The sequence below is a fragment of the Micromonospora sp. NPDC049523 genome (genome assembly GCF_040676775.1).
Lineage (GTDB): Bacteria > Actinomycetota > Actinomycetes > Mycobacteriales > Micromonosporaceae > Micromonospora_G.
The window spans coordinates 57,672-100,583 of sequence record NZ_JBFAPP010000028.1 but is presented as its reverse complement, the minus strand read 5'-3'; the positions used below and the strand labels follow the sequence as shown (position 1 = coordinate 100,583).

Annotated in this window: 41 protein-coding genes and 1 tRNA gene (1 of these 42 cut by a window edge); 31 read left to right on the top strand and 11 right to left on the bottom strand. The window is 71.7% G+C overall.

Going from position 1 to position 42,912, the window contains the following annotated elements:
• A partial coding sequence (locus AB0J90_RS31350; protein WP_363602062.1) for a LacI family DNA-binding transcriptional regulator occupies positions 1 to 278 on the bottom strand: 278 nt, incomplete at its 3' end.
• Between the two features lie 215 nt (positions 279 to 493).
• Here AB0J90_RS31350 and AB0J90_RS31345 point away from each other — a divergent pair.
• From AB0J90_RS31345 to AB0J90_RS31335, 3 genes are all read left to right on the top strand, one after another.
• Positions 494 to 1,672 carry a Gfo/Idh/MocA family oxidoreductase gene (locus tag AB0J90_RS31345; RefSeq protein WP_363602060.1) on the top strand — a complete coding sequence of 393 codons (1,179 nt, stop codon included), beginning with the start codon at positions 494 to 496 and terminating at the stop codon, positions 1,670 to 1,672.
• A gap of 11 nt (positions 1,673 to 1,683) precedes the next feature.
• Positions 1,684 to 2,487: a sugar phosphate isomerase/epimerase family protein gene (locus AB0J90_RS31340; protein WP_363602078.1), complete on the top strand. Its 804-nt coding sequence runs from the start codon at positions 1,684 to 1,686 to the stop codon at positions 2,485 to 2,487.
• A gap of 83 nt (positions 2,488 to 2,570) precedes the next feature.
• Positions 2,571 to 2,975, top strand: coding sequence for a DCC1-like thiol-disulfide oxidoreductase family protein (locus tag AB0J90_RS31335; RefSeq protein ID WP_363602058.1), 405 nt, complete (start codon positions 2,571 to 2,573; stop codon positions 2,973 to 2,975).
• A 95-nt stretch (positions 2,976 to 3,070) separates the two neighbouring features.
• Here the strand turns inward: AB0J90_RS31335 and trxA are convergent, their stop codons facing one another.
• Positions 3,071 to 3,433 (bottom strand): thioredoxin, encoded by a 363-nt coding sequence (gene trxA / locus AB0J90_RS31330; RefSeq protein ID WP_363602056.1) that lies wholly within the window; start codon positions 3,431 to 3,433, stop codon positions 3,071 to 3,073.
• A 604-nt stretch (positions 3,434 to 4,037) separates the two neighbouring features.
• On the opposite strand from trxA, the gene AB0J90_RS31325 reads away from it, so the two are divergent.
• From AB0J90_RS31325 to AB0J90_RS31275, 11 genes are all read left to right on the top strand, one after another.
• Positions 4,038 to 4,649, top strand: a complete 612-nt coding sequence (locus AB0J90_RS31325; RefSeq protein ID WP_363602054.1) for a hypothetical protein — start codon at positions 4,038 to 4,040, stop codon at positions 4,647 to 4,649.
• Between the two features lie 53 nt (positions 4,650 to 4,702).
• Positions 4,703 to 5,347 carry an RNA methyltransferase gene (locus AB0J90_RS31320; RefSeq protein WP_363602052.1) on the top strand — a complete coding sequence of 215 codons (645 nt, stop codon included), beginning with the start codon at positions 4,703 to 4,705 and terminating at the stop codon, positions 5,345 to 5,347.
• A 56-nt stretch (positions 5,348 to 5,403) separates the two neighbouring features.
• Entirely contained in the window at positions 5,404 to 6,123 is a 720-nt protein-coding gene (locus tag AB0J90_RS31315; RefSeq protein ID WP_363602050.1) for a DUF6758 family protein, read from the top strand.
• Between the two features lie 121 nt (positions 6,124 to 6,244).
• Positions 6,245 to 6,403: a hypothetical protein gene (locus AB0J90_RS31310; protein WP_170208591.1), complete on the top strand. Its 159-nt coding sequence runs from the start codon at positions 6,245 to 6,247 to the stop codon at positions 6,401 to 6,403.
• Between the two features lie 6 nt (positions 6,404 to 6,409).
• On the top strand, positions 6,410 to 7,285 hold the full coding sequence (locus tag AB0J90_RS31305; protein WP_363602048.1) for a PH domain-containing protein: 876 nt from the start codon (positions 6,410 to 6,412) through the stop codon (positions 7,283 to 7,285).
• A 138-nt stretch (positions 7,286 to 7,423) separates the two neighbouring features.
• Positions 7,424 to 8,164 carry a SigE family RNA polymerase sigma factor gene (locus tag AB0J90_RS31300; RefSeq protein WP_363602046.1) on the top strand — a complete coding sequence of 247 codons (741 nt, stop codon included), beginning with the start codon at positions 7,424 to 7,426 and terminating at the stop codon, positions 8,162 to 8,164.
• A complete protein-coding gene (locus AB0J90_RS31295; RefSeq protein ID WP_363602044.1) occupies positions 8,161 to 9,378 on the top strand; it encodes a hypothetical protein in 1,218 nt (405 codons plus the stop codon). Before AB0J90_RS31300 ends, AB0J90_RS31295 begins: the two co-directional genes overlap by 4 nt.
• A 37-nt stretch (positions 9,379 to 9,415) precedes the next feature.
• Complete coding sequence (locus tag AB0J90_RS31290; RefSeq protein ID WP_363602042.1) at positions 9,416 to 10,642, top strand: hypothetical protein; 1,227 nt, start codon at positions 9,416 to 9,418, stop codon at positions 10,640 to 10,642.
• 129 nt (positions 10,643 to 10,771) lie between these two features.
• Complete coding sequence (locus tag AB0J90_RS31285) at positions 10,772 to 11,668, top strand: PHP domain-containing protein (RefSeq protein ID WP_363602076.1); 897 nt, start codon at positions 10,772 to 10,774, stop codon at positions 11,666 to 11,668.
• A 101-nt stretch (positions 11,669 to 11,769) separates the two neighbouring features.
• The gene (locus AB0J90_RS31280; protein WP_363602040.1) at positions 11,770 to 12,381 is read left to right on the top strand and encodes a MarC family protein; all 612 of its coding nucleotides are present in this window, start codon (positions 11,770 to 11,772) and stop codon (positions 12,379 to 12,381) included.
• Between the two features lie 191 nt (positions 12,382 to 12,572).
• Positions 12,573 to 13,427 (top strand): PD-(D/E)XK nuclease family protein, encoded by an 855-nt coding sequence (locus tag AB0J90_RS31275; RefSeq protein WP_363602074.1) that lies wholly within the window; start codon positions 12,573 to 12,575, stop codon positions 13,425 to 13,427.
• Here AB0J90_RS31275 and AB0J90_RS31270 read toward each other — a convergent pair.
• Together AB0J90_RS31270 and AB0J90_RS31265 are read right to left on the bottom strand one after the other, a co-directional pair.
• A complete protein-coding gene (locus AB0J90_RS31270; RefSeq protein ID WP_363602038.1) occupies positions 13,424 to 14,332 on the bottom strand; it encodes an oxygenase MpaB family protein in 909 nt (302 codons plus the stop codon). The genes AB0J90_RS31275 and AB0J90_RS31270 overlap by 4 nt on opposite strands.
• 75 nt (positions 14,333 to 14,407) lie before the next feature.
• Complete coding sequence (locus AB0J90_RS31265; protein ID WP_363602036.1) at positions 14,408 to 14,833, bottom strand: Fur family transcriptional regulator; 426 nt, start codon at positions 14,831 to 14,833, stop codon at positions 14,408 to 14,410.
• A gap of 206 nt (positions 14,834 to 15,039) precedes the next feature.
• On the opposite strand from AB0J90_RS31265, the gene AB0J90_RS31260 reads away from it, so the two are divergent.
• Positions 15,040 to 15,522, top strand: coding sequence for a DUF2231 domain-containing protein (locus AB0J90_RS31260; RefSeq protein WP_363602034.1), 483 nt, complete (start codon positions 15,040 to 15,042; stop codon positions 15,520 to 15,522).
• 57 nt (positions 15,523 to 15,579) lie between these two features.
• Here AB0J90_RS31260 and AB0J90_RS31255 read toward each other — a convergent pair whose 3' ends face one another.
• On the bottom strand, positions 15,580 to 16,251 hold the full coding sequence (locus AB0J90_RS31255; protein WP_363602032.1) for a hypothetical protein: 672 nt from the start codon (positions 16,249 to 16,251) through the stop codon (positions 15,580 to 15,582).
• 111 nt (positions 16,252 to 16,362) lie between these two features.
• On the opposite strand from AB0J90_RS31255, the gene AB0J90_RS31250 reads away from it, so the two are divergent.
• Positions 16,363 to 16,542, top strand: a complete 180-nt coding sequence (locus AB0J90_RS31250; protein ID WP_363602072.1) for a hypothetical protein — start codon at positions 16,363 to 16,365, stop codon at positions 16,540 to 16,542.
• Positions 16,543 to 16,667: 125 nt separating this feature from the next.
• Here AB0J90_RS31250 and AB0J90_RS31245 read toward each other — a convergent pair whose 3' ends face one another.
• From AB0J90_RS31245 to AB0J90_RS31235, 3 genes are all read right to left on the bottom strand, one after another.
• On the bottom strand, positions 16,668 to 17,264 hold the full coding sequence (locus AB0J90_RS31245; protein ID WP_363602030.1) for a flagellar biosynthesis protein FlgA: 597 nt from the start codon (positions 17,262 to 17,264) through the stop codon (positions 16,668 to 16,670).
• Between the two features lie 154 nt (positions 17,265 to 17,418).
• On the bottom strand, positions 17,419 to 17,826 hold the full coding sequence (locus tag AB0J90_RS31240) for an FmdB family zinc ribbon protein (RefSeq protein WP_363602028.1): 408 nt from the start codon (positions 17,824 to 17,826) through the stop codon (positions 17,419 to 17,421).
• Between the two features lie 141 nt (positions 17,827 to 17,967).
• Positions 17,968 to 18,672, bottom strand: coding sequence for a 5-formyltetrahydrofolate cyclo-ligase (locus AB0J90_RS31235; protein ID WP_363602026.1), 705 nt, complete (start codon positions 18,670 to 18,672; stop codon positions 17,968 to 17,970).
• Positions 18,673 to 18,757: 85 nt separating this feature from the next.
• Here AB0J90_RS31235 and AB0J90_RS31230 point away from each other — a divergent pair, with 85 nt between their 5' ends.
• The 6 genes from AB0J90_RS31230 (at position 18,758) to AB0J90_RS31205 (ending at position 25,091) form a co-directional block, all read left to right on the top strand.
• Complete coding sequence (locus AB0J90_RS31230) at positions 18,758 to 20,950, top strand: diguanylate cyclase (RefSeq protein WP_363602024.1); 2,193 nt, start codon at positions 18,758 to 18,760, stop codon at positions 20,948 to 20,950.
• A gap of 9 nt (positions 20,951 to 20,959) precedes the next feature.
• A complete protein-coding gene (locus AB0J90_RS31225) occupies positions 20,960 to 21,922 on the top strand; it encodes a UTP--glucose-1-phosphate uridylyltransferase (RefSeq protein WP_363602022.1) in 963 nt (320 codons plus the stop codon).
• Entirely contained in the window at positions 21,919 to 23,250 is a 1,332-nt protein-coding gene (gene glp, locus AB0J90_RS31220; RefSeq protein ID WP_363602020.1) for a gephyrin-like molybdotransferase Glp, read from the top strand. The genes AB0J90_RS31225 and glp overlap by 4 nt, the downstream gene beginning before the upstream one ends.
• Positions 23,247 to 23,888, top strand: a complete 642-nt coding sequence (locus AB0J90_RS31215) for a GNAT family protein (protein WP_363602018.1) — start codon at positions 23,247 to 23,249, stop codon at positions 23,886 to 23,888. Before glp ends, AB0J90_RS31215 begins: the two co-directional genes overlap by 4 nt.
• Before the next feature lie 166 nt (positions 23,889 to 24,054).
• Positions 24,055 to 24,873, top strand: coding sequence for a hypothetical protein (locus AB0J90_RS31210; RefSeq protein ID WP_363602070.1), 819 nt, complete (start codon positions 24,055 to 24,057; stop codon positions 24,871 to 24,873).
• Between the two features lie 141 nt (positions 24,874 to 25,014).
• Positions 25,015 to 25,091 (top strand) — tRNA-Ala (locus tag AB0J90_RS31205).
• A gap of 235 nt (positions 25,092 to 25,326) precedes the next feature.
• Here the strand turns inward: AB0J90_RS31205 and AB0J90_RS31200 are convergent.
• A complete protein-coding gene (locus tag AB0J90_RS31200) occupies positions 25,327 to 27,243 on the bottom strand; it encodes a hypothetical protein (RefSeq protein ID WP_363602016.1) in 1,917 nt (638 codons plus the stop codon).
• Between the two features lie 150 nt (positions 27,244 to 27,393).
• Here AB0J90_RS31200 and AB0J90_RS31195 point away from each other — a divergent pair, with 150 nt between their 5' ends.
• Both AB0J90_RS31195 and AB0J90_RS31190 read left to right on the top strand, forming a co-directional pair.
• Entirely contained in the window at positions 27,394 to 28,329 is a 936-nt protein-coding gene (locus tag AB0J90_RS31195) for a threonine/serine dehydratase (RefSeq protein WP_363602014.1), read from the top strand.
• Between the two features lie 36 nt (positions 28,330 to 28,365).
• A complete protein-coding gene (locus AB0J90_RS31190; protein WP_363602012.1) occupies positions 28,366 to 28,923 on the top strand; it encodes an N-acetyltransferase family protein in 558 nt (185 codons plus the stop codon).
• A 54-nt stretch (positions 28,924 to 28,977) separates the two neighbouring features.
• On the opposite strand, the gene AB0J90_RS31185 is transcribed toward AB0J90_RS31190, so the two are convergent.
• Both AB0J90_RS31185 and AB0J90_RS31180 read right to left on the bottom strand, forming a co-directional pair.
• A complete protein-coding gene (locus AB0J90_RS31185) occupies positions 28,978 to 30,237 on the bottom strand; it encodes a D-alanyl-D-alanine carboxypeptidase (protein WP_363602010.1) in 1,260 nt (419 codons plus the stop codon).
• A 152-nt stretch (positions 30,238 to 30,389) separates the two neighbouring features.
• Positions 30,390 to 31,985: an alpha/beta hydrolase gene (locus AB0J90_RS31180; RefSeq protein WP_363602008.1), complete on the bottom strand. Its 1,596-nt coding sequence runs from the start codon at positions 31,983 to 31,985 to the stop codon at positions 30,390 to 30,392.
• 144 nt (positions 31,986 to 32,129) lie between these two features.
• Between AB0J90_RS31180 and AB0J90_RS31175 the strand changes: the two genes are divergently transcribed.
• The 7 genes from AB0J90_RS31175 to AB0J90_RS31145 form a co-directional block, all read left to right on the top strand.
• Positions 32,130 to 32,291 (top strand): hypothetical protein, encoded by a 162-nt coding sequence (locus AB0J90_RS31175; RefSeq protein ID WP_363602006.1) that lies wholly within the window; start codon positions 32,130 to 32,132, stop codon positions 32,289 to 32,291.
• 58 nt (positions 32,292 to 32,349) lie between these two features.
• Positions 32,350 to 32,925 (top strand): SigE family RNA polymerase sigma factor, encoded by a 576-nt coding sequence (locus AB0J90_RS31170; RefSeq protein ID WP_363602004.1) that lies wholly within the window; start codon positions 32,350 to 32,352, stop codon positions 32,923 to 32,925.
• Positions 32,922 to 34,064 carry a hypothetical protein gene (locus tag AB0J90_RS31165; RefSeq protein ID WP_363602002.1) on the top strand — a complete coding sequence of 381 codons (1,143 nt, stop codon included), beginning with the start codon at positions 32,922 to 32,924 and terminating at the stop codon, positions 34,062 to 34,064. The genes AB0J90_RS31170 and AB0J90_RS31165 overlap by 4 nt, the downstream gene beginning before the upstream one ends.
• Before the next feature lie 146 nt (positions 34,065 to 34,210).
• Complete coding sequence (locus tag AB0J90_RS31160; protein ID WP_363602000.1) at positions 34,211 to 36,376, top strand: acyltransferase family protein; 2,166 nt, start codon at positions 34,211 to 34,213, stop codon at positions 36,374 to 36,376.
• A 114-nt stretch (positions 36,377 to 36,490) separates the two neighbouring features.
• Positions 36,491 to 38,404 carry a glycerophosphodiester phosphodiesterase family protein gene (locus AB0J90_RS31155; protein ID WP_363601998.1) on the top strand — a complete coding sequence of 638 codons (1,914 nt, stop codon included), beginning with the start codon at positions 36,491 to 36,493 and terminating at the stop codon, positions 38,402 to 38,404.
• Positions 38,405 to 38,619: 215 nt separating this feature from the next.
• The gene (locus tag AB0J90_RS31150; RefSeq protein WP_363601996.1) at positions 38,620 to 40,293 is read left to right on the top strand and encodes a metallophosphoesterase; all 1,674 of its coding nucleotides are present in this window, start codon (positions 38,620 to 38,622) and stop codon (positions 40,291 to 40,293) included.
• Between the two features lie 281 nt (positions 40,294 to 40,574).
• A protein-coding gene (locus tag AB0J90_RS31145) for an ExeM/NucH family extracellular endonuclease (RefSeq protein WP_363601994.1) crosses the window boundary here: on the top strand, positions 40,575 to 42,912 show its 5' portion. The gene runs 2,045 nt beyond the window's last position; 2,338 of the gene's 4,383 nt are visible here — the first part of the coding sequence; its start codon is at positions 40,575 to 40,577; its stop codon lies off the right edge, out of view.

Below are 42,912 nucleotides of genomic sequence, written 5' to 3'. Positions count from 1 at the left end.
ACGAGTCGGCCGTGTTCGGTGGCGACGCGTTGGAGTCCGCGGGTGATTTCGGCGAAGTAGGGGTCGGAGACGTCGTGGACGATGACGCCGACGGCGGAGCGGTGGTTGCGGGCGAGTAGTTGGGCGTGTGCGTTCGGGACGTATTGGAGTTCCTCGACCGCCGCCAGCACCCGCTCCCGCAGCGCGTCGGTGACCGGTTTTGCACTGCCGTTGATGATTCGGGACGCGGTCGCGGGAGAGACTCCCGCCCGGCGCGCCACATCTGCCAAGGTGGCCATCGATCCGACCTCTCCCCGGCCGCCCTGAAGCCGGCTGCGAGTGAGGATAGCGCGAGCCGGTCCGGTCGTAAGGAAAGCCCTTGCCGAATCCGGGTTCGGACCAGTAACGTGCGCAGGAAAGCGCTTACCTATCGGTTGCTTGCGTGTCCCGCACCCCGTACCCCCGGATCGAACAGCTAGCTGGCTCGACCGCGACAGCCTGAGGAGGCAACGGCATGGCCCGTACCACGATCGGGATCGTGCTCAACGGCGTGACCGGCCGGATGGGCTACCGGCAGCATCTGGTCCGATCACTGCTCGCGATCCGCGAACAGGGCGGCCTGCCGCTGCGCGACGGCACCCGGCTCTGGCCCGAACCAGTGCTGGTCGGCCGCAGCGAGGCCAAACTCCGGGAGATCGCCGAGCGGCACGGCCTGACCGAGTGGACCACCGACCTGACCGCGGCGCTGGCCCGGCCGGACGTGCAGATCTACTTCGACTCCCAGGTGACCGCCCAGCGGGAGAAGGCGCTCCGGCTGGCGATCGAGGCCGGCAAGCACATCTACACCGAGAAGCCGACCGCCGAGGACCTCTCCGGCGCGGTCGAACTGGCCCGGCTCGCCGACGCCGCCGGCATCAAGCACGGCGTGGTTCAGGACAAGCTCTTCCTGCCCGGGCTGCGCAAGCTCGACCGGCTGGTCAAGGGCGGCTTCTTCGGCCGCATCCTGTCCATCCGCGGCGAGTTCGGCTACTGGGTCTTCGAGGGCGACTGGCAGCCGGCGCAGCGCCCGTCCTGGAACTACCGGGCGGCCGACGGCGGCGGCATCGTGGTGGACATGTTCCCGCACTGGCACTACGTGCTGGAGCAGATCTTCGGCCAGGTCAGCGCCGTGACGGCACACGCGACGACGCACATCCCGACGCGCTGGGACGAGGCCGGCGAGCCGTACGACGCGACCGCCGACGACGCCGCGTACGGCATCTTCGAGATCAACCGGCCGGGACAGGCGACCCCGATCGTGGCCCAGATCAACTCGTCCTGGGGGGTCCGGGTCTACCGCGACGAACTGGTCGAGTTCCAGGTCGACGGTACCGAGGGCAGCGCCGTCGCCGGGCTGCGCAACTGCCGGATCCAGCACCGGGCGACCACGCCGAAGCCGGTGTGGAACCCGGACCTGCCGGCCACCGAGGACTTCCGGTCCCAGTGGCAGGTGGTGCCGGACAACGAGGAGTTCGACAACGGCTTCAAGGCGCAGTGGGAGCTGTTCCTGCGGCACGTGGTCGAGGACCAGCCGTACACCTGGGACCTGTGGGCGGGCGCGCGTGGCGTACAGCTCGCCGAGCTGGGGCTGCGGTCGGCCCGTGACGGCGTACGGATCGAGATCCCCGAGCTGTCCGGCGAGCCCACCCGGTGAGCGAGTCCGTGCTGAACCGGTTCTCGCTCAACCAGGCGACCACCAAGTACTGGCCGATGGAGGACCTCGTCGCCGGCTGCGTCGACGCCGGGGTCACCCAGGTCGGGCTCTGGCGCGAGGAGACCCAGGCCTACGGCGTGGCGAAGACCGCGGCGCTGGTCCGGGGTGCCGGGCTCGCGGTGACCTCACTGTGCCGCGGCGGTTTCTTCAACACCCCCGACTGGTACGACGAGAACCGTCGGGCGATCGACGAGGCGGCGACGCTCGGCGCCCCGGTGCTGGTGCTGGTCTCCGGCGGGCTGCCCGAGGGCAGCCGGGACCTGGACGGGGCACGGGCGCACGTCGGCGACTCGATCGGAGCGCTGGTGCCGTACGCGCTGGACGCCGGGGTCCGGCTGGCGATCGAGCCGCTGCATCCGATGTTCTGCTCCGACCGTTGCGTGGTGGCCAGTCTCGGGCAGGCGCTCGACCTGGCCGCGCCGCACCCGGCCGAGGCGGTCGGAGTGGTGGTCGACACCTACCACCTGTGGTGGGACGACCAGGTGTGGACGCAGCTCGACCGGGCCGGTAGGGAGGGGCGGATCGCCTGCTTCCAGCTCGCCGACTGGATCACCCCGCTGCCGGAGGGCGTGCTGCTCGGGCGCGGCCTGCCCGGTGAGGGCTGCGTCGACCTGCGCCGGTTCCGGGAGGCGGTGGACGCGACCGGTTTCACCGGTCCGATCGAGGTCGAGGTGTTCCACGCCGAGGTGTGGGCGCGTCCGGGCCGCGAGGTGCTCGACGCGACGCTCTCCGGTTACCTGACGGCCGTCGGATAGGACAATCGCGCGCCGCTCGCGGCCGAGCATGATCGTCGTGACATGACCTGGCCCGAGCCGACGCGGCGGAGGAGGATGGGCACATGGACCGGTCCACCTTCGTGTACGACGGCGACTGCGCGTTCTGCACCACGTGTGCGGAGTTCGTCAGTCGACGCATCCCGACCCGCGCTCGGGTGCTGCCGTGGCAGTTCACCGATATCGACGCGCTCGGCCTGACCGTCGCGGAGTGCGATGCCGCCGTCCAGTGGGTTGGCGCGGACGGTGTCCGGGCGGCCGGTCCCGATGCCATCGCCCGGCTGCTCGGTGACAGCCGGCCGGTGTGGCGGGTGTTGGGCCGGCTGCTTCGCCTCCCCCCGGTACGCGCGATCGCCTGGCCCACGTACCGCTGGGTGGCCCGCAACCGGCACCGCATGCCCGGCGGCACCGCCGCCTGCTCGCTGCCCCAGGCCGTACGCGAGGAGCGTTACGGCCCGACCCCCCGCTGACCCTGCGAGACGCGACCGGCCGGACACCTGTGGGTGTCCGGCCGGGATGCGGGTGTGCCGGGGGCGGGCGGCTGTTCGGCCGTCCCGGGTGCCGGTCAGTGCTCGTGGTCGGCGAGCTGCTTGCGTACGTCGTCCATGTCGAGCTGCTGGACCTGCTCGATCAGCGACTCCAGAGCGGTCTCGGGAAGCGAGCCGGGCTGGGAGAAGACGATCACGCCGTCCCGAACCGCCATGATCGTCGGGATCGAGCGGATCTCGAACTTGGCGGCGATCTCCTGCTGGGCCTCGGTGTCGACCTTGCCGAAGACGATGTCCGGGTGCTTCTCGGACGAGTTTTCGTAGACCGGGGCGAACCGCTTACAGGGGCCACACCAATCTGCCCAGAAGTCCACCAGAACGGTGCCCTCCGAGCTGGTCACCTCGTCGAAGTTGGCTGAAGTCAGCTCAACGGTCGCCATTGAACTCTCCGTTCACGGGTTGAGACCTACGACTGCTTGAACCTGTTCACCCGTACTGGAATTCCCGGTCGCCGTACGCCGAAACGCCCAGCGTGGCCAGGGTCACCCGGATCCACCCCAGTGAAGAGGGCCGATCCGGCCGATGCGTGCGGTACCGGGCACCATCGACGCCGGTCGGTGCCTTGGGGTGCGGGGTCGCGAAATAAAGAAAACTAACTAATCACTCAGAGTGACGGGAGCGCTTCCAGTCAAACCTGTGCCACGACCTGCGGTGATCCGACGATCACGCTATTGATGAGGGGTAATCGGCATGATGACCATCGGTCACTGCAACATCAACTCTCACGTAAAGTAGTGTTGCGAAAAAGTAACTGTGACCTCTGTCTCTGTTTCGACTCTTCTGCGTACCGCCGTCATCGGGCAGAATCTCTCCTATCAGAGCGTGGGCGGCGGGTGCCGGGGAGGGCCCCGCCGCTCATTGCGTCCGGCCCCGTTTCTGATCCGGGGCCCGACCCTGCCCGGCGGACAAGGTCCGCCGTTTTCTGTACCGCAAGACCTCATACCTCTGCTCCGGCGGTCATATGCTGGCGCCGGGAGGTCCCCCATGAACCACTCCTCGCCGGGTGAGCCGCCGGCCGCCGGTCAACCGACCGGGCGAGCGCCCACCATGGCCTACTCCACCGACGAGTGGAAACTGCTCATCCGGCTGCCGGGTCGGGTGCTGGTGGCGGCGACCTCGCCCCGGCCCGCGAGTCCGCGCCACGCGGTGCTCGAAGGGCTGGCCGGCCTGGAGGGCATCGCCGCCGGGCGGGCGTTCGACAGCGATCTGGTCCGGGCTGTGGTCGCGGCCATCTACGCCGAGCCCGACGACACGCCGCTGTACGCCGGAGTCCGCCCCGCACCACCCCCGGTGCACACCTCGTCGCCCGTTCACCCGCCCGCGCTCGTCACGGAGCCGAACGCGGTGCAACGGGCCGATCGGCACGACCGGTTAGCCGGGCTGCTGGTCTCCTGCCAGGCTGCGGTCGAACTGCTCGGCGACCGGGCCGACCCGGCCGACTCGGCGGCGTACCGGCAGTGGGTGCAGTCGGTGGCCGCCCGGGTGCGCCAGGCGGCCCACCCGGTGGACCGGCACCTCGGTACGGCGGGGGAGTGGCTGCCCGACGGCGCCGGTGGTTTCCTCGGCCGGCTCGGCACCGCGTTGGGCCTGCGCTGAGCGCGTCGCCCGACGGGCCGTACCCTCTGCAGATCGTGGAAGGTGCGGCCCCGGTGGGCGACGAGTCGGAGGTCGGCGTCGGCCCGTGGCCGGGTGACCTGCCGACCGACCCCCGGTACGACCCGGAACTGCTCGCCCAGGGCGACCGGCGCAACGTGGTGGACCGCTACCGGTACTGGCGACAGGAGGCCGTCGTCGCCGACCTGGACCGGCGCCGGCACACCTTCCACGTGGCGATCGAGAACTGGCAGCACGATTTCAACATCGGCACCGTCGTACGCAACGCCAACGCCTTCCTCGCCGCCGAGGTGCACGTGGTCGGGCGGCGCCGGTGGAACCGGCGGGGCGCCATGGTGACCGACCGGTACCAGCATGTCCGGCACCACGAGACGATCGAGCAGTTCGTCGACTGGGCGCGCTCGGCCGACCTCGTGGTGATCGGGATCGACAACCTGCCCGGCTCGCGCCCGCTGGAGACGGTCACCCTGCCGCGGCGGTGCGTACTGCTCTTCGGTCAGGAGGGGCCGGGCCTGTCCGATCCGGCCCGTGCCGCCTGCGACCAACTCTTCTCCATCGCCCAGTACGGGTCCACCCGCTCGATCAACGCCGGGGTGGCCAGCGGGATCGCCATGCATGCCTGGATCCGGGCGCATGCCGCTCCGCCGCCGGAGGAGCATTCGTCCGGCTCGCCCGGCTGACCGCTGCTCCGAGGCAAGTTGACCGAAAAGGCCGGTTCGCTTGACTACGGGGTGCTGTGGCGTGGACTGTAGTTCGTGTGAGTCTTGCGGTGAGTTGTCCGAGGTGTGGCGGCGAGGTGGCGCCGCCCGACCTGATGCACACCGACTGGCGCTGCGCGGACTGCGGCCCGGTGCCACCCCTGCACACGGCCGGGCACGTCGGGCCGGAGATCGTGCAGAGCGCGACCGCCCGGATCAGGGACACGCCCGAGCTGGCCGGTGCTTCCCCGATGCCGCTCTGGTGTCCCTGGCCGTTGCCACCCGGATGGGTGATGACCGGTGCGGTCTGGGCCGGTGACGATCGTACGGGTGTGCGAGCCACCGCCGTGGCGTGCAGCGGACCCGCCCCGCTGGGCGGTGGACCGGCGGACATGATCCTGGTGGCCGAGGAACCCGGCGTCGGGCTCGGCACCCGGTTCGCCGGCATCGCCGGTCTCGACCCCGGCGCGCTGCTCGCCGACGTCATGACCGATGAGCTGCCCGGACACGCCGAGCACCCACCACATGCGAAGGTCCGGGCCGACGGGCATCCGACTCCACTTTGGTCGGTCAAATCTCCGACAGACCGCAGCGCGCACGTCGGCGAAGCTCGGGGACGGTGGCTATATGCGATAACCTGGCCGTCGAGCGCGGGCTACCTCCTCGCGGAAGATGTCGTGCTACACGACTTGACCGAGTGGATGCCGCCCGAGCTGGTGTACGGCGCGCCATCTCCGTACCTGCACGGTCTGGTCTAGACGACCAACCCGGGCCGGTCCGAAAATGGCACAAACTTGGAATTCACGGTACGACACCTGACTGATACGCTACGTGCTGTTGCGGTGACGCCACTCGGCGCCGATGAGGGGATGGCCCGTCATGGTCAAGAAGGTCCTCACCTGGGGCGGAATCGCCTTCCTAATTTTCTTCATCGCGTTCCGACCTGACTCGGCCGCCGACGTCTTCAAGTCGTTGGGCGGCGGCGTCATGGACATCGCGCAGGGCTTCAGCGACTTCTTCGCCAGCCTCTTCGCGTAGCCGGGCATGGGCAATCCGTCCGGGCCACCCCCCGACCCCGACGATGCCGAACGCTGGCGTCGCGAGCGGGACACCGAGCCGATTCCCCGGGTCCGACCCGACGACGATCTCGGCGACGGTTCACCCTACGCGGGCTCTCCCTCCTATCCGGATGGACCGCCCTACCCGGAGGGTGCCGGTTACGACGACGAGTCACGCTCCGGCAGAAACTGGGAGCGTGACCCGGACGCCGGCTACCGGCCCCCGGACATCTCCGAAGAGGAGTTGGCCGGGCTCCGGGTGGACGCCTCGGGCATGCCGCTCGGCCCGCGCCGGGTGTTGCCGCTGGAGGACGAGCCGACCGCGCTGGTCGCGCGCTACCTCTTCCCCACCGAGCGGTACCGGGGTGAGTGGAAGCGGCACAAGATCTACCTGGCCACGCCGGTCCTGATCGGGCTCGCCGCCACCTTCGTGCTCGGTTATCTCTCCGGCTTCCTGGCCGGGCAGCAGATCGCCGGGCTCACCCTGGTCGCGGCGCTGATCTGGCTCGGTGTCATGGGCTACGTGGCGTGGAAGGTCGCGGACTGGTTCTTCGACCGCTTCATCCTGACCAACAAGCGGGTGATGGTGGTCAACGGGATCATCACCCGGCGGGTCGCGATGATGCCGCTGGCCCGGGTCACCGACATGAAGTACGAGCAGTCGCCGCTGGGCCGGACCCTCAACTACGGCACCTTCGTGCTGGAGTCGGCCGGTCAGGACCAGGCGTTGCGCGAGGTCAAGTACCTGCCCAACCCGAACGAGCTCTACCTGCGTGTGGTCGAGGAGATGTACGAGCCGCAGGCAGTGGAGGCGCGGCTCGGCAAGGAAGCCGACGAGGCCAAGGCCGACGACGGCGCGTAACTTCACGCAGTTGATCGCTTGCGGTGGGTGCGGGACTTTCCAACCGAAAATCGGAGGGAACCCGCACCCGATCGCTCTCGACTCGATGCCCTCGGCCGTGACAACCTGACGGTTGGTACAGCTTCGGGGAGGCGACAGGTGGCGGCCAGGTCAGACCTGGAAGAGGAGTTCCGCGAGTTCGTCGCGGCCCGATCCGCTGCCCTGCTGCGTACGGCGTACCTGCTGGCCGGGGACTGGGCGACGGCCGAGGACCTGCTGCAGACCGCCCTGACCAAGACGTACCTGGCCTGGAAACGGCTCGGCGAGATCGAAGCCGTCGAGCCGTACGCCCGACGGGTCCTGGTCAACACCGCGACGAGCTGGTGGCGGCGGCGCTGGCACGGCGAGCGCCCGACCGAGGTGCTGCCCGAGCGGCCGGCCCCGGACCAGATCGAGGAGCAACTGGAGCGCGACGCCCTCTGGCGGCACGTACGGACGCTCCCGGCCCGGCAGCGGGCAGTCCTGGTGCTCCGGTTCTACGAGGACATGACCGAGGCGCAGACCGCCGCAATGCTCAACATCTCGCCCGGGACGGTGAAGAGCCAGACTTTCCGGGCGCTCAACACGCTGCGGCGACGCCTCGGCGCGGAGCCGGGTGCCGAGGCGGCACTCGGCACGGAAGCGGCGATCACCGCCCGTACCGCTGCCACCGGCACCTCCGCTTCCGGATCGCCCGCCACCGGCCGGACCGAGCCCGGGGCTGCTCCGGCCCGGTCCGCGGCACCCGCGCCGCGTCGGGTGCCGGCCGTGCCGCGTACCGCTGCGGCCCGACTGCCGGTGCCGGCCGTGCCGGGGGCATCGACACCGGCGGGCCCGGCGGCCCGGGTAGAGGGTCGATGACCATGCTCGAAGATTCGCTGCGAGGCATGTTCGCCGACCGGGTCCAGTCGCTACCGTCGATCAACGATCCGGCCTCCGTCGCCATCCGTCGCGGGCGCGCGGCCCGCCGCCGCCGGACGGCCGCATCCTCGGTGGCCGCCGCGCTGGCGCTGCTGGTCACCGTCGGCGGGATCATGTCACTGCGAGACCTCTCCGGCGGCAACGGAGGCCGGGAAAGCCCGGTGATCGCCTTCAACGGCCAGCCGGACGCGGAGCCCACCGGCCCACCGGTCGAGCCCCGCCCCACCAAGGACACCGGCATCGGCCTCGACCTGTGGGCCGGCGACCGACTCTGGACCACCGACGGCCGTGCGCTGCCGCTGACCGGCGTCGGCACGGTGACCCGGATCTACCGGGTCCCCACCGGCTGGGTGTACGGCGGTGCCGGCGGGATCCGGTTCCTGCGTACGGACGGCAGTTCGATCTCGCTCAGCGGCAACCGCGACCGCTGGGTGCTGAGCCCCGGCGGCGACCAGCTCGCCTTCGTCATCGAGACCGCGCTCTACGTCGCCCGGGTCAGCGACACCGGACTCGCCGTACGGACCAGGGTCGACGTACCGGCCGGCACCTCGCCGGTGGCCTTCCTCGACCGGTCGGTGGTGGTGACCTCCGACTCCGGCGGCTTCGACGTCCTCGATCCCGCGCGGCCCTACCAGCCGCACTGGAACACCGACGTCACCGCGGTGTACGGCCCCCACGACGGTGCCCTGCGCGGGCTGGTGAGCGGGACCGGTGAGCAGCAGCCGTGCCTGGCCGAGCTGCGCTCCACCGGCACCGGCCTGGTGGTCGAGCGGACCGGCACCTGTGCGCTTGACCTGGGACGGGGCACGACCGGCGACCGGACGACCCCGGACGGCGCCTGGCTCGCCGAGAGCCGGGCGAACGACGTACGCCTGGTCGACCTGGGCCGGGCGGTGGGTGGACACACCGAAGCCGTCGCCTGCCCGGTCCGTACCACCGTCCCGCCGGCCTGGGCCGACGACCGGACCCTGCTGACCGCCGACGACCGGGGCGTGGTGCTGTGCCGGGCCGACGGCAGCCAGCAGGTCGTGCCGCTGCCGGCCGGGGTGAGCGCCCAGTGGCAGTTCGTGCCGAAGCTGACCGCTGCGCCACCGCCGCCCGCGACAACCGCCACCCCGCCACCGTCGACAAACGCGGTGGCAGCCGGCCGGTGACGACAACCCGGGATGCGGGCCGGGGCGTCCAAGCAGTGTGACCACGGGCAGGCTGGAACGGGTGCTGCGTGAGTGCCTGGCCGAGCGGGCCGGCACCGCGTCGGGAGTCGCCGATCCGCCACCGTTGGCCGCGTACCGAGATCGGGACCACGCCGACGAGCTGAGTGCGACCGTACGGCGGCGCGGCCGGAGGATCCGCCGCCGACGTACCGCCGCTGCGGGCGTTGCCACCGTGGCGCTCGTCGGCGTGCTCGGCGGCATCGCCGTGCTGCCGATCGGGGAACCGTCGGGCATCGTCGCATCGGGCAGCCCGGCCCTGCCGGTCGACGTGGTGGTGCCGGCCGGGCTGCGTACGGTCACCGGCGAACTCGTCGACCTCGCCGCGGTCGGGCCGGTGGCGCAGGCGAGCCGGACCGCGGGCGGCTGGCTGGTCGTCGGAGCGCACCCGCCCAACCGCTCCACCCTCTGGTACGTGCCCAACGCCGGCCCACCGTCGCCACTGCTGACCGGCGTACGGGCGGTGGTGGTGGCGCCGGACGGACGGCGGGTCGCCTGGCGCGACGGCAACCAACTCCTGCTCGCCCCGGTCGAGGCTGGCCGGCTCGGCCCGATCCAGCGCAGCGACGCACCGGAGCGGGTCGTACCGACCGGCTTCGTCGGTGCCGCCGTACTGCTCCGGCGCCGTCCGGCCGGCGCCGACGACCAGTACGACCTGTGGTGGCCGGACCGGGGCGCGTACCGGGTGTCCGGTGGTGATCCGGCGGTCACCGTCTACGGCCCGCTGCCGGACGGCCGTACCGTGGTCGGGCAGTTGCCGGCGGCGGACGGCGAGCGACCCTGCCTGGCCCTGCTGGACGCGGCCCGGGACCTGGCCCCGACCAGGGTGACCTGCGAACTGCCGCTGGCCCCCGGCGGGCGCGGCACGATCTCCCCGGACGGCCGCTGGCTCGTCGCCAACGGAGTCTTCGAGCACTGGTTCGGCGACCTGGCCGGTGCCGGGAACGCACCGGCCGAACTGGCCCTGGTGATCGACCTGAGCACCGTGTTCGGGTCGGCGCCGGTGATCCGCGCGGCCGGTCCGAGGCTGGCCGGACCGGTGGCGTGGACCCCCGGCGGGCTGCTGCTGCACGCCGGGGACCAGGGCCGGCTGCTCCGGGTCACCCCGGACCGGGTGCCCGGCCCCGACCCGGTCGTCGACCGGCTCCCGGTGCCCGAGACCGGGGGAAACGACCGGCTACTGGTGGTCTCCGGCTCGGCCGGCTGACCCGGGGGCCGGTGTGCCCGGCCGGCGGAGGCCGATCGTTGCCGGTCCGGCCCGCCGACCGGGGGCGGTTGTCGCCGGTTCGGGTGGCCGGGCGGGGACGTCCGGCCTGGCGGTAGCCTGGTACCAGTGATCGCGTCCGCACCGAACCCCCTGCCCACGCCCGGTCCGGACGCCCGGATCGACCTGCACACCCACTCGACCGCCAGCGACGGCACGCTCACCCCGGCGGAGTTGATGCAGGCCGCGGCGCGCGCCGGGCTCGACACGGTGGCCATCACCGACCACGACACCACCAACGGCTGGGCGTCGGCGGTCGCGGCGCTACCGCCGGGCCTGACCCTGGTACGCGGAGCCGAGCTCTCCTGCCGCTGGTACGGCACCGAGCCGTCGATCGCCCTGCACCTGCTCGCGTACCTCTTCGACCCGGACGCCCCGGAACTGGTCGCCGAGCTGACCCGGATCCGGGCCGCCCGTGAGGTACGCGCCGAGCGGATCGTCGAGTCGCTGCGGGCGGACGGGATCGACATCGACTGGCCCGACATCCAGGCGCGGGCGGCCGGTGGCACGGTCGGCCGACCACACATCGCGCAGGCGCTGATCCGGGCCGGCCTGGTCGGCAGCACCAGCGAGGCGTTCGAACCGCGGTGGCTCGGCTGGCGTTACCGGGCGCCAAAGGACGACCTGGACGTCTTCCACGCGATCCGGCTGGTCCGCGAGGCGGGCGGGGTCCCGGTCTTCGCCCACCCCCGAGCCAGCCGGCGCGGCGAGGTGGTGCCGGACTCGTTGATCGTCGAGCTGGCCGCCGCCGGGCTGTTCGGGCTGGAAGCCGACCACGAGGACCACTCGCCGGCAGAGCAGGCGCACGTACGCCGGCTCGCGGCCGAGCTGGGACTGGTGGTGACGGGTTCGTCGGACTTCCACGGCGAGCACAAGACCGTACGGCTGGGTGCGTTCACCACGTCGGTGCCGTCGTACGAGCGGATCGTGGCGGCGGCGAGCGGCGTACCCGTGGTTTCTTCGTCCTGATCGGCGGTCGCTGGCTGGTTCGTCCTGATCGGTGGCGATGACGGCGGTGGCCTCGCGCACACCGACGTGGGATAACGCGGCCGGCCAACTACCGTGACCGGGTGGATCTCAAGCTCTTCGTGGAGGTGTTCGTCACCCTGCTGGTCATCATGGACCCGCCGGGTATGGTGCCGATCTTCCTCGCCCTGACCGGACCGCTCGCCGCCCGCGACCGGAACCGGGCGGCGCGGCAGGCGGTGACGCTCGCCCTCGGGGTGATCGTGATCTTCGCGGTTGCCGGCCAGACGATCCTCGAATACCTGCACGTGTCGCTGCCCGCGCTACAGGGCGCGGGTGGGCTGCTGCTGGTCCTGGTAGCGCTCGAACTGCTCACCGGCAAGGCCGACGATCCCGGTCAGCAGACCACCTCGAACATCGCGCTGGTGCCGCTCGGCACCCCGCTGCTCGCCGGTCCGGGCGCGATCGTCGCGACCATGCTCTTCGTCCAGGGCGCCGACGGCTTCTCCGACCAGCTCGCCATCGCACTCGGCATCGTCGCGGTGATGGCCGCGGTCTGGCTCACCCTGCGGTTCTCCGGCGGCATCGTCCGGGTGCTGCGGCCCAGCGGCATCGAGGTGCTCACCCGGATCGCCGGTCTGCTGCTCGCCGCGATCGCGGTGCAGCTCATCGCCGACGCGGTCAGCGCGTTCGTCAAGGTCTTCCAACAGACCTGATCTCCGTACGCCGGGCGTCGCCGTGATCTCTGTGCCGAGTCGCGGCGGGCGGCGACGCGCGTGGCGAACGGGGATCGACCGGAGTGTCGGTGGGTGGTGGCAGGATCGGCACCGTGCGCAGACCGACCTCATCCGGTAACCGGACCCTACGCCCGCGCGGCAACCAGCCGGAACAGTTGGGCTTCGAAGGCATGCCGGAGCGGCTCTTCGTCTGCACCCCGAGCAAACTCGGCAGCTACACCGACTGCCCCCGCCGCTACCGCTACTCGTACGTCGACCGGCCGACGCCGGTCAAGGGACCGCCCTGGGCGCACAACTCGCTCGGTGCGAGTGTGCACACCGCGCTGCGCAACTGGTACGCCCTGTCCGAGGAGAAACGCCGACCGGAGGCGCTGCCGGTGCTGCTCAAGGGCACCTGGGTCGGCGAGGGATACCGCGACGACGAGCAGGAACGGACCGCGTACCGCCGGGCCCTGCAGTGGCTGGAGTCCTACGTGGACACCCTGGAGCCGGGTGTCGAGCCGCTCGGGGTGGAACGGGTGGTCGCGGTCAAGACCTCGGTACTGGCGTTCAACGGCCGGACCGACCGGATCGACGCCCGGACCGGCCCCGACGGGCCCGAGCTGGCGATCGTCGACTACAAGACCGGCCGTACGGGTCTGGACGTCGACGACGCCCGCGGCTCGCAGGCACTCGCGCTCTACGCGTACGCGGCCGAGCGGGTGTTCCGCCGCCCGTGCCGCCGGGTCGAACTGCACCACCTGCCCAGCGGCACCGTCGCCGCGTACGACCACACCCCGGAGTCGCTCGCCCGTCAACTGAGCCGGGCCGAGGACACCGCCCGCGACATCATGGCCGCCGAACGGGCGATCACCGACGGCGCCGACCCGGACGAGGCGTTCCCGGTCGCACCGGGGCCCGGCTGCGCCTGGTGCGACTTCCGGCGTAGCTGCCCCGGTGGGGCCGGCGCCCCGGCCAAGGAACCGTGGGCGGCCGTCGAGCGAACCCTGCTCCCGGCGACACCGGCCGGTCCCGGCGACAACTAGTCGATCCACCCACGGTCGGCACCGTCCGGACCGGCGAGCCTCGCCGCCCGCGCCTGTGCCGCCTGGTAAATCGGCCCCTCGATGTAGCGGCGCGGGACCGCGTTCAGCGCCAACCGCAGGGTTCGCGCGCCGAGTTCGGCGGACCGGTCCGTGGTCGGCAGGCCGAGGCCGCCGTAAAGCCGCCGGGCCCAGGACGGCAGCAGGCCGAACGCGGTGCCGGCGATCCCGAAGTAGGCCAGCCGGGCGGGACCGAAACTGAGCCACAGGCGGGCCGGCCGACTCACCTTCCAGGGGATCGGCGGCGCGGTGAGGAAAAGCGCGATCTCGGCCGCGTCCCGGGTCATCCGCAGGTGCGGCCGCATCTCCCGGTAGTAGTCCGCGACGGCGGCAGCCGTACCGGGCACGGTGTCCGGGTCGAGGCCGACCAGGGCGGCGGTTCGCCGCTGTTCGGTGTAATACGTGTCGGTCTCGGCGTCTGACAACCGCAGTCCGGCCCGCCGAGCGGTGCTGAGGAACGACTCCACCTCGGCCACGTGCACCCAGCGCAACAGGTCCGGGGCGTCGATCCGGAACTCCTCCCCGGTCTGCGGGTCCCGGGCCCGCATCCTCGCGTGCAGCGCCGTCAGCCGCCGCCCGGCGGCCTCCGCCTCGGCGGTCGTGCCGTAGACGGTGGTGCCGACGTACCGGGCGGTGCGGACCAGGCGACCCCACGGGTCGGACCTGAAATTGCTGTTCTGCGCCACTCCGGCCATCGCCCGCGGGTGCAGCGCCTGTAGGTAGAACGACCGAAGCCCGGCGACCAGCAGGACCGGCTCCCGATGCACCTTCCAGGTGACCGAGTCGGGACCGAACAGTCCGAGGTCGTCGTCCGGGTTCGGCTTCGCCCGCAGGTCATCCGGGTTCATCAGCCAAGAGTGCCACCATCCGTGGCCGCCGGTCGCGGGCTCGCCCGGTCGGCGCCTCACGCTCCTACCCGTCGGCTACTGGTCGGCGCTGCGGCGCTGCTGGCAATTCGGGCAGAGGCCCCAGAACGTGACCTCGGCCTCGTCGACCTCGAAGCCGCCCGCGTCGTCCGGGTCGAGGCAGGGCGCGGACCCGTGTACGCAGTCGACGTCCGCGATCTCGCCGCAGCTGCGGCAGACCACGTGGTGATGGTTGTCACCGGCCCGTGCCTCGTATCGGGCCGGGCTGCCGGCCGGTTCGATCCGTCGGGAGAGGCCGGCCCGCGACAGCGCGCCGAGCACGTCGTAGACCGCCTGGGTGGAGACCGAGTCGAGGCGCTGGCGTACCCGTTGCAGGATCTCGTCGACCTCCAGGTGCCCACCACCGGCGAGCACTTCGAGCACGGCAAGGCGCGGCCGGGTGACCCGCAGGCCCCTCGACCGGAGCATCTCCTCGCCCGTCATGACGCAATAACAGCACGGGTACGCGGGGCCATCAAGCCGTCGCCGACCGCGGTGGTACGCGGCACACCCGCGCCCCAGGTCAGCGGCGAGTTGGGAACCGGGGTGAACCGTACCGGCTCTGCCTTCGTGTACGACTGTTGAGGGAAGCGTTCCCGATCTATGCGTACCGTGGCTCGCGGTGTGGTCGGCCGCTGGAGGAGGAAATCGTGTTCTTGGAAATCATGGGCCTTCCCGTACATCCGCTGGTCGTGCACGCCGCGGTGGTCTTCGTGCCGCTGCTGGTGCTGCTGGCGATCGGGTACGGGATCCTGCCCCGGTTCCGAGCCAAGACCGGCTGGGCGGTGGCGATCCTGGCCGTGCTCGCGCCCGCCTCGGCGCTCTTCGCCAAGCTCTCCGGCGAGGAACTGCTGGAGGCCCTGATCGCCAAGGGCTACCCGCCGCCGATCGTCGCCCAGCTCACCGAACACCAGGAGTACGGCGACCTGCTGTTCTGGTTCAGCCTGGGGCTGGGCATCGTCACCGGCCTGCTGCTCTACGTCACCAGTGCCCGCGCCAGCAGCGCCAACCTGCCCCGCTGGGTGGCGCTGGTGCTCACCGGCCTGGTGATCGTGTTCGGCGTGCTCAGCGCCGTCTACGTCTACCTGACCGGTGACTCGGGCGCCCAAGTGGTCTGGAACGGGGTGCTCTGACCCGTACCGGTCTCTTCGGCGGGCCCGCAACGGCAGCGCTCAGAACGGCAGCGGCGCTCAGAACAGCAGGCGGGAGCAGAGCAGGCACATCACCACGAGCAGGATCGCCCCGGCGATCAGTCCGATGCCGTACGTCAGCGTCCGGGCGCTTGCCTCCTGCGCCTCCAGCGCGGGCACGTTCTGCGGCGGCAACGGGCGCGGCGGCGCCGGCTGTACGTGCACCGGCGGTCGCCAGCCCGGTGCCGGCACGGCGCTGCGCGGTGGCCCGGGATAACCACCCGTCCCGGGGGCTCCCGGCGCTCCCTGCGGCGGCCCGGACACCACGCCCGGTGGCGGCCCGAAGCTCGGCGTCGCCGGAACTGCCGGTGCCGGGCCGGTCGGGCTCCCGGCGAACGGGGGTGGCGCAGGCGTGACTGCCGGAGCGGAGTACAGAGCCGACGCGGCGGGTGGCTGTCCACCGGCGCCGTCCGCCGCGGTCGTCCACGTGCTGCCGTCCGCCGCGCTGGTGTCCGCTGGGTTCGTCGGTGTGTTGCGTTGCGCCGCGACGGTGTCCGGCGGAGTCGTCGGTGTGTTGCCGGGCGCTGCCGGCACGGGTGCGTTGCTGCCCGCCTCGGTCGCCGCCGGTGTGCCGGGGAGGTCGGCCGGCGGTGTTTCCGGCGAGCCGGTCGAGGGCTCGGCCGGCCGCCGCCAGAAGCTGTCGTCGATGGGCTCGTCGCTGGGGGAGGTCACGGCGTTCGACGCTACCCGAGCCATCGAGCCATGAGCCGGCGCACGCCGGGGCACGTTCCCGACCGGTGGGTGGGTTCTCGGTCGGTGGGTAGGCTACTGAGCGTGAAAAGCGTGGACGAGCCTCGGGCGGCCGGCGCGGGCGTCGACGGCGAGCGTACGGTCGATCTCTCGGACGACGACTTCGTGGTGATCCCCGAGCAGTCGGTCGACGACACCGACCGGGGCTGGGGAGAGCGTTCGAGTTCCAACGACGAGCGGCTGCTCGCCGACCGCCCGCCGCACTGGGACTGACCCCTACGGCAGTGCCATGCCTGCCGCCACGAGTTCGCGTACGACCTCGACGAATCCGCGTACCAGTGGTGTTTCGGTCCGCCAGGCGAGCGCGACCCGGAGGGGTTTGACGTCGGTCAGGAGAGCTACTCCCGGATCACCACCGCGAAGCGGGTGCCGTCCGGCAGGGCGACCGCACGGTGCGCCTCGCCGGGCGGCAGGGCCAGGTAGAGGGCGCCCGGTCCGTCCACCGTCGGGTCGGCCGCGAGTACGCCCAGGACCAGCGCACGGGCGGCGACGAGGGCCGGTCCGGTCGATCGGACACCGTCGGTGGCGAGCAGGTCCACCCGGGTACCCGGTCGTACGACGGTGAGCGCGGCCGGCTCGGCCAGCCGGATCGGCACCCCGACCGTGCCCGCCGGCAGCGGTAACGCCGCCCCGGCCGCTGACGGTGGATCGTCCGGAGCCCCTGGATCGGCGCGCGATCGTGGATCAGCCGTCGGCCGGGGAGCGGGCGACGAGGGATCGGACGGAACGGGTGAGCCGCTCCGGGCCGCCGTTGCGGTCGCGGTGGCGCCGGGACAGGACGGATTCGGCTCGCGGGCGTAGAGCACCCCGGCGGCGAGGGTCAGCAGCAGGGCGGCCAGGGCGAGGCGAAGTGCCGTACCGCGGCGGGGCACGGTCGGCCAGCGGGACGGGGCCAGCGACGGTGCTCGCCGCGCCGGTCGGGGTGGGTTCGCCATCGGTGTGCCTCCCGTTCGACCGGGGCGCCTCGGTGCGGGCGCGTCCCGGTGGGCAGGAGGCTAGACGTACGGAAACCGGGCGCGCTGGCGCCCGGTTTCCCGTTGTGGACAACTCGGCGTGCTGTGGACAACCCGGTGTCGGGCTGTGGATCTGTTATGCGGCGCTGCTGGACGAGGAGCTGCCGGAGCTGCCCGAGCTGCCCGTTCCCGCCGTCGACTTCGATGCGCTGCCGGACCCGTTGCTTCCGCTGCTGCCGGCCCCGCCGTTGCTCGACGACGAGCCGCCGGACGAGGTCGAGCCGGACCCGGTCGAGGACTCCGACTTGGTCGACGACTCGGACTTGGCCGGGGCGGCACTGCCACCGGGGACCGTGTCGGATCCGGCCGACCGGGAGTCGGTGCGGTAGAAGCCGGAACCCTTGAAGACGATGCCGACCGAGTTGAACACCTTGCGCAGCCGCCCCTCGCAGGCCGGGCACTCGGTCAGCGGCGCGTCGGTGAACGACTGCACCGCCTCGAGCTGGTGGCCGCACGCGGTGCAGGCGTACTGGTACGTGGGCACGGACTCCTCCGGATCTTGCTTTTCGTTTGGCACTCGCCGTATTCGAGTGCCAATGGTGCGTCATCGGACCCATTCTCGTCCACCCGACGTGTCCGGCGTGACGCCCGCCCCGATCGGCCCGGCCGGCGGCACCCGCCCGGCTCAGCCGGTGGAGAGCAGACGGAACCCGTCGGACGGGGTGATCACGGCCCGTACCGGGCGGTCGTGCGGCTGCGCGGGCACCCGGTCGACCAGTTCACCGTCGTGCAGCAGGGCCACGGTCAGCACACCGGGCGCGACCCGGGCCAGCGCCCGGTCGTACGAGCCGCCGCCGCGGCCCAGCCGGATGCCGCGCCGGTCGACCGCCAGCGCGGGCACGATCACCAGCGCGGCGGTGCCGATCACGTCGGTGCCGAGCCGGGCGCCCGCCGGCTCGCGAAGCCCCCGACCGGCGGCCACCAGCGCGCCGCCGTCCGCACCGACCCCGGTGTAGCGGGCCCAGTCCAGGTCCAGGTCTGCCCGGAGCACCGGCAGCAGCAGCTCACCACCCCGATCGGGCGCGGCGAGGTCGCGCGCGTCCGGGACGGGTGCGCCCGGGACGGGTCCAGCGGGTACGGCGAGCGCTTCGAGCAGCCGATCGGGCAGGTCCGGGCCGCCGGGTTCCGAGCCGACCGGCACGTACGCGGTCACCCGGCCCGGTGCGCTGCGGCGTACCAGATCGGTCAGCTCGGCCTGGACGAGCGCGGCGGCTGCGGCCCGGTCCGGGGCCGGCAGCGCTCGGCGGCGGGCGAGCAGGACGGCCCGGAGCGCGACCTTCTCCCCGTGCGCCTCACCAGTCACTTCCGCTTCATCCGGAAAATCCGGCACGTAACACTCCTGCGGTAACTCCAGTTGCGTATGTCGGGCTGTCTCAGCATCCCAGCAACGAACGCGGAACTTCCCGGGGGAAAAAGTGACGCTGCGTGGACGGCTGACCACCGCCTTCCTCGCCGTCGTGCTCGGCCCGGTGCTGCTCGGCGCGTTTTTCGCCGGTGGAACCGTCGCCGTGGTCAACGACCATCGGTCACGCGAGCGGCTCGACCTCGCCGCCACCACCGTACGGACCTCGGTCAGCGCCCTCTGCCAGCAGCTCTACGCGGCCGCCGACGCCGTCGCGGTGGCCGTCGACCCGGCCGGCCGGACCGCCACCGCCCGCCAGGTGATCGCCCGAGGTCTCGCCGCCTCGATCCGGGTCACCGACTCGACCGGCGGCACCACCCTGCTCACCCCGGCCGCGCCGCCCGCGCCGTGGGCGGACTGCGCCGGCGGCCACCCGGTCAGCGCCCCGGTCCAGGCCCTGGCGGTACGGGTGGAACTGCGCGACCCGGCCGGCGGTTCGATCGGCACGGTCTCGGCGGCCCAGCAACTCGACCCCGGCTTCGTCTCCCGACTCGCGGCAGCCACCGGCACCGACGTCACCCTCTGCCGGGGCGAGCCGGCGCCGGGCACCGCCATGCAGAGCACCGAGCCGAGAGCGAGCCGGGACGCGGTGCTGGTCGCCGCCCGCGGGCTGGACGGGGACGCGGTCGGCGAGACCGACGGTGGCCGGTACGTACGCCGGGTCGGCCCGTCACCCGGCCAGCCACTGCCGCTGGTGCTCTCCGTACCGCCCAACCCGCCGCAGGAGATCTACGCCATCCTCGCCGGGGCGGTGCTGCTCGCCGGGCTGCTCGCCGTACTGGCGGCCTGGCGGCTGGCCCGCTCGACCACCCGCCCGCTGACCGAACTGGCGTCCGCCGTCGACCGGGTCGCCGACGGGGACCTGACCGCCCGGGTGCCGGTGAACCGGCCCGACGAGGTCGGCCGGCTCGCCCGGACCTTCAACCGGATGACCCGCGAGACCCAGTCCTACGTACACGCCCTGACCACCAGCCGGGATCAGCTCCGGGGCCATCTCGCGCTGCTCGGCGACACCCTGGCGAGCACCCACGACCTGAACCGGATCCTCCAGGTCATCCTGCAGACCGCGCTGGTCGCCACCGGGGCACGGGCCGGTCTGCTGCTCCTGCTCGACCCGGACAACGGCACCCTGGTCGGCCAGTGTGCCGAGGGACTGGACGGTCTGCCGGGAGCGGATCCGGGCGCGGTACGGGTGCCGCTCGGGTACGGCGTACTCGGCACGGTCGCCGCCACCGGGGAGCCGCTGCGCGGCCGGATCGACCGGGACGGGCCACCCCGCTCCGGGTACGAACCCAACTGCCGGACGTACGTGGCGGTGCCGTTCGCCGCACCCGGCTCGGCCGGTCCGCCGCCGCACCCCGCCGACCCGCTCAACCCGCCGCCGGCCGCCGCCACCGTCGGTGTGCTGGTCCTCTACGACCGGCACGGCTCCGACGACTTCGACGACACCGACCTGGTGACCCTGCGCAGCTTCGCCTGCCACGCGGCGGTGGCGGTGGACAACGTACGGGTGCACGAGGAGGCGCAGCGGCTGTCCCTGACCGACCCGCTGACCGGGCTGTGGAACTACCGCTACCTGAAGGAGTCGGTGCGGCGGGAGGTCGAGCGGGCCAGCCGGTTCGGTCGCATGATCAGCCTGCTGGTGCTGGACCTCGACCGCTTCAAGGAGGTCAACGACACGTACGGGCACGCGGCCGGGGACGTGGTCCTGACCGAGTTCGCCCGCCGGATCCGGGGGGTCATCCGGGAGGTCGACCTGGCGTTCCGGCAGGGCGGGGAGGAGTTCGTACTGCTGCTGCCGGAGACCGACGCGCGCGGTGCGGTCACCGTGGCCGAGCGGCTCGGCGCGGCGGTCCGGGACACGCCGATCGTGATACCCGCGCCACCGGGATCGGTGTCGGTGGCGCCCCGGGCGCTCGTCCCGGTCACCGTATCGATCGGCATCGCCGTCTATCCGCAGCACGCCACCACCGCGGCCCGGATGCTCGACGCCGCCGACGACGCGCTGTACGCGGCGAAGGCGGGCGGGCGGGACACCCACCGGGTGGCGGCGGCCGGCGACCACCCGGTGGTCCAGGAGATGCCCGTGCCGGCCGGAGCGGCGACGCCCGACGACGGACTGCCCCGGGCGGGCGGGCACCCTGGTCCGGCCGGTGGCGGCGCGTCTTCCGGGCCACACCCGCCGCGCCAGGGCCGTGGCCGATAGTCTCGCGGCATGTCGGAGCACTCAGCGTCCCCAGGAACGACCTCCAGCGCGACCCCCGGACGGGCCGTCAAAGCGGTGATCCCCGCTGCCGGACTGGCCACCCGGTTCCTGCCCGCCACCAAGGCGGTGCCCAAGGAACTGCTGCCGGTGGTGGACCGACCGGTCCTGCAGTACATCATCGAGGAGGCCGCCGCGGCCGGAATCCGTGACGTCCTGCTGGTCACCGGCCGGGGCAAGACCTCCATGGTGGACCACTTCGACCGCTCGCCGTCGCTGGAGGCGCACCTGGAGAAGAAGGGTGACCAGAAGCGGCTCGAAGCGGTACGCAGGCCCAGCGAGCTGGTCGAGATCTTCACCTCCCGTCAGCACGAGCCGCTCGGGCTCGGCCACGCGGTCGGCTGTGCCGAGTCGCACGTGGGCACCGAGGCCCCGTTCGCGGTGATGCTCGGCGACGAGTTCGTCGACCTGGCCGAGCCGCTGCTGCCGGCCATGCTCGACCTGCAGGCCCGGACCAACGGCATCGTGCTCGCCTTCATGGAGGTCAGCCCCGAGGAGACCAAGCGGTACGGAATCGCCTCGGTCGCGCCGGCCGAGGAAGGGCTGACCGACCTCGGCGAGGTGGTCCGGGTGACCGGCCTGGTGGAGAAGCCGGCACCGGAGGACGCGCCGAGCAACCTTGCCGTACTCGGCCGGTACATCCTGCCGGGCAAGATCTTCGAGGCGATCCGGCGTACCGGGCCGGGCAGCGGCGGTGAGATCCAGCTCACCGACGCCATGGCGACCCTGCTGGACGAGGGGACGCCGGTGCACGCCATCGTCTACCGGGGCACCCGGTTCGACACCGGCATGCCGCTGGGTTACCTCCAGGCGGTGGTGCAGCTCGCCAGCCAGCGCGACGACATGGGCCAGGAGTTCCGGCAGTGGCTGGCCGACTTCGTCAACTCGGAGGCGTTCGGCGGGCGCAATACATGACAGCCACGGCCGATGCCGAGGCGGCCGCTAACGAGCTGACGCCGCTCGCCGACTACCTGGGCAGCACGCTGCGCAGGTTGCGAGCGCTGCCTCCGCTCGACCTCGACCTGACCCAGGCGTACGGGAACGTCCTCGCCGAGGACGTTCTCGCGCCGCACGCGTACCCGGCGTTCGACCAGGCGGCGATCGACGGGTACGCGGCACGCTGGGAGGACCTTGCCGGTGCCGGCCGGGGCGGTGGCTTCATCCCGCCCGGCACCGGCGCACCCGGTCGTCCCCGCCCCGGGGACACCCGGCCGGTGCGGCTCAACGTCGTCGGTGACCTGGGGGCGGCGAGTTGGCGCCCGGTCCGGCTCACACCCGGCTCCTGCTTCTCGGTGGCGGCCGGGTCCCCGCTGCCGATCGGCGCCGACGTGGTCGTACCGGTCGACTGGACCGACCAGGGCATGGCCGCGGTCGAGATCTTCCGGGTGCCGAAACGCGGGTACGGGCTGCGCCGCGTCGGCGAGGAACTGCCGGCCGGCGCGCTGCTCGCCCGCTCCGGCACGTACGTCTCGCCCGCGCTGGTCGCCGTCTTCGCCGCGACCGGGATCGGGCACGTGGTGGTCCGGCCCAGCCCCCGGGTGGTGATCGTGGCGACCGGTGACGAACTGGTCGAGGTGGGCCGACCCAGCCAACCCGGCCAGGTGGTGGACACCAACTCGCACGCGCTGACCGCCGCCGCGGCCGAGGTCGGTGCGCTCGCGTACCGGGTCGGGATCTGCGACGACGACCCCGAGGGGCTGCGCGGGCTGCTCGAGGACCAGACGCTGCGGGCCGACCTGATCATCACGACCGGTGGCACCGGTACCGGCCCCGGCGACATGGTGCGGCGCATCCTGTCCCGCCGGGACGCCGGTCGGGCCGGGCCGGTGACCTTCACCGAGGTGGCCCTGTACCCCGGTAGCGCGCTCGGATTCGGTACGGTCGGTGCCGAGGAGGTTCCGGTGGTCTGTCTGCCCGGTGAACCCGGTGCCGCGTTGATCGGCTTCGAGATGTTGGCCCGCCCGGCGATCCAGTTGCTCGCCGGTGCCGAGCCGGTGTTCCGGCCGAGCGTGCGCGCGCACCTGCTGGAGACCGTCTCGTCCCCCGGTGGGCTGCGGGAGTTCCGCCCCGCCCACGTCGCCGAGCGGCGCGGCGGCGGTTACACCGTCCAACCGCTGCGCGGCGGGCCGCACACCCTGGCCGGGCTGGCCGAGGCGAACGGCCTGCTGGTGCTCGGGGAACGGGTGACCACGGCGGCGGCCGGATCCACCGTGGACGTGCTGCTGCTGGACCGGCGCCGATGAGCCTGATCGGGACACCGGGCTGGCCGGTCGCGCTCGCCGACGGTGCGGTGCTGCTGCGGCCGTACAAGCGCGGCGACGCCGCTTCCTGGTCCGAGGTGCGTCGGGCGAACCAGGCGTGGCTGGCGCCCTGGGAGACCGCACCGCAGGGCGGCTGGGACGAACTCAACTCGCCGACCGCGTTCCGCTACGTCTACCGGGACCAGCGTCGGTCCAGCCGGCGCGGCGAGAGCATGCCGTTCGCGGTGTGCCTGCGCGAGCACGGGCGGGAGCGGCTGGTCGGGCACATCAACCTGGGCAACATCGTCCGCCGGGCGTTCTGCTCGGCGTACGTCGGTTACTGGGTGGACGCGCGGGTGGCCGGGCGCGGGGTGATCCCGACCGCGTTGGCGCTCGTCACCGACCACGCCTTCGGCCCCGGTGGACTGCACCGGATCGAGGTGAACATCCGGCCGGAGAACGGCCCGTCCCGCCGGGTGGTGGAGAAGCTCGGCTTCCGCGAGGAGTCGTACCACCCCCGTTACATGCACATCGACGGCGCCTGGCGGGACCACATCGGGTACGCGATGACCAGCGAGGAAGTCGCCGCCGAGGGTGGCCTGCTGGCCCGCTGGCACCGGATCCGTACCGTCACATCTTGATCATTGTTGCTGCTGGTAGTCGGCGCGGCGCACGTTGATCCTGGTGCACCGCCCGTAACCTGAAGTAACTGGATGTGTGGTAACCGTCCGGCGGTCGTAGCGACCCTGCCAGCTCGGCGGGTGTCCGGACGGCTGGCGGGGTTACCCGACGTGGGTGACGGGAGGGGTGAGGGTGCCGGCCTCGGTGCTCCTCGCCGTCCTCGCCGCCGCAGGTCTGCTCGCTTTCGCACCGGCGCTGGTTCGCCGGTACGACGCCACCGAGCGGCTGGTGGCGGAGCGGGCGCAGTCGACGGCGCGGGTGCTACAGCGCCGCCGGCGACGCCGTACTGTTCCGGGTCGGCAGCCGGTCAATCCGTCGCGTGTGCTGACGGTTACTCTGCGCGGTGATCTGTCGGGTGCCAACAACCCGGTGTACGGGATGGCCGACCCCGTCTCCGCACCCCCGGCCACCGGCCGACGGGCCAGCCGCCTGCGTGCCGTACCCCGTTCCGGGTCGCGCCCCCGCCGCCGTCCCCCGACCCAGCGGCACACCCCGGCCGTCTACCGGCGCCGCCGCGTCTTCGCCGCGCTCCTCCTGCTCAACCTCGCCGAACTGATCGGTGTCATCGCGGTCAGCCCCGGCTTCTGGATCAGCTTCGCGGTCACCGGCGCACTGCTCGCCGCGTACGTCGTACACCTGCGCAACCGGGCCATCGCCGGACGCCGACGCCGCCGGATCCAGGCCCGGGAGGCGGCCTGGCTCGCCGCCCGCCAGGCCGAGGTACGCCGCGAGCAGGCCCGCCGTGCGGCGGCCCGCCGGGAGGCGCAGCGCCGGTTGGCCGCCCAGCGCGAGGCGGTACGCCGCGCCGCGATGGGCCTGGACCGGCCGGACGACCTCCCGGCGGCGGCCAGCGGTGGCCGGGCACGTGCCTCGGTCTCCTACCGGCGCTCCGGTGGCCTGCGCGGTCGCCCCTACGAGGCCGGCCGAGGCTCGCACTCCGCCTGAGTGCGGTCGGGCCTGGCGGGGACGGATCCGGCACGCCGGGGGCGGATTCGCCCGCCGGGTGCGGTACCTGTTAGCCTTGGCGCCGGTTCGCCGTTGGAATTCCGACGGCGGGTCGATCATCGCCCGGCGCGAGTCGGGCGAGGGGCTGTGGCGCAGTCTGGTAGCGCACCTCGTTCGCATCGAGGGGGTCAGGGGTTCGAGTCCCCTCAGCTCCACCATCACCACTTGTGGCCAGCGGAAACGCTGGCCATTTCAGCTCACGGTGCATGTCATGAACCTCCGCCAGGACGTTCTTGTCCTGGTCGGTCAACGCCGGGCTCTCGAAGATCATGCCTGTCCCGATGTCTCTAACATTGAGACAAGACCTGGCGGGTCTCTCGTGGCGCAATGATAGAGACATCGGGATACCGGCCGGCGGGACGACGGTCCGTTCCGCTTCGTGTGCCGTACGGGTCAGGTGGCTGCCGGTGCTCCGGCGACCTCGAACGAGTGGTAGTTCGGGTAGTCGCCGACCGTGCCGTCGGCGCGGACGGCGTACACGATCACGGTCATCCAACCGGCTGCGGTGGGCGTCCAGGTGATGGTCGCCCGGCCGTCCGGACCGGCCGCCACCTCGGTCTGCTCACCGCCGTCGAAGACGTACCGGTAGGCCGTGACGTCGGTCCAGCCGGGCGGGGGAGAGAACGTGAACTCACCCGGTACGCCGACACCGCCGACCGGCTCCGGCGCCGACGGATAGACCTCGGAGCGTACGCCGGGCCACGGGCCGAAGAGGGCGTACCAGCTTCCCTCCGACGAGACGAACCCGTTGTCGCTGAGGCTGCGCACGGTCAGCTGGTGGCCGTTGACGTCGCTGGCCTGGAACGAGAGGTACGCGTTCCCCTCGTCGTCCGCGTACAGCCGTTGCGGATCCCCGTTGTCCAGCGTGTACTCGTACCCGTTCACGGTGAGTCCGGCCGCGGGCGAGAACTTCAGCAGCACCTCCTGGTTCCACTCCGGCGGACCGCTGAGCGCGGTGACCGTCGGCGCCGTACTGGGAACGAAGACGTCGTACGTCACCGTCGGCGAGACGTTCCCCGCCAGGTCTATGGTGCGCACGTAGATCCGCTGGGGGCCGTACCGGTCCGGGTTCAGGGTGACCGTGGCCGTGCCGCCCGGCCGGACGGCCCGTACGGTGCCCGGGTCGTCGAACGGGCTGGTGCACTCCAACTGCCCGAACTCGCCACTGTACGAGCAGGCCGGTACGCCAAGCTCCGACCAGGAGTAGGCGAAACCGGCCACGTCCTTGTTCCCGTTCCCGGAGAAGGTGAACAGGCCCGGCACGCCGACCGGGGTCTGCTCGCCGCTGTCCGCCTCCGGGTAGTTCGAGGAGGTGACCGTCGGGCTGGTCGGACTCGTGCGGTCGTAGGTGAAGTAGCACTTCTTCGACCAGGCCGAGACGTCCTTGCCGTCGCCGACGCTGGCCTGCCAGACGTACGAGGTGCCGTCGACCAGGGCGGTTTCCGGCAGCCGGGGCGAGTTCGCCCGGCCGGAAGTGCCGTACTCGTCGGTGAACTCGGCTCGGTTCTCCGGCTGACCGGTGGGCCAGATGGCGACGGTGGTCTCGATCCGGCCGCGGTCCTGCTCGTCCGCGTCGGAGCCGACAACCTCGATCACGTTGGCGAGCCCGCCGAGGCGGGGGTACGGCTTGAGCGCCGTACACGGGAAGCCGCCGTTGTAGAGATTGTTGTTGTCGACCGTCGGCAGCGAGTTGTACTGCACGTTCATGGCCACCGAGGAGTACCAGTAGAGCCTGCGGCCGTAGCTCGGGTCGGCCTCGTACTGCTCCGGCACCCGGATCTCGAAGGTGATGCGGCGCTGCCGCTTCTGGATCGCGTCCTGCACCGCCGCGGCGATGTCGAAGGTGATGTTCGCGCTCGGGCACGCCTGCGGGGTGAGGATCTCGTCGATCTTCGCCAGCGGCGCCGGTGGCCGCTTCCAGGTGGGGGTGGCGTCGACCGGCTTGGTACGCCAGATCTCGATCGCCCGCTTCGTGCAGTCGGCCGCGCTGTACTCCCGGATGAAGACCGAGCCGCCGTAGATCTTCTTGCCCTCGTACGCGCTGAGGTCGAAGGTGGCGTAGATCCGCGAGGTGTGCTGCCCGCCGGCCTCGTCCTGCCAGGTGCCGAGCGGCATGTTGACGCTGCCGCCCTCGTCGTACGCGATCTTCGGGGTGGCCGAGTCGGTGTAGCCGACCTGCACCTTGCCCGGTGAACTGTAGTGCGGCGCCGCGCTCGCGGTGCCCGTGCTGACGATGACCGCCACGCCGGTCGCCGCCAGCGAGAGGGCAAGCAGCGAAACCGCCGCCCGGTGTGCCCCAAGTCTGATCAAAGTCGCCTTCCTCCCCGTTACGCCCCGCGCCCCACGCGCGGGATCAGAAGGCATTGAAGTGCATTGCCGCAACGCAGGCAATGGCGGGGCGTAGTTGGGGCCTGGCTAGCATCGGGTTCGGCATCCGACCCCAACGAGGAGGCACCAGTCGTGATCACCCGAGTCGAGGTCGACGCGGCAGCGGCCCGGATCGCCGGACGGGTGCGGCGTACCCCGCTGATCGAGGTCGATCCGGGAACCTGGGCTGGGCCGGGCTGGTTCAAGTGCGAGTTCATGCAGCACACCGGCTCGTTCAAGGCCCGGGGTGCGTTCAACCGGGTGCTCGCCGCTCGCGAATCCGGTGAACTCGACCCGGAGGTCGGGATCGTGGTCGCCTCCGGCGGCAACGCCGGCCTGGCGAACGCGTACGCGGCTGCGGCGCTCGGGGTGCCGGCCACGGTCTTCGTGCCGCTGACCGCGCCGACGGTGAAGGTGGCCAAACTCCGGGCGTACGGCGCGACCGTGGTCCAGCACGGCAACGAGTACGCCGAGGCGTACGAGGCCGCGCTGAAGGCGGTCGCCGAAACCGGGGCGGTCCACTGCCACGCGTACGACCAGCCGGAGATCGTCGCGGGTGCGGGCACCGCCGGCAGCGAGTTGATCGACCAGCTCGGCGGGGCGGTCGACACCATCCTCGTGGCGGTGGGCGGTGGCGGGCTGATGGCCGGTGTCGCGGCTGCCGCCGAGGGGCTGGCCCGCGTGGTCGCGGTGGAGCCGGTGACCATCCCGACCCTGCACGACGCGCTGGAGCGGGGCGGGCCGGTCGACGTACCGGTGTCGGGGATCGCCGCCGACTCGCTCGGCGCCCGGCGGGTCGGCGACATCGCGTACGCGGTTGCCGTCCGGACCGGCGTACGCAGCGTGTTGGTCTCCGACGACGACCTGCTCGGCGCCCGGCAGCAGCTCTGGGACCGGTGGCGGATCGTGGTCGAACACGGCGCCGCCGCCGCGTACGCCGCGCTCGCCTCCGGTGCCTACCGCCCGGAGCCGGGTGAGCGGGTGGCGGTGCTGCTCTGCGGGGCGAACACCGACCCGTCCGACCTGTGACGCGGCGGCCGGCACCAGGCCAGGGAGGTACGACGGATGCCGACGAGGCTGGTCCGGTCGGTCGAGCCGGAGGATCTTGACGAGGTGGTGCGGATCTACGCCCACTACGTGACCGAGAGCGTGGCGACCTTCGACGAGAGCCCGCCGACGGCCGGCGACTGGCGGCAGAAGGCGCAGACGCTGCGCGCCGCCGGGCTGCCGTTCCTGGTGGTCGAGGTCGGTGGGGAGTTGGCCGGATTCGGGTACGCCAGCCAGTGGCGCCCCAAGCCGGCGTACCGGCATTCCGCCGAGAACACGATCTACCTCGCGCCGGACCGTACCGGTGTGGGGCTCGGGTCGCTGCTGCTCGGTGCGGTGCTCGACGGGTGCGTGGCTGCCGGCGTACGGCAGGTCATCGCGGTCATCGCGGACACCGGCAGCGACGCGTCCGCGGCCCTGCACCGCCGGCACGGCTTCACCGAGGTCGGTCGGCTCCGGTCGGTCGGCTTCAAACACGGCCGATGGATCGACACGATGCTCTTCCAGCGCGACCTCACCACCGAGATGACCCCGACCGCACCGCCGAAGCTACCACCGACCGCACCACCGAGCTGAGCTGAGCTGAGCTGAGCACCGGTCCGGCTGTCGATAACCGCTGACGACGGCCGGTCAGCGCCGGGTCAGGCGGTCCCAGACGCCCGGCGGTTCGAGCTGGTCGCCGCTGTGCAGCGGTCCACCGACCGGCGGCTGCGCACCGACGGTAGCGGTCACCCGACCGTGTTCGGCGCCGGCCGTGAGCTGCCTCGGCACGGGCGGGATCTCGGTGCCGAGCCGTACCTCCAGGCCGGGCCAGCCGATCACCTCGACGTCCCGCGCGGCCCGCAGTGTCGTCCCGGTGTCGAGTGGGCCGCGTACGGCTGCCACCTCCTGCCCGGCCGTGACCACCTTGTGTACGCCCAGCGCCGCGCCGGCCGAACGGACCAGCGGGGTGGTCGCCCGGAACACCGCCCGTAGCTGCTCCGGGGTGTGCGCGCCGGGCTGCCCCAGCACCGCGCCGACAACAAGCAGGCTGGTGGTGCCCACCTTCACCACGGCCGCGAAGGTGAAACACCCGCCGGCCTGGTCGGTCGAGCCGGTCTTGACCCCCACCACGCCGTCCCGTCCGAGCAGGTCGTTGTAGTTGGTGATCGTCCCCTCGACCGGCACGGTCGCCTTCGACTGGGCGACGATCTCCGCGAACGCCGGCAGGGCCATCGCCTTGCGGGTCAGGATCACCTGGTCGACGGCGGTGCTCACGGTGTCCGGTGCGAGCCCGGCCGGGTCGGTGTACCGGGTGTCGGCCATGCCGAGCCCGGTCGCCATCGCGTTCATCTTGTCGACGAACGCGGCCACGCTGCCCGCGTCCCAGGCGGCGAGGATCCGGGCCATGTTGTTCGCCGACGGCAGCATCACCGCCTGCAACGCCTGCCGCTGGGTGAACTTCGCCCCGGCGGCGACCCGGATCAGCGACTCGCCCCGCGCCTTCTCCGCCGGGTACGCCGCTGCCTGCGCGGCGCTGACGGTCAGGCTCGGCCCCGACTCGCCGACACCGAGCGGATGATCGGTCAGCACCACGTACGCGGTCATCACCTTCGCCACGCTGCCGATCGCCACCGGGGTCGGGCTGCCGAAGGTTCCCAGGTCACCGAGGCCCTCGACGGAGACGGCAGCCTGCCCGGTCGACGGCCACGGCAGTTCCGGCGGGGTGCCGGGGATCTTGGCCGAGGCGGGCAGGATCGGCTCGGCGGTCGGCCGCGGCGGGTCCTGCCAGAAGGGCTGGCTGACGAACAGCCCGATCGCGACGAGAACCAGTGCCAGCGCGGCGGGCAGCAGCAGCTTCAGACGCCGCGACCGGCGTTGGGCCGCCGCGTACGAGGCCGACTGGTACATGAGCGGTGTTCCTCCCGAGGCCGAGGCAGCCGTACGCGCTGACGAGACTGATATTGCCGCTGGTCGTGCGCCCGGTGGGGCCTCATCGACAGATTCGCTCCGGCATCCGGTGCGGGGGAGCCGGGAACGGGCAGCCCCGCACCGGACGATCGTCACCGTACGACGGCCGACCAACCGGGCCGGACCGGCCCCGGTAGCTCCGGAACGCCGGCACCCCGCCGGGCGTACGTCGGTGTCGGGGCGGCAGCGCAGGTCGCGCCGGGCGGCGGGAGCTGACGGTCGACCAGGTACCGGTCGACGAAGGCGGTGGTGCACGGCGTACCGGGGTAGACCCCGTGCCCCGCACCCTCGAAGCTGACCAGTCGACCGTTACGCCCCAACTGGTCCGCCACGCCCAACGCCCACTCGTACGGGGTGACCGGGTCGTGGAACGAGTTGACGATCAGCAGCGGCAGCTCGGTGCGTACCCGGAGCCGGTGCTGCGGGTTGCCCACCTCACCCTTCCAGCCGAGACAGAGGCCGAGGGCGGTGACGGCCGGCGCCGAGGCACGCATGTTCGGTGCGACCTCCCGGGCCAGTTCGACGTACCGCCGGAACTGGGACAGGCCGTCGACCGGCAACGCCCAGTCTTGGCAGAAAACCGGCATCGGGTACTCGACCAGTTCGTCGGCGGCGGTCTTACCACGCGCCGATGTGGCCGTCGCCGGGTTGGGTGCGCCGTCGACCATGGCGGCGAGCAGGTTGGCGAGTTCCGCCCACGCCGGCAGGTAGAACGCGCCGAGGGTCCGGCGGCTGAGGTCCAACCAGGTCAGGCTGGCGCCGGTTTCCGGGTCGACCAGGGTGCCGGCCTCCGCGCGCCGCATCAGCTCCGCGAAGAGCGCGGGTACGTCCCAGCCATGCAGCGCACAGCTCGTGTCACGGTCGCACCAGGCCACGAACTGCTCGAACGAGTGTTCCGCACCGACCGACTCGGTACGGATGAACTCCCTGGTCCCGAGGCTGTGGTCCATGGTGCTGTCCATCACGAGTGCGCGTACCCGCTGCGGGTGACGCTCGGCGTACATCTGGCCCATCAGGGTGCCGTAGGAGGCGCCGTTGTAGCTGATCTGCCGTACGCCGAGCGCGGCCCGGATCGCGTCGATGTCGTCGGCCACGTCGACCGCGTCGACATGCTCGAACAGCGGGCCGGTGTTCGCTCGGCAGTTGTCGTACAGCCGGTGGTTGTACGCGACCAGCGCCCGGTACTGCGCCTGGTCGGCCGGTACGGGGAAGGGCTGCTCGCCGAGCAGCGAGCGCGAGCAGCGGATCGGGCTGCTGCGGGCGACACCACGGGGGTCGAAGCCGATCATGTCGAAGCGTTCCCGGATCTCCGGGCTGCCGAAGCGCTCGGGGCGCTCGATCACCGCGTCGACGCCGGAGGCGCCCGGCCCACCGGGGTTGATCACCAGCGGGCCGATCCGGTTGGCGGCCGGGCCGGTGGCGGCCCGCTTGGCGAGCGCCAGCGGGAAGGTCGCGCCGCGCGGCCGGGACCAGTCGACGGGCAGGACGAGGGTGGCGCAGCGCAGGCCGTCGTCGTTCGGCAGATCGGGGCACGGCTGCCAGTCCAGCGCCGGGGGACGCCAGCCGTTCGTGGTCGTGCCGGCGTCGGCCGCCCCGCTGGCCGCCGCCCCAGCGGGCGCGGCGGTGGCGCCGAGCAGGAGGGCGAGGGCGGCGCAGACACCTACGGTGGTACGGATTGTTCTTCGCATAGGGCGACAGCTCCAATCGATGGACGTGCCGCACAGTCGAGCATGGACCGTAGGTGAGCTGAAGGGCTGACGAAGCAGGTCAGGGGGATCTCCGGGATGTCCCCGACCGGCCGATCCGGCGGTTGACCCGAGCCGGTACCGGCCATGTTCGGCACGGTTCCGGATAGCAACGTCGGCGTCGTAGGGGGTGGTGGTTCGGGTGAACTCGTACGCGCACCGGAGGAGTGCGGGGTCGGCGGGCGGGAGATCTACGTCTGGTACCCGGCTGGTGAGCTGACCCGGCTCCGGGTCGCCGGCCGGACCTGACACCCACGGGTGAGCAAACTTCCCGGGGGCGGCAGCGTCGTAATGGCGGAGGTGGGCTGTGGACCAGGGTTCCGAGCACGAGTTCACCGCATTCGTCAGCGAACGTGGTGGGGCTCTGCTGCGGGTCGCGTACGCCCTCGCCGGTGACCAGTACGCCGCCGAGGATCTGCTCCAGGACGCGCTGGCCAAGGCGTACGCGCGCTGGCCGAAGATCCGCGGCGACGCCGAGCCGTACGTACGCCGGATCCTCTACAACGACCAGGTCTCCGGTTGGCGGCGGCGCAAGCGGAGGCCGGAGGTGCCGCTCGGCGTCACCCCGGAACCGGTAGCCGACGGCGACACCGCCGACGACACCGTGTTGCAGATGATGCTCCGGGACGCGCTGCGGATGCTGCCACCCCGACAGCGGGCCGTCCTGGTGCTGCGTTACCTCGAAGACCTCAGCGTGGAACAGACCGCCGCGCTGCTCGGCTGCCGGGTGGGCACGGTGGCGAGCCAGTCGTCCCGCGCCCTGAGCAAGCTACGTGACCTGGTGCCCGACTTCGACAGCCTGGCCGGCGAGGACAACGCGGAACAGCGGTACGAGCAGGCTGAGCGGGATGTATCCCAGACCCGTTGGGAGACGGCGCGATGAGCCACGCGACTGACGAGGCCCTGCGTCGGGCCGTACGCGGACTGGCCGGTGAGGCGCGCGCCGCGATCGACCTGGCACCGCTCGCGATAGCTCGGGGTCGGCGGGTACGACGCCGCCGCCGCATCGTCGGCGCCGCCACGGCGGTGGTCGCGGTGGCGGTGATCGCGGCACCCTTCGTCTGGCTGCGCCCCGGTCCGGAGGTACGGCCCATCGGACCGTATCCCAGCGTGCCGACCTCGGCCGACACGGCCGCACCCTCGGCGTCGCCCTCGACCGGGCAGCCGGCGGGCGGCGAATGGTGGGGCAACCCGCTCCAACTCAGCGGCAAGTGGATCGTCACGGGCGCGACCGGCACCGGGTCCCCGCGCAAGCCCGCCTACGTGCTCGACCGCACCCGGAACTCCTACCTTGCCTACACCGCGTACGACGAGGTGTGGGCGGCGCCGAGCGGCAACCTTGCCGCCGTCTACGACTACGACCGGCCGAGTGAGACCGGGCTGCTGGACGTGTCGACCGGTGCGGTCACCTGGTACGGGACCGGCAACCGCATCTGGCAGCCGCAGTGGTCGCCGGACGGCCGCAAACTGCTGTCGACGTCCACGACCGGCCTGCCCTCCGGTGGCTACGCGGCGGTCATCGTCACCGTCGGGGACCCGATGGTCTACCGGTTCTCGGCCCTCCCGACGAACTTCCTCTGCACCGACTACTGCCGGTTCACCTGGATGCCCAACGGTAAGGAGTTCGTCCTCCAGCAGACCGACCCGGCCCAGCAGAGTTCGATGACGGCTCGGCACGCGAGGCGTGGACTGCAACTCTTCTCCAGTGGCATCTCCATGCCGACCCGTTTCCTACCCATCAGGGGCGACGTGGCCGGGCCGTACTCGTGGTCGCCGGACGGTCGGTTCGTGGTCGTACAGGGGCAGGAGGAACCGCAGCTCGTCAACGCCGTGACCGGGGCGGTGCTGGCGAAACTGCCCAGCGCGGATGCGTTCTGGACGGCCGACGACCGGTTGATGTACATCGACGAACGCGGGGGGTACCCGACCGCCATCGAGATGGACCTGCAGGGCGCCGAGTTCGCGCAGTTCTCGCTCCCGCCGGAACTACTCGGCCGGCAGATCTCGGTGGCACCCCGCTGACCTCTCGCTCGATCGTGGTCCGTGGCTCAGGGACGGTCCCGGCAGGATCGAGGAACATGAAACCTCGTACGGCGTCCTCAATGCGCTGACCAGGGGTTATCGGCCACTAGCATGCCCCTGGGACCCGTCGTGGAGGGGTGCGTGTGATGACACGACTGGACAGCCGACCGGAGCCGAAGACTGACGTCCGGGCCGGCTATCGCGGTGACATCGAGGGACTGCGCGCGGTCGCCGTCGTACTCGTGCTGTTGTCCCACGCGGGCCTGGACTTCCTTCCCGGCGGCTTCGTCGGGGTGGACGTCTTCTTTGTCATCTCCGGCTTCCTGATCACCGGGCTGCTGGTCGAGGAGTTGGAACGTACCGGCCGGATCTCGCTGAGGGGCTTCTACGCCCGGCGGGCGAAGCGGCTGCTGCCCGCCGCCGGGCTGGTGCTCGGCACGAGCCTGCTGCTGACCCTGTTCTTCCTGCCGAAGACCCGGTGGGCGGACACCGGCTGGGACGTGGTCGCCAGCGGCCTCTACGCGATGAACTGGCGGCTGGCCGAGCAGGCGGTCGACTACCTGGCGGTCGGGGACGCGCCGAGCATCCTCCAGCACTTCTGGTCGCTCGCGGTCGAGGAACAGTTCTACCTGGTCTGGCCGCTGCTGCTGATCCTGGTCGGTTGGCCGGGCCGGCGCCGGCGCCGCGCCACCAAGGTCGACACCCCCGGCGGTACGGGTGTGAGCCGGCGCAGGTGGTTCCTGCTCACCCTCGCCCTGATCGGGGTCCCGTCGTTCGCCTGGTCGATCTACCTGACCTCGTCCGACCCGTCCCGCGCCTACTTCGTCACCACCACCCGGATGTGGGAACTCGCCCTCGGTGGCGGCCTGGCCCTGCTGGGTTTCCGGCTGTCCCGGCTGCCCCGGCCGGTCGCCGCCGGGCTCGGCTGGGCCGGGCTGGTGGTGATCGCCGTCGCCGCGGTCTGGATCACCCCGAGCATGGCCTTCCCCGGTTACCTGGCCGTGCTGCCCACGCTCGGAGCCGCGGCCGTGATCGCCGCCGGCACCGCTGGCCGTACCGGTCCCGAACTGCTTCTCGGCCTGCGCCCGGTACGCGCGATCGGCGCCCTGTCCTACTCGCTCTACCTGTGGCACTGGCCGCTCCTGGTGGCGGCCGAAGCCCGCTTCGGTGAGTTGAGCGTGGGGGCGGGACTGGCGGTCGTGCTCCTCTGCGCACTGCCGGCCTGGGCGACGTACCACTACCTGGAGAACCCGGTACGGCGGTCGAAGCGGCTGGCGTTCTATCCCGTACGGGCGTTGCGGCTGGGGTTGTTCTTCACCGCCGTACCGGTGCTGGCGGGGCTGCTGTTCCAGTTCACCGTCTGGCCGCCGCCACGGCAGGTCCCGGTGACCGACACGATCCCCTGGGCCGGCGCCTCGTCCGGTAGCTCGGTTTCGGTGTGGTCCGGTCCGCCGGGTGCGGCGATCCTTGGCGACAATCCCCGGACCAGTAGGGAGGGTGTGCAGGCGGACATGGTGGACGTCATCGTCCCGGACCCGCTCGCCGCCAAGGACGACCTGCCCGACGTCTACCCGCAGAAGTGTTTCTCCGAGGGCACCAGGACCGAGATCGTGACCTGCGTGTACGGCGACCGCGGAGCCGACTTCACGGTGGCGGTGGTGGGTGACTCGCACGCCGGCAACTGGATCCCGGCGTTGCAGGCGGTCGCCACCGAGCGGAAGTGGCGGCTGGTGACGTACCTGAAGCAGTCGTGTCCGTTCCTCGACCTGGAGATCTCGGTGCTGTCGCGTACCCAGCCGGCCTGTGCCGAGTGGAACCGCAACGTGCGTACGGAGCTGACTGGGATCGCCCGGCCCGACCTGCTGCTGACCAGCGGGGCGTTCTACGTCCCGGTCCGTGGCGACGCCCTGCTCAACGGGACCGAGGGGTACCACGCCACGGTCGAGGCGATGCGCCGGACCTGGACCGCGATGACCGACGCGGGGATCCGTACGGTCGTGCTGCGCGACACCCCGCACCTGAACGTACGGGTCGCCGAGTGCGTCTCGGCGAACCGGACCAGGCTGACGACGTGCGCCGCCCCTCGGGACCTTGCCGTGACCGCCAGCGCCGGTCCGGCGCAGGCGGAGGCGGTCGGGGGCCTTCCCCAGGTGCGGCTGGTCGACCTGACCGACGCGATCTGCCCGGCGGACCGGTGCGCCCCGGTGATCGGCGGGGTGCTGGTCTACCGGGACAGCAGCCACCTGACCGCGAGCTACGCCCGCAGTCTCACCCCTCGGCTCGGCGCCGCACTCGACACGCTGCTCGATTGAGGTTCGACGCGCTCATCGAAGTGACGTGCGGCGACCGGGACTACACGCGGCGTTCCGGTGGCGGCCACCCCAAATTGATCATGGCGTCGGCTCCGCTTCGTAACGTCAGTGATCATGACTGTCCTTTCCGCATCATCGCCGCTGCGCCGGGCCGCGACGGGGCTGCACGCCACGCGTACCCGCGCTGCCGCCGCGCTCGCCGCGCTCGCGGTCACCGGTGGCGCCGCCGTGGCCGTCACCGCCTCGTCGCCCGCCGCCGCCGAACCGGGCAACGTCGTCGTTTCGGAGAACTTCTCCTCCGGAAACCTGCCCGCGGGATGGCGCGCGGTCGACGGCGCCTGGAAGGTCGAGAACGGCCGGCTGTACGGCACCTCCGCCAGCTCGGCCGACAACAACAAGATCACTTTTGGTCGGCACCTGAACGACTTCCGCTTCGAGGCCACCATGCGCTTCGAAACGGTGTCGGCCGCCACCCGCTGGGCCTCACTCGGCCTGGACGTCCCCGCCGACGGCGCCACCCCGTGGTGGATCGCCACCATGCGCAGCGGCACCACCGCCGCCAACGGGCTCGAGTTCGCCCAGCGGACCACCGCCAACACATGGGTCGTGCCGAACACCGCCTCCGCCCCGTACGCCGCCGGCACTGGCCGGGACGTCCGGGTCGCCGTCGAGGTGCACGGCAACCAGGCCCGCTGGATCTTCGACGGGCGTGAGGCGATGCGTACGAACAGTTTGCAGCGTTCCGCCGACGGCATCCAGGCGCTCTTCGTCAACGGCGCCACCGTCTCGTACGACGACGTGACCGTCACCGAGCTGCCGGCGAACGGCTACATCCGCCCCGAGGGCAGCCCGTTCACGGTCGTCGCCCACCGTGGCGCGTCCGCCGCAGCACCGGAGAACACCCTGGTCGCGCAGGAGATCGCCCGCAAGGGCGGCGCCGACTGGATCGAGAACGACGTGCAGCCGAGCAAGGACGGCGTCCCGTTCATCCTGCACGACGGCACCGTCGACCGGACCACCGACGGCACCGGCAACATCCGGGACCTGACCGCCGAGCAGATCAAGGCACTCGACGCCGGCTCCTGGTTCGGCCCCCAGTACGTCGGCGAGCGGGTGCCGACCCTCGCCGAGCAACTCGCCGACCTGCGTACGCGCGGCGGCAGTCTGCTGCTGGAGATCAAGGGCAAGCACACGAAGGACGAGGTCGCCACGATCATCCAGGTGATCCGGGACGAGCAGATGACCAGCCGGGTCTTCGTACAGAGCTTCGAGGTCGACGCCCTCCAGTACACCTACGAACTCGCCCCCGAGCTGCCGCTCGGCCTGCTCCGCAGCAGCCTCGACGCCGACCCGGTCGCGATCTCGAAGCAGCTCCACCTGACCGCGTACAACCCGGACGGCAACGCGCTGCTCGCCAAGCCGGAGATCATCGCCCCGCTGCACGCCGCAGGCGTCGCCGTGATGGCGTGGACGATGGACTCCGCCGGCCTCTGGCAGCGGCTGGAGCGGGTCGGCACCGACGCGATCATCACGAACCGGGCGTCCGAACTGGTCGGCTGGAACTCCGCGTTCATGCAGCGCGCCTCCGGTGACCCGACCGTGGCGATCACCTCGCCGGCCGACGGGGCGCGCCTCGACCGGGCGCAGTCCCCGGTGATCGCGGTCGCCGCGACCAACGCCGACACCGTCACCGTCACCCTCGACGGCAAGAAGTCGGCCGCCGGACGCAAGCTCGACCTGGCCAAGCTCACCGCAGGCAAGCACACCATCAACACCGTGGTCACCGGGCCGGAGGGCAGTGCGACCGCGACCAGCACCTTCACCGTGACGGTGAGCCAGGCCGGCCTCGGCTACCTCATCCTCACCTCCGCCGCCGACCCGGCCGCGATCGGCACGATGACCGCCAAGCTCGTCGACGGCAAGTACGCCGAACTCGCCAGCTACGTCGACCGGCAGGCCGGCAAACTCGTACCGGCCGAGGTGGCCAGTGTGATCGCCGCCGACGCCCGCACCCTCGCCCTGAAGTAGTCCATTCCCGACACCAGCCACCGTCCCCGTCGCCTTCCTCCAGGCGGCGGGGACGGCTCATTCCTCCACGTTGCGGGTACGGCTTGTCCATCCGGTCCGGGTGCTCCGCTCGTGAACCTCACCTGCCCGACGACGGGCCCCAGCGTCCCGTTCACCGGCATGTTGATCGTCATCGACACGGTGTGGCTACCCATCCCCGACCGTGTGGAGACACGATGACGCTGCCCCGTACCCGTTACCTGACGGCCGTGACCGCGGCCCTGGTCACCCTGATCACCGCCGGTGCGGCACCCGCCGCCCAGGCAACCTCGCCGAGCCGTGCCGCGCCCACCGACGCGACCGCCGCCGGCCCCGGCCAGCAGACGATCTGGCGGGGCGACTTCGACGCCGCCCGCGCCGGCTGGACGGTACGGACCGAAGGTGCGCCCGCCGACTGGCGTGGCTGGACCTTCACCGAACGGGACGCCTGGTTCGCCGCCGCCGCGCCGGCCGGCATCGGCTGCGACCCGGAGCAGAACGCCCCGCTCGACCAGCGCTGCTTCCTCGACCAGCGCAATCAGTTCTCCCGCTCGCGCGGATTCCTCGCCGTCGCCGACAACGGCGTCGCCTCGGCCAGGGGTGCGACCGTGGACGGGGCGAACCCGGTCAGCACCACCCTGACCAGCCCGGTCGTGCCGGTCGGCGGGCAGCGCCAACTGGAACTCGTCTTCTCCTCGCACTACCGGCAGGCGCACAAGGCCGTCGGCCGGGTCACGGTCTCCTTCGACGGCGGCCCGGAGAGCGAGATCCTGCGCTACTCGGCGGCCCGGATCAGCGCCAACGGTGGCCAGGACGTCATCTCCGGCCAGGAGGTCGTCCCGGTCAAGGTGCCGGCCAAGGCGAGCACGGCCGTCTTTCGCTTCGGCTACGCCAGCAACCAGCCGCGGCTCTACTGGGCGGTCGACGACGTGCTGGTCCGTACGCCGATGGCGCCGCTGCCGGCGGGCGTCACCCCGACCACGATCCAGGTGCTCAGCGACATCCAGCACGAGGGACTGCCCTACCTGGACGGCACCCTCGACCTGCTGCGCCGGCAGGCCCCGAAGTCGAAGGCCCTGCTGGTCGTCGGTGACATCATCAGCGGCCCGCGCGAACAGACCCAGGAACAGCAGGTCGCCGAGTACGACGAGGTGAGCGCGATCTTCGCCGACCGGGACCGGATCCCGACCGTGCTGCCGGTGCTCGGCAACCACGACGTACGCAGCCGCGTGCTGACCCTCCAGCAGCAGGTCGACAACTTCCTGACCTTCGGCAACAAGTGGGGCGCCGAGATCGACAAGACGTACTACGAGAAGGTCGTCGGCGGGGTGCCGATCATCGTGCTCGGACCGGAGGCGGGCGTACCCGCCGAGGAACAGCAGGACATCAGCGACGCGCAGGTGGCGTTCCTCGGCGCACGGCTGGCGCACTGGTCGGGACGGGGCAGGCAGGTGCTGGTGCTGCGGCACTACCCGTTCGCCTGGACGGTTTCCGGCACCTACGGCAACTTCTACGGCAACGGGCCGCGCGACGTGGAACTGGAGAACATCGTCGGCCGCTACCCGAACGCCATCTACCTCAGCGGTCACACCCACTGGTCGCCGTACCGGTCGGACTGGGCGGTCCGTACGGTGACCGACGGCGGGCACCCGGACGGCTACACCGCGATCAACACCGGGGCGCTGGCGATGGAGTTCGCGCCGAGCCCGACCGACCCGTGGGACGAGGACTCCGCGACCGACCGGCCCGAGTCCCCGACCGCGCTGACGGTCTCGGTCTACCCGGACCGCACGGTGGTGCTCGCGTACGACGCGCTCACCGGTGAGCAGATCAACCAGGTCGAGGTGGCGAACCCGCTCTACCGGGGGTGATCCCGACCGGCCGGGCGTCCCGTCGCGGCGGGGCGCCCGGTCACGGTGGAGTGGGGCGGGTGTGAACCTGAACAGCAGGACAATTGAGGAACTCCGCCCGTACGTCACCTTTTGCGGCCGGGCGTTATGCGAGTGACGGAGCAGACCGACCGGATAGACCCGTTTGCGCAGGCGGCGAGGCTGAAAATTTACACCGTCCCGTACACCCGGCAGTTCTTGTAACGACACTGTTTCCGCATATGCTCCAGCGCGTCTACCCCCCTTTACGGAGGCTTAGTTTGATGCGCCGGAACAGACGCACGCGCTCACTGAACGCGCTGGGCGTACTCCTCACCACTGGTGCGCTCGGCCTGGCCAGTGGCACCGCCGCGGTGGCCGCCGAACCGACGGCCACCCCGTTCGTCAGCGAACTCCACTACGACAACGCCGGCACCGACTCCGGTGAGGCGATCGAGATCGAGGCGCCCGCCGGGTTCGACCTGTCCGGCTGGCAGATCGTGCTCTACAACGGCAACAACGGCGCCGCGTACAACACCCGTACGCTCAGCGGCGTCGTGCCGGCGGCCGGTGTGGTCGTCGCGACCTACCCGGTCGACGGCATCCAGAACGGTGCGCCGGACGGGATCGCGCTGGTCGCACCCGGTGGCACCGTGGCCGAATACCTCACCTACGAGGGCACCTTCGCGGCCGTCGGCGGCCCGGCCAACGGTCTGACCGGCACCGACATCGGCGTTTCCGAGGGCTCGTCCAGCCCGGTCGGCTTCTCGTTGCAGAAGATCGGCGGGACCTGGCGGGACGCGGCCCAGAACACCTTCGGCGTACGCAACGCCGGTGGCGACCCGGACCCCGATCCCGATCCCGACCCGGTCGGCTGTGACGTCACCGTCGACCGGACCATCGCCCAGGTCCAGGGCACCGGCGACGCGACCCCGCTGGCCGGCACCCGGGTCACCGTCGAGGGCGTGGTGACCGGTGACTACCGCACCGGCGGCTACAACGGCATCTCGGTGCAGAGCGTCGGCAGCGGCGGACGCGCACCGGCCGCCGGCACCGCCTCCGACGGCATCTTCGTCTACCTGACCACCAACGCCGCCAACCACCCATCGGTCGCGATCGGCGACCGGATCCGGGTCAGCGGTACGGCCAGCGAGTTCAACGGGCTCACCCAGCTCAGCATCGGCGCCAAGGCCGACGTGCAGGTCTGCGAGCAGGGTGTGGCGCTGCCCACCCCGGTCGCGTTCGGCCTGCCGCTCGACCCGGCCGGGCGTGAGTCGGTCGAGTCGATGCTGGTCGCCCCGGTCGGCCCGTACACGGTCTCCGAGGTCTACAACACCAACCGGTACGGCGAGGTCGTGCTCGCCGCCGGTGAGCACGCCGCGGTCATCCCGACCGACCTGGCCCGCCCCGGCACCCCCGAGGCCCAGCAGGTCGCCGCCGCGAACAAGCTCGCCCGGCTGCTGCTCGACGACGGTCGCACCACCAACCTGTCGACGGACAACACCCTGCCGCCGTACTTCTCGCCGACCAGCCCGCTGCGCGTGGGTGACCGGGTCGGTGCGTTCGGCCCGACGGTGCTGTCGTACGGCTTCAACGAGTGGCGGCTCCAGCCGACCACCCCGGTCGACGCGGCCACCCCGCCGGCCGCCCGCACCACCTTCACGTCGACCAACCCGCGTACGGCGGCACCGGAGAACGTCGGCGGGGACCTCCGCCTGGCGAGCTTCAACGTGCTGAACTACTTCGTCCACTTCGGTGGCGAGGCGCGCGGCGCGGACGACGAGGCCGGCCTGCTGAAGCAGGAGGCGAAGATCGTCTCGGCGATCAACGCACTCGGCGCCGACGTGGTCGGGCTGGAGGAGATCGAGAACTCGGTCCGGTTCAACACCGCCGACCCGCAGCAGGCGCTCAAGCGGCTGGTCGCCGCCCTGAACACCGCCGCCGGTGCGGGCACCTGGGACTACGTCCGTACGCCCGCGCAGTTGCCGCCCGCGACCGCGCAGGACTTCATCACCACGGCGATCATCTTCAAGCCGGCGAAGGTCACGCCCAAGGGCGAGTCCCGCTCGGTCAACGACGAGAGCGTCTGGTTCAACGCGCGCGAGCCGATCGCGCAGAGCTTCACCTCGGGCGCGGCCACCTTCACCGTGGTCGTCAACCACCTCAAGTCCAAGAGCGCCTCGGACTCGGCGACCGGCGACAACGCCGACGCCGGTGACGGCCAGGGCCAGTTCAACGGTGACCGGGTCCGCCAGGCGCGGGCGCTGGCCACCTTCGTGGACCAGTTGAAGACCGACAGCGGCAGCGACGACGTGCTCCTGCTCGGCGACTTCAACGCCTACACCCACGAGGACCCGCTCCAGGTCCTCTACGACAAGCAGTACGTCGACCTGAACACCACCGGTGAGGCGAGCTACGTCTTCGGTGGTGAGTCCGGCTCGCTGGACCACGCCATTGCGTCGCCGTCGCTGGCGGCCCGGGTCACCGGGGTCGACGTGTGGCAGATCAACTCGCACGAGTCGTTCGCGTTCGAGTACGACGGCCACCCGGCGTTCTACGCGCCGAACCCGTACCGGGCCAGTGACCACAACCCGATCGTGGTCGGCCTCGACACCGCCCCGG

Excerpts from the sequence above, each read along its gene's own strand:
- AB0J90_RS31310 (WP_170208591.1), top strand. The coding sequence starts at position 6,245 with ATGGTCAAGAAGGTCCTCACCTGGGGCGGAATCGCCTTCCTAATTTTC.
- AB0J90_RS31325 (WP_363602054.1), top strand. The coding sequence starts at position 4,038 with ATGAACCACTCCTCGCCGGGTGAGCCGCCGGCCGCCGGTCAACCGACC.
- AB0J90_RS31180 (WP_363602008.1), bottom strand. The coding sequence starts at position 31,985 with ATGCGAAGAACAATCCGTACCACCGTAGGTGTCTGCGCCGCCCTCGCC.
- trxA (WP_363602056.1), bottom strand. The coding sequence starts at position 3,433 with ATGGCGACCGTTGAGCTGACTTCAGCCAACTTCGACGAGGTGACCAGC.
- AB0J90_RS31185 (WP_363602010.1), bottom strand. The coding sequence starts at position 30,237 with ATGTACCAGTCGGCCTCGTACGCGGCGGCCCAACGCCGGTCGCGGCGT.
- AB0J90_RS31165 (WP_363602002.1), top strand. The coding sequence starts at position 32,922 with ATGAGCCACGCGACTGACGAGGCCCTGCGTCGGGCCGTACGCGGACTG.
- AB0J90_RS31150 (WP_363601996.1), top strand. The coding sequence starts at position 38,620 with ATGACGCTGCCCCGTACCCGTTACCTGACGGCCGTGACCGCGGCCCTG.
- AB0J90_RS31275 (WP_363602074.1), top strand. The coding sequence starts at position 12,573 with ATGCCGGAGCGGCTCTTCGTCTGCACCCCGAGCAAACTCGGCAGCTAC.
- AB0J90_RS31265 (WP_363602036.1), bottom strand. The coding sequence starts at position 14,833 with ATGACGGGCGAGGAGATGCTCCGGTCGAGGGGCCTGCGGGTCACCCGG.
- AB0J90_RS31215 (WP_363602018.1), top strand. The coding sequence starts at position 23,247 with ATGAGCCTGATCGGGACACCGGGCTGGCCGGTCGCGCTCGCCGACGGT.
- AB0J90_RS31155 (WP_363601998.1), top strand. The coding sequence starts at position 36,491 with ATGACTGTCCTTTCCGCATCATCGCCGCTGCGCCGGGCCGCGACGGGG.
- AB0J90_RS31335 (WP_363602058.1), top strand. The coding sequence starts at position 2,571 with ATGGACCGGTCCACCTTCGTGTACGACGGCGACTGCGCGTTCTGCACC.
- AB0J90_RS31305 (WP_363602048.1), top strand. The coding sequence starts at position 6,410 with ATGGGCAATCCGTCCGGGCCACCCCCCGACCCCGACGATGCCGAACGC.
- AB0J90_RS31175 (WP_363602006.1), top strand. The coding sequence starts at position 32,130 with ATGTTCGGCACGGTTCCGGATAGCAACGTCGGCGTCGTAGGGGGTGGT.
- AB0J90_RS31190 (WP_363602012.1), top strand. The coding sequence starts at position 28,366 with ATGCCGACGAGGCTGGTCCGGTCGGTCGAGCCGGAGGATCTTGACGAG.
- glp (WP_363602020.1), top strand. The coding sequence starts at position 21,919 with ATGACAGCCACGGCCGATGCCGAGGCGGCCGCTAACGAGCTGACGCCG.
- AB0J90_RS31225 (WP_363602022.1), top strand. The coding sequence starts at position 20,960 with ATGTCGGAGCACTCAGCGTCCCCAGGAACGACCTCCAGCGCGACCCCC.
- AB0J90_RS31345 (WP_363602060.1), top strand. The coding sequence starts at position 494 with ATGGCCCGTACCACGATCGGGATCGTGCTCAACGGCGTGACCGGCCGG.
- AB0J90_RS31270 (WP_363602038.1), bottom strand. The coding sequence starts at position 14,332 with ATGAACCCGGATGACCTGCGGGCGAAGCCGAACCCGGACGACGACCTC.
- AB0J90_RS31295 (WP_363602044.1), top strand. The coding sequence starts at position 8,161 with ATGACCATGCTCGAAGATTCGCTGCGAGGCATGTTCGCCGACCGGGTC.
- AB0J90_RS31160 (WP_363602000.1), top strand. The coding sequence starts at position 34,211 with ATGACACGACTGGACAGCCGACCGGAGCCGAAGACTGACGTCCGGGCC.
- AB0J90_RS31245 (WP_363602030.1), bottom strand. The coding sequence starts at position 17,264 with ATGGCGAACCCACCCCGACCGGCGCGGCGAGCACCGTCGCTGGCCCCG.